We start from the raw sequence: 57,671 nt of genomic DNA, 5'->3' as shown, positions 1-57,671 counted from the left end.
TTCTTTCGAGTCTTGCAAGCTTTCAGTTAGCGCCAAATATGGAAATAAAGCGTAGCTGGCATCAATCACTTGTTTGTGCCCATGTAGTTGAAGTTGAGTTCTCTCTTTACTGGCTTTTTCGTTATCTAAAATAAAATAGCATGGTTTGACTTCTGGCTCTGATTTCCACCCTTTTATATTGAGTGATAGCTGCGCTGTATATATAAAACCATAGAGTTTTAAAAATGCCTTTATATTTGATAAAAAATGTTCTGGGTGCTTCGCCAAAAATTTAAGATCCTGCTGAAACAACTCAGATAAAAAAGGTAAGTAAGCTTGATGAGATTTTACTTTTTTTACCTTGTTTGTTGTAACTAGCGGCGTATCAAATGTTTTTTTTATCTCTTTTTCTAAAAAGTTTAGATGGGCGGTAGGTGCCTCAAAATCTTCAAGGTCAATTGCTAAATTAATATAAAGTGCTGTTAAACGCTCATCACCAGCTTGGCTTCTTTCTGGGTTAAGGGTTTTTAAAACCTGCATTTCCGGCGATATATTCACAACCTCTTCGTTGTCGAAATACATTTTTTCGATAACAGGCCAAATATCATCACCTTCAAGCTTTTGCTCTAAATGTGTTTTGCAAATTAGCTTAAAGTCATCCAGTGTTTTTATGGTTTTCTCTAACTCAATTTTATGTAACGATTTTATGAATAAACCAACGACAGTTTCCCAATCATATTTATTATTTGTACTATTTGTTGATGCTGGGTAAAAACTGGCTGCACTATTCTTTTTTTTGGGCTTCAATTCTTTTAATAAAGGCACGGTTTAAACCTCTTCCACTGAAATGTCATCGTCTTCTTTTATCAATTGGTACTTTTTCCCCACGCCTATTATCACTAATTCATTTTCTGACTTTGCCTCTTGTATAATTTCTGAAGCTAACTCATCAAGCAGAATCACCGAATTTTTATCGTGCTTATTAGGTCTGTAACCTTTATTAATATTTATGAGTAAAGAGAGCAAGTTGATATTGATTGGCAGCACAAAACGGTGTTCTTTTAGTTTTAGTCGCGCATTAAAAAATGCACTGCTTTTATGTTGGTTTTGTTTTACAGCGACTAAGTCGGCTGTTAAATCAGCTGGCGCTGCTACTTGATAACCACCACTTTCAGACAATAAGTAATGCTTACTACCAAGCCCCGGCGCATTGCGATTAATATATAAACGAATCGCTGATATCAGGGTGTTTCTATAAAACGCTTTTAGTTGTGTTTTTTGTTCCGATTCACCCGAGTAATTATTGTGGAGCTGGTAAGTATTGATGTATGAATCTATCAAACTTTCAGAAAAGTCAGCTAGAAATTGCTTATGATAATTATTGCCGTAATTTTCGTATTTCAATACGTAAAATAGGCGCACATACTGTACAGCATGGTCTAACTGAAAGATGTCATTGCTTATTAGCGTATTGTTAAACTCTTCGAACTCAGTGTCTGGTAATCCTAAATCCCTAGCAAGGATAAATCTATCGATTTCTTTAGTGCGAAGATTTGATGGGTCAAACTCTTCTATTTTGTTAAGCAGCTCATTTTCACCACCTCCAAATAAGTTATCGAATAAATAACTTTTACCAAAGATAAGATCATGTATAAAATCGAGTAATGCCCTAGCTGTTAAAAACTGGTCTCTTACAAGCCTAGCTTTGAATAATAAATCGATAACAACTTGTTGAACTGAAGGAAGGCTGAGAAGTTGATAATTAGCATAGTAACGCTTAACCTTTGCGCTTTTGTATTCTTGGATTTCACTTTCAAAAAGTTGACGTATTAAGTTACCTTCTTGGCTTGTCACTCTTTCGAGTAATTTTTCCGTAAACTCGGAATCATAACCATCTTCATGAATTAGAAATTTTGGATAATCTTCAAAATTAATAAAGTAAATATCATCACTTCTAAAAGTTTTGTTTTCTAAGTAGCTAGCTATCGCATTTTGAATGCGCTCAGACTCGCCTTCTTCAGCATAATTCCCCATCATGCCAGCGTTAATGCCAACAACTAGCGGACTCGTACCATTTTCAAACTCTGTAAAAACTTTATCCAAAGTTTGAATTGCCGAGCCTTTAGGATCAAAGCTATGTGTTGCATCTAAATGAAATTTAATTCGGCTACCAAATTCACTTTTAGCCTTAGTTAATAATTCTGACTTCCCGTCACCACTACTACCACATAGAAAGAGAATTTTTTTATCAGATGCACCAAAAAAAGATATGCGCTTTGCTACGGCATCTTCAATAGGCATTCTAATATATAAGTAATCTTTGATTTGTTGCTGAAGATTCGTTTTATCTTCACTACGTTCTGTAGACACAGCATAAGGCGATGCCATTGACATGACACTAAGGGCTTCTTTTAGGCGCATAAAAATCCTGTTATCACACGGTCGTTCGTCCTTAACCGCATTACGTAAATACTTACTTGCAGAGATTTAATATAAAACTCTGAATATGAAACGTATTAAACACGAATTTTTTACTTATTTGTAGTGCTTCAGCTCAAGTTTTGAGCACTTAACTTCCCATAAATCAATTTACTTGTGCAGCACAACGCTAAAAAGCAATTAAAAAAATTTTAAAAGTAGCATTCAACCACTGCGAGATACATTACAAAGCATTACATCTTACGTAGTTCCTTCTTTGCGGTTTGAGTGACATTTATATCTGAAAGCACTCCGCCTCATCGTTGTAAAGCTATTCTTTGAAACAAACTGAGTGGTCAGCACTTAGAGTGTACATAAAATGGTTCCTGACTTTCGTCAGGATGACGAGATTTAAGTTCAAAGATGACAGGCGGGTTTGAGTTCCGGGGGCGATTTAGAATCGCGAATATTTACTTAAATTGGACAACTTGAAATCTGCTTACGAGCTAAACATCCGTCATTGTGGGCTTGCCCCGCAATCCATTTGCTTTGTAAAACTAAGTTGATACACAACCCCACGTACTTAACATAGCTCCTACACTCAATACTCAATCCAGCAGCCACACTCGCCCCACCAAAAAAGCCCACAAATGTGGGCTTGGGTTGATAACCTAATTACCAGATCCGGTTAGTCACATGAAATTATATTGCCGTCTTTGTTGTAGCATTGCTGGCTTTGGCCGATTTGCCATACACAGTTGTAAGCCACATTGTCTTCCATACAGTGGGTGTATGTGCCATACATGCCATTGCCAGGGTTGAAAGACACTTTCCACTCGTAATATGACCAAGGCGTGGTCGAGCGGTTATCTAACCAGCGGTAAAACACCGATGATGACACTATGTCGTACAAGGCATGGGGCTTTTGGTTTTCTTTATAACTACGCCAGCCATTTTTAAAGCCTGAATGCGAGTTATCCATTTCGACCACGGCATCAGCGGCATCAAAATAGGGGTTATCAAAGTTACTGCGCTTATCCACTTTTGACAGCAAGCCTTGATAGTCATCTACCCAAGTCGTGCCTTCGCATTTATCTAGTAAGAACATACCTTTGTCATTGCCCTGACCGCACGAACCTTGTGGAGCACTGTCGCCAGTCCAAATGTAATCGCCGTTTTTGCCGCCTTCAATTTTGGCATCATACCCCGTTGAAAGCGCGATGATCACATCGTTTCCTTTACCCCCTTCTTGATCAGAAAACTCACCGTTAGTCACAAGGATATCGTCGCCGTGATTACCCCATGCTTTGTGCCAGCGCTTATTGTTCGAATTGCCGTCGCCATCTTCAAATAACGCATCATCGCCGTCGCCACCATGCAAGCGGTCTTCACGGCCTTCGTTACCCGCAAGGTAATCGTCGCCATCATCACCATATAAGGTATCGCTGCCTCTGCCGCCGCTTAGCACATCATGGCCATTGCCGCCGTACAGCTTATCTGCACCATCTTTACTGTGGTCACAGTGCGGTGCATCGTAAATATCACCGCCATTGGCGTTTTCAAGCACACACCCGCCGCCGATGTAATCATTATCATTGCCGCCGTAAAGCCTATCTTCGCCTTGACCACCCATGATGAGGTCACCGCCGTTGTCACCTAAAATCGTATCGTTGTTGTACGAGCCCAATAATTTGTCATGGCCGCTACCGCCGCGGATAGAGTCATTACCATAACCGCCATCCACTTCATCATCGCCATTGTCACCTAAAATGGTGTCGTTGCCGCTGTTCCCAAAAATCTTATCGTTATTATTTCCACCGCGAATATAGTCGTTCTGACGACCAGTAGTGATGTGATCGTTACCATCGCCGCCATACACCTTTTGAATGACATTAACATCCTTGCCGTTGTAGGTGTCATTACCCCTGTTAAGCACGGCATAAACCTCGTCGATTTGGCTCAAATAAAAGTTATCGCAACTGCTACTGTTACCTACTATTCGAGTTACTTTTAAGTTGTCGCCAGACACGCTCAGTGTGAACTTTTCACTACTATTCGTGCCATGAATTTTTAGTATATCGCCGTCAATGTAAGCGATTGCGCCGTCGCTTAAACCGCCGCAGCCTGCCACCGCATAATTTGACAAACCCAATGCCAAAGCTGCGCAGAGTGTACTTTTTTTAAACATCATTTTATTTCCTCAATATGATTGATATAGAGGCATTTTTAATCCTTTACCTGCCTACTCAAGAGGAAGCTAAAAAGCAAATAAGTAAGAAAAGTGAAGACAGTCGCTCCCAGCATTTATTGGCACAAACGGCATGTATTTTGGCGGTATTTGCTAGTACCAGTTTGCAAAACAGCTTTGCTTTTCGCAAATTGAGACTCATCACCTTAGTATCGTGAAATTTCGCATTTTGAGAAATAATTTAGCCTTTCTGGGTCTTTGCAATATGCAAAAAACGCTTTTACATTCGCCATCAAACTGAGGCTAGCATTTCCTTACTCACTGTTTTTTATACATATAAATTACAAAATGGCTATTTATAGCTAAATTGGAGCTATTCTTGCTTTGATGTTAGTAAATGTAACGACTAGATTGGATTTGCATGACAACATTAGAAGCAAGTAAAACCATTGCGCTACTTGAGAAAAAGCTGCAACGTGCGCTAGCAGGCAAAGCACACGCTGAAGATTTACTCGAGTCCAGAGCTCGCAGCTTATACAAAGCAAATGAAGAACTTTGCGAAGCACTTGAGGCGCTTAAAAAGCAAGAGGTGCAACTAATCCAACAAGAGAAGATGGCTTCTCTGGGGCAGCTTTCTGCGGGTGTTGCACATGAACTCAACACCCCCACAGGCTATGCCAAATCGAATATTGAGACGCTTAAAATGTATCTCATTACTTTGTTGGCGTATCAAGACGACCTTGAAAAAATGGCACCCAACGAGCAAGCCATGTTAGCGCTCAAATCCAGCTACGACGTGGCCATTATTCAGGATGACATCCCAGACTTGATGGATGAATCCCTGTGTGGCCTCAACAAAATTGCGTCAATTGTTACTGAGCTGCGTAACTACACGCATATCGACAACGAAGAGATGGTGCCGGAGGATCTTAACCTAGTCCTTGACCAAGCCATCAATTTAGCTCAGAGCAGCTTTAAACATCACGCGACATTGAACACTCAACTAGGCAAATTACCCAAGCTTGTGTGTAGCGGTAACAAGCTGTGCCAAGTGTTTTTAAACTTATTGATCAATGCTGGTCAAGCAATTGAGAAGCTGGGCAAAATTGACATCATCAGCAGCTTCGATGAGCGTAATGTTTACGTCACTATTGCCGATGACGGCATGGGGATCTCAGCACAAAATCTACGTAATATATTCGACCCATTTTTTACCACCAAACCGGTCGGTAAAGGCACAGGGTTGGGCCTCTCGATTTCTTATAAAATCATTCAGCAACATAAAGGAAAAATCGCCGTTGAAAGCACAGAGGGTAAAGGCACGCGCTTTACCATTAGTCTGCCATTCAAACCGGAGCTTGCATAATGAAAGGCCATATTTTTATGTTACTTGAAGAGTTTGTCACTGAAGTCGCCAGTGAAGAAGTGTTATACGACGCTTTTGAAGATTGCTCATTTGATACCAACACCGCTTTTGTGCGAACAGAGAATTACCCTGACGAGCACCTTATTGAACTGGTTGATATCGTTATCAATAAGATAGGCATTACACTCGCACAAGCACATTTCAGTTTTGGTAAATGGCTTTACCCAAGACTATCGGGGTTACTGCCTAAGCACTTCACCGATTACACACACCCCGCGTATGTATTACAACAATTGGATGATTTACATCATATCGAACTTAAAAAGCTCTACCCAGATGCACTGCCGCCAAAATTTCAATACAACACGCTGTCCTTATTTGAAGCGCAGCTTATTTATACTTCGTCACGTAGAATGTTCGATCTGGTCGAAGGCGTATTGGCTGGTATGGCAGAATACTATGGCGTACAAATCACCGTCACCAAACAGCTAAATTGGCACGAAAACCCAAATAGTGCAAAGTATTTAATTACTTACGCTAACGGCGTTGAGTTGTAACGGTTAAATTTAAATAACGACTAGTCAGTTTACACACTCATATTCAGTAGTAAGGCTGGCTATAAACGGCCATTTAAAATTGAAATTTATAGGCCTGAATTAAATGTACTCACTGCTGATATGTGACAGCTGAGTGTATTAGCCAAACAACTTGGGATGTTTAATTCAAAATTAAGAAAATAAACAAATTATCATCAGGGGGAAGCCCTTTTAAAGCTATAAAATAGTCGTCTATCACTGTCTAAAACTAGGCGAATAAAGTGTGATACTTCATGATCAACTGGCAGTTAATTACATCTAAAGTACTGAGTTTTTTAACTGTTCTTTATGTTTGACCCTATTTGCTTTTCGTAATAACAAAACCCGGTAAATTGGAAAGGCATTAAGTGCAACCATAAGAAAAACGTAGTGAAAAATTCCGATAAAACGATATATTGGAATAAAGCTATTCACGTCTAAATACCCTCTTGAAACAAGCTCTACAAAATTGATGGTCATCGTTGGAATGATGACGTAGATACAATTTCTGGCAGTTGATGAGAACGGGCAGCCACGGAGGTGATGAAAAACATAAATGCATACAATGCTGGTAAAACTAAAACACATTTTCAAAAAATAAAAAAGCCGCCTTCTTAGTGTTTGATCCATATCGGCATCAAGAATTGCATCATTCACAGGCATATCTGTAAAATGCAAAATAGCGATGACAATAAATGTTAAGCTCCAAGATACAAAGCGCTTATCAAAGTCACTATTTAGCTCATATGACTTATCATAGAGTTTTGAAAACCCAGTACGATTTAGTTCATATAGAAAGTACAACAAAGTGATGAACAAAGATATTTGAAACCCATAAAAAACAATCAAATTTATTAACACTGGGCCAGTTGAATACGTCAAACAGTTACTCTCTATATCTCTTTAGCTTTTATTAAATACAAAACGAGCCAGACAATTCGCTTTTTCGCAATATAATTACTTTATATTATATTGCATCTCACTTGAAGGTATGTTTGTTTATAACCTTATTCAAACACCCACCACTGAGTTACCTTATCCATGTAACTATACTTAACAATGAGCACCAAATGTGACAAAGTAACAAAACAGACGCAACAGTCAATAGAGGGTTAGTTATGTTAGATATAGGGAAAGTAACTGAAAAAACAGGTGTTAATGCCTCTGCACTGAGGTTTTATGAGTCAAAAGGCCTTATCAAACCTGCGGGTAGAAAAGGCTTAAGAAGGTATTACACAGATAATATTATCGAGCAACTATCCATTATTGCGCTTGGCCAAACTGCAGGGTTTACTTTGGATGAAATTGCCTCGTTTTTTAATGGCAAAAGCATCGAGATAGATAGAGATATGCTGCTCCAAAAGTCAAAAGATATAGCAATAAAAATCAAACAATTACAAGCGATTGAAGCGGAGCTCATTAAAGTAGCTAACTGTCCGAATTCAAACCACTTTGACTGTCACAATTTTAACAAATTACTAAATAATTCATTTAATGCACCAAAGGTCTTTAACAAGCTTTAAAGTTCTGATAACTTAAATAATGAACTATATATTCAACAAGGAATAATGCAGTGAAATTAAAAATAAATAAAAAAGCAATTAAATCACTTTCTACTGACAGTAAAGCTATCCCAGTAATGCAAACACCTAATATTGCAGGTGGTAATCACCCATTCCCACCAACAGCATTTGATAAAGGCTGTCGCTGGTTTACTCACATGCAAGTACATACATGTAACAACCCGTACTAATCAATTTTTTTTGATTTAAAAGCTCAAACTAAAAATAGTTTGAGCTTTTTTATGGCATAAAAAATAGCTTTCTAAGCCTTTGAATCACAAAATTATAAGATAATTATATAGCTTTTATCATTTCATCTTCTTACCCCTTCCTGCTAATTTTTGAGTGAAATTAAACTCAAACTTAAAAGGAAGAAGCTATGAAGCTAGTCATTTCTAAAAAACCACTCAAACGTTTGTTAAACGAACAAGCACTCAGTAATAAACTAACACCTCAAATAGGTGGCGGTTATCCACACTACCCTCCAACTAAGGTAGATGTTGGCTGTAGATGGCACACCAGACAGTATGCTGAGACATGTCATAATCCAAAGTAAACTTTGTTTTATAGTCACCTTGATGCAGCTTTAAGCTAAAAATAATAGCTGCATTTTTTAAACCAGAATACATGGAGGGAATATAACTAACAGTTATAAAAAGTCACATCCATGTGACTCTGCTTGCTTGGAAGGTATTATTCAAGGTCGTAACTTGAATACAGCAAGTCTAGTCAGAGAATATGCAAATAAAATGGAGGAAGAATTTTTAATTCTAAAATACAAGGAGATATGACCAGTATAAATACTGGCCATATAAGATTAATCTTATTACCTAGGTCGTTAAACGTTTAAGTTTTGCAATAAACGAAGTCGTACGCTTTTTTTGCATCAACCAATAACAACTCGGCACAAAGAAAAACGATAAAACGGTCGTTAACACGGTTCCACCCGCTATCGCAATGGCAAACGGTGGCCAGAAACTCCCTCCCGCTAAGATTAACGGTAAAAACCCGCCAACCGTTGTGATGGTGGTTGAAGTAATATGTCGAGCACACGTCATCACACCCGTTACAATTTCATCGACGCTGCTTGCTTCATTGGCCCTGAGCTCAGATAAAATCACAATAGCTGCATTAATCGCTAGCCCCATTAGACCGAGCAAGCCGATGATCACGGTAAATCCAAATGGGAAGCCCGCGATGTACACACTTAAAATCCCTAACATGGCAGACTGAAAGGCTGTGATGAGGATCAGTCCTGTTGTTGTAAAAGAATTAAAAGTCAGTACCAACACAGTAATCAGTACAACAAAAATCACCCCAACTTTACCCAGCAGACTGCCCACAGCTTGATCTCGCTGCTGAGACTCACCACCGATCTCTAAACGATAACCAACAGGTAAAGTAAACTGCTCTTTTTCAAGTTGAAGTTGGAGATCTTTCAATACCTTCGCGGGTAGTACATCCGCTTGTAAAAATGCTTCAACCACATTTAAACGCTCGCCATTACGACGATGAATGGTACTTTGTTCAGGCACAATATGACTTGTTGCAAATGCCGACAATAATAAAGACTGGTTGCCCATTATCTCAACATTAGCAAGGCCATCCAGCCCATCGCGATATTGATTGTCAAATCTTAAGTTAACAGGTACAGTTTCAGTGTCTTCTAATACACTTGCGACCGTCACGCCTTGAGACTGAGCTTGCAATTGCGCAGCAACACGTTGAGCTTGCGCACCTGCGTGAATAAGTTGCGACTCTTGGGCCAATAACTCAACCTTTGCAGCACCCGACTGCAATGTCGTGCGCGTATGTGTCACTTCAGGGTGTGCAATAACGGTTTGCTTAACCCGCTGGCCTAATTCCGCCAAATTATCGAGATCTGGGCCAAATATCCTAATTTCTATCGGCGCATTGAATGGCGGGCCTTGCTCTAGCTTCCTAACCAAGGTTTGTGCCTCAGGAAATGCGCGATCAAGTTCAACTTGTAAGGTTCGGATCAGTTCGTTGGCACGCTCAAAGTCTGTTACTTTGACCATGGCCTGAGCGTAGTTTCGCGCGCCTTTGTCTCTTTGCATCAAGTTGTAGTAAAAAATTGGAATATTACGTCCGACCATCCAATCTAAACGCTCGATCCCCTCATGTTTTAAAATATGCGCATCCATTCTTTTCACCAGAGCTTTGGTCGCATGTATGCTGGCATTGTCGGACAAGCGAACTTCAATATGGAACATATCTCTATCCGCTGGCGGGAAAAACTGCTCAGTCAATTTACCAGCAGAAATAAAACCAATCACTGGGAGCACCATGACACACAGGGCTGTTAACACGGGCCTATTCAAAGAGCGGCTCAGCAACTGTTCAAAGATCTGACTAAGCCGTTTTAATCTGATCCCTTGTGTTAAAAAGCCTGAACTATTTTGCGCATCAACTTGTACATATTTACCTGCAAATACGGCAATCAAGGTATGTGAAATAAGATAAGAACCTATCAGCGCGAAGATAACACTCAGTGCAATACCGCCAACAAATTCACCTGATGGGCCTGGCATGAGAACAATTGGCATAAATGCCAAAATGGTGGTCAGTGTTGAGCTCAATAGTGGTAACCAAAAATGGTGCACCGCTTTTGACACCGCTTTAATCACAGCCAAACCTTGCTGGCGGTATCTCTGTATGGCATCTGTGATCACAATGGCGTTATCAACCATAATACCCAACGCCACAACTAATCCAGTTACCGAGATCTGATGAATAGGCAGGCCATATATATTCATACAGGCCAAAGTAAACATCACGGTCAGAGGTAGCGCCATACCAACAATAATAGCGGCTCTGAGGCCCAGTGTGACAAATAGTACTGCCAAAATCAGCACAAAACCGAGCAAGATGTTATCTAATAAACTGCCTAACCTATCCTCTGTGTAACCTTTTTGGTCGAACAGGCTATGCAATTGAATATTGTTGGGCAATGTTTTACTAAATTCGTTTAACAACGCATCAATCTGATCAGAAAACTTATCAATGCGCACATCAGGGAGCATACGAATACCTAAGTACGCGCCCGGCAACCCATCCACCCAAGCAATTTCTTGCTGCGGTTCAACCAAGATACGCTCAACGGTAGCGATATCACTCAACTGTACTTGTCCGTAGCGACTATCACTTTGAATAGGAATAGACGCAATGCGTGGAATGGACTTGAACTCGCCACTCAACTCAACCTGCATTTGAATTTGCGCATTGCTTATCATCCCCGCAGAGACTTTCGCATCCGCATTTTTTACCGCATGCGCTACTTGCTCGAATGATAAGCCAGCTAATTTTAATTTAGCCGGGTCAAGTGTGACTCTCACTTCCTCATTTGCCACACCAAATAAATGAACCACCTCAACACCGCTTTGATTTCGTAGTTGATTACGCAGCTCTTTGGTGTAGCGATTCACCGCGATTTGTTTGGCCTGCTGCAAAGATAAAGACTCGGTTTCATCCGGCTCTATGGTCAGTGCAACAATTTTGGTATAGGCATAGCCCCTATCGTCTTCGAGCAAAGGTGACGAAGCCTCTTCTGGCAATTCTATTTGCACATCAGCAAGCAAGTCTCGCATTCTCGACCACACCGGCGTGCTGTCTGTCACGGCATCTTCAAGTTCAATACTTAATACACTGATCCCCGCGCGTGACATTGCAATTAGGTTTTTAATCTCGGACTGTTGCTTTAACTTTTGCTCAATTTTTTCTGTGACTTGGGCCTCAACACGGGCGGCAGACGCGCCTGGTAAATACGTCGTGACAAAGGCAAATCGATTGATAATACGGGGATCTTCTGTTCGTGGTAAGCTGCTTAGTGCGGCGAAACCAGATACCAGCAGCAGTGCAATGAGTAACACCTGAAATCGAACGTTTTTGAGCAAAAATGCTATCATTGCTGCTCACCTCGAGTCGCAACCGACTGGACGATATCTACTTTTATATTTGCAGCAACTTTATGTGTACCGTTGGCTAAAATCTTAGTGCCATTTTCCAAGTCGCCATCTATAAACGCATATTGCCCATCGCTATGTAGCACCTCAACCGCTGTCGGTTGTAAATGCCCTTGCTCAATTTGATATATCTGCCAAGTACCACGCGTCCCGTTGGTTAGCGCACTCATTGGTACCCAATAGCCTAATTTTTCGCGCTTTTTCGCAATGATCATAGAAGCCATCTGACCGGAAAAAACAACGGCGTCGCTTGGTAAAGAAAAACGCAGTTGTACGGTTCTTGAAATTGGATCTAAATTGGTGCCGCCGGAGCGCTTTTGCGCTTGATATACACTACCACCAATCGTAATAGGCATCATCGGCTGTATATTTGATAACAAATTTTGCGGCACGCCGATGCGCACTTCTGAATTGCTCTGCTCTAATACTCGCAACGCAATTTGACCGGGTCCCACAACCTCACCTATCGACACCTCACGCATAGCAATCACACCATCAAAAGGCGCCTTGAGGTGCGCTTTATCTAGCCTTACATCCATGCCTTTCAACTTCACATTAAGTACCTGAATTTCGGCTTTTAATACCGCAATTTGAGAACGGTTTTGGTCTAGTTGCTGCTGGGCGGAGTAGTTCGACTTACTTAGCTTTAGTAATCGTTCGCTGTCTTGCTGTGCCAGTGTGAGTTGGGCTTTGATCTTGTCTAGGTTGGCAAGTAACTCTAGCTTTTCAATTTCAAGTAACTGGGTGTCTTGTTTAGCAAGTATCTGCCCTTTTCTAATAGTGTCGCCTTGATCTGCATACAAAGCCTCTAAAACACCACTAAATTCAAAGCCTATCTCAGCTTCTTGATGTTTAACGACTTGTCCTGTTACCTGACGAAATTGATGAAAGCCAGTTGCTTGCTGCAAACTATAGGCTGCGACAGGCAGCCCTTTTTTCTCAGCGCCTTGGTTATCTGCCCATGCCCAATGCGCATTCATTAACAGCATTAAGCCCAATAAAACTCTCATAATGGTTCCTTGCGAATTTCTATACTTTATATACTTGCTGAGCCAGCCTACAGTTTAGTGCATTGTGTCATATGTTTGTAAACTCAAATATAAAGCGTTTAAAACACCTAGAGCGGACTATTAGGCCCGCTCATCCAATGTTGTCGTACAATCGAAATTAGAATAAATTATCTAAAGTCGTGTTCATTGTACCCTTGTTTGATTTTTATACTAGGCATACTAAAAAAATTTCAACTTTATTTTCATATAAGTCTCTGTAAACCCACTCATTGTGTACTTTTCTTACCCATGTTGCGTAGAACCCATCGCCACTTTATCAAAGGCAAAGTCGTTTTCAGCTCTCGCAAATGTATTCGCGTCGGATATGAGAAGTAACTACTTTGCTGAGATTGATCCCTCGCTTCCACGTGTTGGCACTTCAATAACTCTAATACTTGCGCGTATAAAGCCGGAAAGCAGTTACTCACTTGTCTATCTATCTCCAATAAACATGTCGCACCATTCACCTTTATCGCACTTTGAGCGATCAAAGGCCCGGCATCAATCTCTTTATTTTCAACCCAATGTGCAGAAATACCATAATTTTCTTCGTTATAAAGATAGCTAAACATGATCGGGAACAAACCTCGACATTTTGGCAAATATGCTGGGTGAAAATTGACTACACCTTGTGTTGCAGAATTAATGATCTCGTCATGTAAAATTTGGTCAAAATAGTAAATACTCAGCAAATCAATACTTTGGTTTTTAACAAGCTCAACCACACCCGCTGAGTTAATATCTTTCACCTTGATATACTTAATACCCAGCTCGTTACAGCGCTGTTCAATACTGGGCAACACATCCACACCAAAGCATTTCAACAACGGGCGTATTAGAGATAAAAATACCATTTTTACAAAAAGATACTCTGTGAATCCGTACCCTCTAAAGCGCATATTTTTATACGCTTGCGCTAAAAACCCGCCATTTTTTTTAGAGTACGGATCACTGGTGATCACCAATTTTATCTCATCCTTGTGCCTCTCTAACACCTGCATAATGGCTGGTTGTGTCGCCATATTTTCAATATTGCACAGCGCTATACGCATTACACCATCTCCAACTCTTGACCATCGAAGTACTGATTCAAAGGTCCATACATGGCATGCTTGGCAGGTGGGTGAAAATTGAATGCATGTACTACCTGCGCAATCGTCGCAAAGTATCCATTGTTAATGTAGTTAATTCCCCCAACTAAACTCAGCGTACTTTGCGTTACATTCGCTAATACGTCTTGCAAGTGATAGCGCACACTTAATACTTGTGCCAATGTGTCTTGCGTTTGCTCATTCATGTCTGCAGCGATTGCTTTTAACGATAATGCACATGCTTCTAATTGAATATGAGCCTGCGCCTTATCTGTACCTTGCAATCTGCCAAGCTCACAAGCACGCTCAACTAAACCACACACCATGCCTAAATATGACGCGCAGGTGATGAGTTCAAACCACACAAAACCGGCAACATGTGACTGATAAGCAGACTTTTCATCTACATTCACTAACATTGAATGCGGCACAAACACGTTTTCTAAAACGACAGCTTCACTTTGGCTCGCTTGTAAAAAAGGTGCTTGCCAAAACTTTTCAACCGAGATCCCCTCGCATGCTTTGTGGATCATGGCAACAGCAAAGTAAGGCTCACCGTCTTTAGGTTCAACTTGCACACTGGCAGTCAATAAATCCATGCAGTGAGCTAAACTACACGGTTTTTTTACGCCTGAAATCACATAACCTTTGTCCACTTCTTTGGCGACAATTGAGCTTTTTAATATGCTTTTACCTATTTGCCCTTCACTAAAAGCAGAAGACACCAATAAGTTTGAACGGGAGATCCCTTCTAACATCAAAGACTCCAGTCCATTACCCACTTTCGCCATTTCTTGCAAAGTCGCAATCGAAAACTGATGCATGCCAACAGCAATTGCTAACGATGGCGATGCGCCACCAATGGCCATTTGCAATTGCACGGCTTGCCATGCATCCAGACCTTTTCCACCATACTTTTGCTTCACCAAGGTAGGTGCACCACCTGTCTCCCTGAAAATATTGATGGCTTGGCTTTTCTCATCTTCTAGTGCGTCAAAGGGGGTTTCGGCCAAATAATTTGCCAATTCTGGCAACGTATCGCGCAGCAAATGCTGCGCGTTTTGGAATGTACTCATGCAACGGCCTCTTGCTGGCTGGCGAATAGTTCGCTCAACATTTGCTCAACATTTTGCTTGATAGCAGATTCCGCAATTGGTTCTAAAATATCCGCAAGCGTTGGGATCCCCATGCAAAAACGCGCATCAAATGTCACTGTGCATTGACCTTCTGAAAGGGCTTCAATAGACCAGAACCCTTCAAAGATATCTGCATCCCCTTCTATTTGCGTAAATTCAATCTTCAAGTCACTTTTGTTGAAAATATCGCGTTCGCGCCACGACATTTTTCCATCGTGAAAATGCACCAGCCAAGTTGACTCAGACTCAGTCTCGTTAATCTCAGTCACATCAACAGAGATCACCGCCTGACAATGACTTTCAAATGATTTGAAGTCAGCAATTTTCTCAAATGCTTCTACCGCCGATGCATTAACTGTTTGGGTATATTTTACGTCTCTCATGGTATTTCCTTAAATCTTGTCAATTGCGTTTTCAAACGCGGTATAAAGCTGTGTTAACTGCTCGTCAGTTAAAAAAGCACACGGGGTTAAGCGCACCGTAGACGCATTACTTAATGAGTGGCTCGTCAGGATGTTATGATGCAAAAGTGACAAAGTGAGCTGGCCTGCACGAGCAGGACTACCAACATCAATCCCGATCAAAAGCCCCTCACCGCGCACAATGATTCCCTGCGAAGCACTGTGGTTATGTGCCGCCGCAATGCTTTTTAATTTGGTTACAATGTTTTGACCTATCTTGGATGCTCGTTCTGCAATTTGATCTTTAAGCAACACATCAATCGTCGCTTCGGCCGCAGCCAACGCAATCGGAGAGCCGCCAAAGGTACTTGAATGCAGCATAAAATCTTTGTTTAACGGTGCAAAAGCAGCTTCTGTAGCAACCACAGCTGCGCACGGCACGACGCCACCACTGAGGCCTTTGCCAACCAGCATGACATCCGGCACTATGTTGTGTTTATCAATGGCCCACATACTGCCAGTGCGAGCGAGCCCAGACTGGATTTCATCACAGATAAAAAGGCCTTTTGATTGCTCACATAACTGCTTGGCAGTATGCAAAAATTCATAGCTCAGGGCATAAACACCGCCCTCACCTTGAACAGGCTCAGCAATAAAAGCGACAGGCTCTTTGTGTTTAGCAAACGCCGCTTTTAGTGCCGCAACATTGTCTCTCTCGACAAACTCAACATTGTCAAACAAAGGCGCAAATGGCGTGCGAAATTCATCGCGGTGTGTTACCGACAAAGCACCTAGTGACTTTCCATGATAACTGCCCGTTACGGCAATAATATGTTTACACCCATTCGCTCTGGCGAGCTTCAGTCCCAGCTCTGTGGATTCCGCACCAGAGTTAGTGAAAAAGGCATATTGGATAGGCTCAGGACAAATATCTACCAGTTTTTTACTGGCTGAAGCCAAATTTGGGCTCACAAGCGTGCGTGAACTCATTGGCATAATATCTATTTGCGATTTGACCGCCGCCACGACTTGAGGATGTTTATGGCCCAAAATAAAGACCCCAAACCCACCAAAGTCTAAATAAGTTTTGCCATTTTCATCGATAATCTCAGCACAATGAGCACTTTGCTCTATGGGCAAGCTCATCATGCTAGATAAACGTGCTTTTGAGCGGTTACTGTGCGCCTTAAGTAGTTCGAGTGTTTCCTCTCTCACGTCACTGCGCTCCCGAAAGCTCAGTGATCAAAGGGTGTTGATGATCATATGCAACCAAGTTTTTAGCCAGTGTATGGCGTACATCATAGTTGTAACACTCGCCTGCAACCTCAGCTAGATGCGGTACATCAGATTGAAAACCTTCTGACATATCAAGATATTTTAAATAAATGGAGGTTTCTTCAAACATACGTTTGAAGCGTTTTGGCAGTGCCGGCATAAATACGGGTTTAACCAACCTCTCAAAGGTGGTTGGGCTCATTAGCTTAGGCGCTTTGAAACGCACATCATAACGTGATGTGATATCATCATCCTCACCTAGTGTAAGCAAGTCGCCTAATGTTTTAGCCAAGGTGCCCGCAGTTAACCAAAACTCACCCGATAACTTTTTATCCACTATCGTCAAAATACATTTAGCAACAATATCGCGGGGGATCACATCAACCAATGTGCTCGCATCTCCAGGGACTATCGGGATAACTTCCTTGGTGGCAAGTTTAAGCATGTTATGTAGCCCTTGCTTTTTAGGCATCAAACCCTGTGCGCTGTCGCCAATGATCACAGATGGACGAACAACCGTGATGTTGTCACTGAGGCAAGCTTCTGCTTCGCGTTTGCTTTGCTCATAATTATTAAAATCATGACCATTTCGACCTTTTACAAAAGCAGTGCTTATATGGATAAGCGGTACGTTTAACTGCTCAGACAGCTGGATGGCGTGTTTAAGACCCGCCACATTTATCCCAGCTAACACATCTGGATCGGCGGTAAAGTCTGTTAGTGCCGCGCTGTGCACGATACAATCTATACCTTCAAGTTGAGCTATTTGCTCATCATTTAAGCCAAAATTGGCTTTACGGATATCACCCTGAATTTGCTGACTTACCCCTTGAGGCAATTCATTAAAAGATCGTTGATTTACTAGAATAACAATCTCATCATTTGGTGATAAAAGCTCTATCATTGAGAGCCCCACGACCCCAGTCGCGCCAGTCAATAAAAATCTACGAGACATAATTACTCCTTAATCATTTTGTGTGTAAAAAGCACGCTATATACTGCAAAGTCCCCTTTACAGGTAATAATGATAATGATTTTCAATTTCAGATCAAACAAATATTTTACTAAATTTTAACTTGCGAGATTCGTTTATATCTATCACTGCAAATAAAACAGCTCGTTGCGGTGATGTAAGAGAGATTTAACAGGGAAATGTGCACAAAATATTGATGAAAAGTTTTTGTTGATGAGGATTTACAAAGTGGACCCCATGCTAAGCATCTGATCCACTTGTGATTGTGAGCTTTTACACTAAGGCATTACTTATTAACAATTAAAGTGTAATCACCTGCGCCTGAATATGAATACACAACTATGCGATAGTATCCATTTGCAGCACTATACGAAATTGACTCAACTGATGTAGGTGTTTCTGAGATTGATACTTGCGTCCATCCCCCACCTTGCCAGCGCTCAAGTTTCAAGTCAAAATCAGCATTGCTTGGGCCTGTTAAATCAAGGGATATAGTGCCACCAGCATATTGAAACCAACTACCATTAGGTTGAATTTGCTGTGCTTTATTGCTAAGCGTCCCGCGATAAGTTTCACCTTTAGGCGGCTCAACATCAGACGATTCAACGGTAAACGAAATGGTTTTAGCTGGACCTGAAATACCGGAAATAGACAGCCCTGAATCAGAGCCATTCCACCAAAGTGAATTAGTTCCTTTTGAAGACAAACTATTCGGATATAAATTACTAAACTCTCCATTTGCTATAAATAGGTCGGTACCGTCACCCCTATTGCGCTTATTCTCAGGGTCACGATTGCCATCAGCATGTTCCATTTGGATGTAAGGGTACCACTCATTAGAGTTGCTACCTCTCGAATCCACATGCCATATCGCTAACCCCTGACCGGGCTGTTCAGAGTTTTGGCCTGATTGGTGGATAGCTTCGATATAAAATGCCTCGTTGCGATTACTTGGATTGGTCCATTTATAGGATGTATGCGCACCTGAAGTGTGCGTAAGTACCCCTTTTGGTGCATTCTGATCAACCGCAGGGTTTAACTCTGTCACGGTATCCCATCCAGCTATTGCTCTGAAATGTGCAACAGGCGGGGTCGGTTTAAATTTATTCGTTGTGCCAATCGCACCAAATCCCATAACACCATAACTAGCAACAGAGCCATGAGAACTGCCATCGTAATCGTATAGATCAGGCCAATTAGTGATCAAGTGCCCTGACTCATGCACAAATGTACCTATGGATAAACTGGCACGCATATCCGTAATTTGATATCGGTCAGTACACACGCCATCGGCACAAAATCTTGGGCTCAACCTCGCCATATGCGGCCACAGCCCTTTTGACCATGAGCTATCTGAATTACCCGCGTAAAAAATATTGAGGCCGCGTATTTGATTGCTGCTATTGGTAGATAATGTTGAAAAATCAAACCCCTGTTGGTATTCAAGCCAATCTAACGCTTCTTTAATCAATTCTTGAGAGCGTACAGTCGAACTTAAATTAGAGTCTGCATAATAGGCTTTATTTTTTTTCGCAGTGTAATATGCAGTAACGGTGTTGGTGTAATCTAACTTGTTATCAGATACCTCAAGAAAGTAACCTCGAACAGATTGGGCATTGCCAAATTCGGTGTAGTTTTGATCATTCAAAAAGCGTTCAACCTGAGATTTCATGATGCTGCCGCGCTCATCAGGAAAATCAATAATAATGGTTAACCCTTTGATCTGACCAGTTACTTGAGTTTCAACGTTGGCACTTTGTGTACTCAATAAAAGCGGGCTTTCAATCGCGGGTAATAACTCATCTTGCTTTTGAATAACCAAATTTTGAATGGCCTCTGCAGATAAGCCAGCCTGTGTGGTGATGTCAAAGTGTGTAACCTGCTCTCCTATATGTCCTTTATCAGATACAAGGATACCGAGTGACTCAAAGTCAGTGCCAGTTTTGTTTACTGACGCATACGACAAACCACCTAAGTTTTTGTCGTAAACAACTAACCTACCATCATGTGCTCTTTGCTCTGCATAGTAGGTGTTGCCATGTAGAGTAATGGATACAACCTCTCCATTTGGTTGAGTATATTGATATGTCTCATTGTGGTATGGAATCGCGGCGTAAGATAAGGTGGGTGCGATTAAAGATGACAATATCGCTACGTGTTTAATTAACTTCATTATAGTTTCCTTTACATATTTTCCGAAATAGGAAACTAAATTATTAATCAAAATTTAACCAATGACAATTTATATTAACGATTGAAATAGTGATTTTTTGCAATTATTCTAGTCGTGCAAAGTCTTTCAAGCTTAACCCGAGTGCCATTGGGTTCTTGTACTGACTTGATATCCGGTGTTTTTTCAAGTTGACTAAGAAGTGTGCTGCGTAATCTATCGTTTTGAAATAAACTCGAATAATAAGCCAAAGATGGCCCTAGTTCACTCTTAAGCAATAGTGGGATTGTATCAATTAACGTTGAGACTTTCTTTTCAGATAAAGGAGTATCATAATTCAGGTGCTCATTGAGATAAGTTTGCCACATGAAAAAAAACTTAAACATATCTTGCCCGCTCTGCTTCACTTCTAACGCAACAGATGCGCGGTAGCGTTCAAAGCTCGGCCAGTCGCCTAAAAATATTTGGGTATTTAACAAGTTAAGCCCGGTACCAGCTGCATAACCCGATTGCCCTACTTCTGAATGATAACGAAATGCTCGAATATACATAAGTTGAGCATGACGATATTTCTTTTGATCAAAATAAATATTGCCCAAGTTATTTTTTATGTTGGCAACAATTTCCCTATCTTCAGCCAGCATCAGGGATTCATTCAAAATATTTTGCGCTTTTTCTGGCTGCCCACTGTATCGATACACCACAGCCATGTTATTCGCCACTCTGGCAAACTCTTTTGGATCAGCAGCATAAGATATAGCACACTCGTTTAAGATCTCTGCATAGGCATAATCGTGAATTCGCCTGTGATAAATGGCGACAGCGGTTGCAATATCAAGTTCAGCCCCCTCAACCGTCTCTTTCCACTGGTCACTTTCAAGCACAGTCACAATATGCTGGACAATATCCGCATCTTCCACTCGGACTCCCGCCTCTAAGCCAACAAGGTATAATTCGAGGAGTCCTCGGCTTGGCTTTTTAGGCAACCTTGATTTTACAGTACTAAAAACGTGTGCAGCGTGCTGCGGATTCTTGCTATTGAGTTCTTTTAATTGATTGAGGGTCATGAACATTTCGCTTGGCGACATCACAACAACCACAGATAACCAAAATGCTATAAACATAATGCCAGTATTTTATTTCAGTCCCGTCTAAGCATGGTATAGAACATAACGAAATCCAAGTTAAGTTAAAAATTTACCCAGTTATGCAGCGCTTGTCTGAATGCCAGTCAAGAGCCAATAAGTCAGATTTTCAAACTGGCAGAACCAGACCAAAAAAAACAATTATTTTACAAACCAAAACTAAAAAGAAAATTACACTTTAATGATAAAAATAAAATTCATTTAAAATCATTATCTTAATTATTAGCGAATTTTACCTATTAAAGGGAAAAATACAATAACTCTTCAACCTTAATTTATACTCGACTGTAATTATTGGCTTTTTAATGGCCATATGAATAAACGCATAAAAGTGCAAATTTTATAAACAAAATATACAAAATTAACACAAGTATAAATTTTAACGCCAAAACAGTTTACATTTTGAATACATCCATGTAGGATGAGGTTGTTCCTTTGGAGACACCACTTAATTAAGTGGCTCCTAGAACTCCCGAGAAGTAGAGCTTACTGATAAGGATGTTGGTTTATTGGGTATTTCCTTGGCAAAGTTTATTGCTATTGGAGATTGGGCAGGCGTTTGGCCTGCCTTTTTTTTGTCTTTTTTATGGGAGAGATGCCCAAAAGCTCACGGTTGTACGTATCACTTGGTATAATAAAATGGTACTTACACCTATGGAAAATATAATGTTACGCCAACCGTTATCTGTCCTTGTCGTTATTTACAATCAAAATAAGCAATTTTTAATTTTACAAAGAAAAGATGACCCTGAATTTTGGCAGTCTGTAACAGGCGGTATAGACAGAGGGGAAGAGCCGCTCACTACAGCGTATCGAGAATTAAAAGAAGAAACCGGTATAGACGCCCATGCTTTGGGCATCAAAATTAAGCAACATAACAGCATCAATCAGTACGAGATCAGGCCTCAATGGCGCCACCGGTATGAAAGCAACGCCAAAATAAACTCAGAACATGTGTTTAGTGTTTGCGTCCCGAATGATGTGCAAGTCACCTTGTGTGATGAAGAACACACTGACTATATTTGGCTAAACCAACAAAGCGCAGCCAACAAAGTGTGGTCGGCGAGTAACAAAAAAGAAATCCTTGCTATCTAAAACGCGTTATCAGCCTACTCATCATTAAATAGGCTTAAATAGTAGAGTTTGCCATCTTGTATGCACACGACCTTGCGCATCAGGCTCTTGAGCAGTGGTGAGCTCTAACTCGAGATCTGCACTGTGCGCCATGATAGATAATGTGTCGATGTCTATATTCGTCAACCCACGCTCTTTCAGATGCGCACTGTCATTACAGTGCCTTAGTTTCACTATCAATAACCCTTGAGGTTTAAGCAACTGCCTAATTGTTAAGAGTGCTTGAACACAAGCGCTATCATCTAGATAGTTAAAAACTGAGCTGACCAAAATCACATCAAATGCTTCAAATTTCTTTTTTACCTCGTATAGGCATGGCAACTCATCTCTAAGCCATACAATGGGTAAATCTCTCGTGTAAGCTTGACCTAATCTATTGATTGAACTGACGGGTTCTACTGCAACAACTTCGGCGCCTTGGCTCTGTTCGACTATGAATTTTGCATCCCTGCCCGCACCAGCACCAATATCCAGAAATTGTAACTTTTGCCGGTTAAAATAAGGCGTTAGATGAGTTAGCCAATTTGCATGCAATGATTCGAAACTGTCTGACTGATAGAGCTTGGCTAACTTAAGTGCATTCTGCTCGTAGTACTGCGCGGTCAATGTCGATACCTCAAAAAATATGTTCTGCTGTAGTATCTAGGATAGGTAATTTTTATAACAAAATAATGACAAACAAGCGCGTACACTTGTTATTTTCTGCAGAAAAATAAGTATAACTACATCAGCCTAAACAGTTAAATTTAACTCTTACCGACATCGTGTTATGGTATAGATAAGACTATTAATAAGGAATGTAACTTTATGGATCCAGTCACGACAATACTGAACTTTTTGTTCACCATCGAAGCTGTACTGCTAATTTTTGTCATTTTTATCTTAAAAGGTTCAATTAAATTTGTACCGCAAAATCGCGCTTGGATAATTGAGCGTTTTGGTAAATATCAATCAACCAAAGAAGCCGGTTTAAATTTTATTATCCCTTTTATCGATCAAGTCGCTGCCGATAGAAGCTTGAAAGAGCAAGCGACCGATGTGCCTTCTCAATCAGCGATCACCCGCGACAACATCTCGCTTGTGGTTGACGGGGTACTTTACTTCAGGGTACTTGATCCATACAAAGCAACGTACGGCGTTGATGATTATGTTTTTGCGGTGACGCAATTAGCGCAAACGACTATGCGTAGTGAGCTGGGTAAAATGGAACTGGATAAAACGTTTGAAGAACGTGACATGCTCAATACCAATATTGTTACAGCTATCAATGCAGCGTCTGAACCTTGGGGTATTCAAGTCCTTCGTTATGAAATTAAAGATATTGTGCCGCCAAATTCTGTGATGGAAGCCATGGAAGCGCAAATGAAAGCAGAGCGTGTTAAACGTGCGCAGATTTTAGAGTCTGAAGGCGACCGTCAAGCCGAAATAAATGTTGCTGAGGGTAAAAAGCAAGCACAAGTATTAGCCGCAGAAGCTGAAAAAGCCGAGCAAATTCTCAAAGCAGAAGGTGAAGCCAAAGCCATCATAGCCGTTGCAGAAGCACAAGCTGATGCACTTAAAAAAGTCGGTGAAGCAGCCAATACTGAAGAAGGTCAAAAAGCCATACAACTTGACTTAGCCACTAAAGCAATCTCTGCGAAAGAAGCCATCGCAAAAGAGTCTTCAGTTGTACTGCTCCCTGACAACGGCACTGATGCAAGCTCTCTTGTGGCGCAGGGAATGTCTATAATTAATACATTAAATAGCAAGAAAAATGGGTAAGTTATGACGTTTATAACCGACAATCTGCCTCAAGCACTCATAATATTTGGCTTAGTTGCACTTTGCATTGAAGTCATTGTCTTGGGGTTTGCAACCTTTGTGCTGTTTTTCTTAGGTTTGTCCCTTATCACCAGCGGCGTATTTATGTACTTTGGGCTCGTTGAGCCAAGTTTATTAAATGCCGCATGGATCAATGGTGTGCTGACAGCCTTGCTTGCTGGTGTGTTATGGAAACCGCTCAAAGCAATGCAATCACAACAAGATAGCAAAAAAGTAGACAGTGATTTTGCAGAGATTAGTTTTACGCTAGAGCAAGATCTGAATAATGAAAGCCCAGTCTTTTATCAATACTCAGGCATTCAATGGCAATTAAAAAGTAAAACGGAAATCGAAAAAGGCGTACAAGTGAAGGTCGTCGAAAAATCTGTCGGCGTACTGTGGGTCGCACCTGCTGAATGATACTTCCCTGCAAAATAACCTTTTACACATCGCCCACTCATTGTGGGCGTTTTATTTTATTTAACACTGAAGCGCTCAATCGCCAGTAGCGCATTGTCTTGAAATTGTGGGTTATCTAGATCAGCAAACACATGATGCTCTTGCCACAATATGACGTCGACTATTAATTATCTCGAGCACTTGTCCTTTATAATGTATTTGCACAGGTCTATTTAGACAAGATTGAATATATTGCTAACTGGCTTTAGGTAAACTCATAATCCCGGATAAATCACACTCAATATAAAAATCACAGCCAAAAACGAGAATAAGCTCATAAGCAAGATCTAAAGTCATAATCGTTTTACCACTCTCAAAATTGCTGATAGTAGCCTGATCAACACCCAAAATATTACCAAGCTGCCTTTGCGTTAATTTTTTGCTTTTTCTTAATCGGCGAATTGATTTTTGCATATTCATTTTAAACTGCGACACACGCATTTGCCTAACAGGTCTGTTGTGTATAAAGCTTTTATTCGTTTTGGTGTTAGATTCGATAACATATTTAAGGGTCATGATGATTTCCTTTCAAACCTTATAAAATAATGAGTACACACAATTTAACAGAACCCGTGTTCCAGAATCTGGACAACTTTATTACAATTACCACCACCAACACTTGTTGATAAAACAAATACAAGAAGTTAACATGCATTTAATTTTTAATCTGGTGTTTAGGTTATGGATGAAATTGACCCGTTTAAATTCGGGGAAAAGCTGAGGCACTTTGTAAGGAAAGAACTCATTGCAAAACAAGGCTCTGTGTCAAAAGGCTGCAAAAAAGCGGGTGTGTCACGCAGTACAATGAATAACTACCTGAATGGGACGTCTGAGTTTCCTCAAAGCGTGTTAACTAAATTACACAATGGGTGTAAGATAGATGTGTACGGTTTTTTGGCCTCCATGGCTGGAGTTGCTGGAAAATACAATAACGCTTGTATCGAAAAAGAACCCGAATTAAAGGCCTCTGATGAAAAACATGAAAATAAAACAAAAACACCTGATTAACAATAACGAGCAACTTAAACAGATATGTGCAGGAGTTAATACGGGTAAAGGCTCTGCACCTAAACAGCAAAGCGTAGCCATTGACTACCCATCAGTAACGATTATTCCAGATGATTTCCAAGGAGGTTGAGTGAAACCATTTACTAAACTATTGCTAATTTTTGCCGTGGTTGTTTTTGCCGTTTACAGTATGAAAACACCAGTTTATGAAACAATCATATTTATAGTGTGCTTGGCTTTTGCTTTTTATAAAACGGCTCATTTGCCTAAGATGAGTGTCTTTCTGCTATATCTTTTACTGTTTATGCTAGCGGAACTCATTGTAACCACCGTATTAGATTACTTCGTATATGGGCAGTACACAGGCTTTACTGAAAACATATGGTATTTTTCCTTCTCACTTATAATAAATTTATGTATCTGCTTATACTGCAGAAGGTCAGCGCTCTACTTCTTAAGAGAAGAGCCAAAGCTATTTGATATGGCAAACAGCTTATTTTATGTATTTATGCTTTTTTGCTTTGTAGATCTATACGCATTAGGCGAAAATTTCATACGTAACTTAGAGCGCTTAGGGTTTCCGGAAGATCAAGTACGCCATCTTTGGGAGATAACCCATATGTATTATAATATTGAAATCTACAAATCTATTTTAATTGGCTTAGCTAGTATCTGTTTGTTCGCCAGTGTGTATGCTCACCGCTCAGAAGAAGCACTCCCAGTTGAGCAAGAATGAAGCTAGCTAAAAAACACGATTAGCTCTTATTTTTATTACTGAGTTGATGATTATTTTAATAGTGAATGACTTCACATTAAGTTTACCGAATAATCCAATACAAAGGCGCAGCTTTTGCGCCTTAAAAAAAGCATGAAGGACTGACTATGCAAAACGCAAAAATAAAGCAACAAAAACAGCTAATTAAGGATAAAAAGCTACTTACACATATCTGTGCAGGTATATTAAAATTCAAAGGCTCTGGCCCTAGACAGCAACGCATTGACGAATACTTCCCAACTAAATAATCATCTACACATCGCCCACTCATTGTGGGCGTTTTAATTTAATAGCAAAACGCTCAATCGCCAGTAATGCGTTGTCTTGAAACTGTGGGTTATCTAAATCCGGATACACATGGTGCTGGGCATCAAGTGCGCCGGTTAGTCCTTTTTTGCTGGCGTAAAATCGGCCTGACTCTAAATTCTCATCAAATAAGGCCGTTAAGTAACGCGCTGAACCTGTCTCAACTCGGTGTACTTTGCCAAGCCACAACATGACTTGCATCATGCCTTTCATTGCATACTGTTTAAAAAACGGGAGTGTGTTAAACCCTTCAGTGCCTTTGGTCGCACCTGGGCTCATTGTCACAAACTTAATATGAGGATGACGCCTCGCCATTGCTGACATCCACAGCGCGCCCATGTATTTGATTGGGCCATAATGGGCTGTGGCATCTTGGTTTTTTGCAAACGCGGAGCCATCACAGATACGCATAAACTCCTCAACAGATGAAGTGCTTAAGTTAGGTCTGGGCATGCCCATTTCGGGTACTCCTCTGGCAGCCTCAGAGCCTGCATAAACAGCGACTTGTGTCAGCTTGCCACACTTTAAAAGCCTCTCTGTTAGTACGCTATGACCAAGTAAATTCACCGCGAAGATCTCTGTCACGCCAGCGCTATTAATTGCTGAAAATCGCTTCCCACCTGTGCCACCAGCGTTCATGATGAGCGCATCTACACTCTGCGGTAAATCATGTACAGCACGCTCAACAGAAGCGATGTCACTAACGTCTATTTCCAGCACCTCAAAGATGTTCCGTCCTGTGATTTGCTCCAGTTCTTGTTGCGCAGCAGCGGCTTTGTGTTTATTTCGACAGCCTAAATAAACCACTTCGACCTCTGGGCGTGCTGCTAGCTGTAAAGCCGCTTCTTTACCCAAGCCTGCGTTTGCACCTGTAATTAAAACACGCTTAATCATAATAACCCCTTTTCATTTAACAACGTCAAAACTCAATGTGGCTAGATTAAATGAAGCGCGAAACGCACTTTTGATATTTTTTGCGGTATTTAAAATTCAGGCATAAAAAAAGCCTGATAAATCAGGCTTTGGGTTTTATTGGAATATTCAAATAAATCTTATTGTTTGGATCTGCATCATTAAAATTTGCTGGCAGTAATTCAAAGTCGGGCTTATCTGCATACTCATACTTACTTTTTGGCAACCAACTGCCCCAAATATAACGCAAGGTTTCTTCCAATTTTGCAATCGGTCCTATGTGAGTGAAGCGCGCGTAGGTTTGTGCAGCTAACTCACGGGTTATCAAGCCCTCAGGGACATCGTCAAAGTTTTCAACTTGTGCAGAGCAAATATAAACAAACCGAGTTACCTCTTCCGACTCTTCATAATTTTCATAAATGCCAAAAAAGTCACTGCCAACACGATTAGGGATTTTATCCCGATAAGATCTAAACCCTGACCATAACTTAGGTAGGCTTAAGTCTCCATCATCATACTGAGTGGCGATGCCAACAATTTTCATCGCAGCTTGCTCGATTATCTCAGGCTCCATACTTAAGTTGTTTTGTAAAAAAGCGAGGTCATCTTGGCTTACCGGCTTTTTATATAGCAACCTAAACGGCTCATTTATTTTGCGATACTGCGCTGGCGTCATATCAAATAAGGCCTTAAACGCTCGGGTAAATGCCTCTTGTGATTCAAACTGGCACTCTATGGCCAAGTCTAAAATACCAACATCGTCTGTGAGTAATCGTTTTGCAGCAAGCGTTAAACGCCTTTTGCGTAAATACTCTTTTGGTGTATCTCCAACCAAAGCTTTAAACACCCTACTGTAATGGTAAGTTGAATAATGAGCGGACGTCGCTATTTCATGCACACTTATCTTGTCATATAGATGCGCTTCTATGTACTCAATACTTTTAAAAAATCGGTCCATCTCATACCTCGTTATAATAATTACGCTTGTGCCGTATTTGCTTTGAGCACATGTGACTCAGCATACGCTTTAAGACCTTTGAGTAGTTTGCCAAACGCCACCGGAAATACCAGCCTTAACAACGGATAAAATGGATAAGCAAATAATTTAAGCTCAGGGGAAGCAACCCAAATTACTTCTGCTTGGTTCGGACCAAGTGCACGTACTGACATGGATACATGGTTTTGCTTAATTGGCACAATTTTAGGGTTGTTTACGGGCAACACATCAAATGCCAATTGCTTTTTTTGCTCATTAAAGTCGGTGATAACTTCTTTCACTTTCGCGCCATTTGGATCGGCGTTTAAATCACATATGCGCCCTTCCATCGGTGCGCCTGTTTTACTATTGCCACGACCCATGGCCACAGAGTTAGGAATAGGTCCCATCCATAAGTGGGCTTTATCAAACTCATGAGCAATCAAATGCCAAACTTGCTCTGCGGATTTATTAATGATGATTTTTTTAGTTACTTTCATAAGTGCACCTGTGTGTGTTGCGTTGATAGGTGTACTTTAAAAAATACCGATTGTGTTTTTTTGATATTTCTTGCTGTGTAGACTCACTTAAATAGCAAAAACAAAAAACCTACCCGCTATGCAACAGGTAGGCTTATGTAAACTTGCATTAAATCGTCTTTAGTCTAACAAGTCATTCGAATTGATAAACGCAGACAGTTTATTAGCGATATCAGTATGCTCTGCCTCAGTCGGATGCCAAATACACCCCTCTAATGGCGATGAAAAAGTGTGCGAGTACAACTTATCAATCCCCAGCTCTTCAAGCTTGGCTTTTGCCTCTAATGTCGCAGGAATGATGAAGTCATAGGGATAAGCAGGTCTTGGCATAAATATAATGGGAGCATTCGGGTAGCGATAACGTACCTTATTGACGAACTCGACCATGGTAGAGATCCAGTCCGCTTTGACTTCTTCAATGGTTGCCCATGGTTCATGAGGCTGCGGATCTGTACTGAAATCGTTCGTGCCCACCTCAATCACAACCAAATCAGGATGTGTATCTTCATACGCTTTATTATCGCCAAATACCGCGGAGACTTTGTCTAGATAAGTACGTAGATCATGGTGTGGGTCGTTACCGCTCCAATTGCGAATTAAACCCAGCCCTGAATAAGACACTTGCGTGAAGCTGGCTTCGAGCATAGATGCGGTCAGATAAGGAAAAGCCACTCTGGCATTGCTGCTATCAACTATCTCCTGCCAAGTACACTGGCGTTTAGTGGATTCACTGCCAAAGCCTGCACTGATAGAGTCTCCGACAAATAGAATATGCGGTTGCTGCTGCCAAATACCCTCTAAACGGCCATCCGTTGAAAAGCTGAGTATTTTGGTATTGTTACCATAGTTTTCCCAGCGTTTGACGATTTCAATCTCGACCATTTTGGCTTCTTGCTGTGTGAAAACAACATGCTCTTCAAAATTGCCATTTGCATTGGTCACAATTTTTTTATGTAGCTGACCGTCCACTAAAACATCAAACTGATCGCCATAACCAGCAAGTGTCACCTTCAGTGATTTGCCGACTAACTTGGTTTTGAGTTGCGTGCCCGGCCAGTTAAACTCAACCTGACCTTTACTATAATGCTTGCTTACTCGCCCTTCATAAACAATGGCATGGTGCGTCGCTTGATAGCTTTTTGCAAACGCGGTGCTGGACAACAGCGCGCTGCTACAACTGAGAAAAGCCACCAACAGTGATAACTTAATAGATATTAACCTTAACATGTGTCATTCCTTAATTTAGTTTGTATCCGAGACTGTATTTCAACACTACATATCAACATGCAATGCACACAGTGCCCGCCAAATTAGTCACGCATTAAGTACCACCCTCAAATACAGCCTATTTCATTTGAAAAAAACTCATACAGCAAACATCTGTTCACAATTCGACCTAGTCACTATTGTATGCACAAGTGCAATAATCTTAAAATACAATCATTCTCATTTTAGAAGACACAGATCTGTGAACAACCGTATTTTAGTCGTAGAAGACGACATTACTCTCAACCAGCAAGTTTGCGCCCTACTTAATAACCGAGGCTATCAGGTCGACTGTCTTCATGATGGAGAACAAGGACTTAGCCAAGCACTTGCGGTAGATTACGACCTCATTATCTTAGATATTCGCTTGCCGAGCATGGAAGGCTATGAAATTTTGGCCCAGTTAAGAAAAATAAAACACACGCCGGTCTTGATTTTATCCGCCTGCGGTGCGGAGCAAGAGCGTATAAAAGGCTTAAGCCTAGGAGCGGATGATTATTTATCTAAGCCCTTTAACCTTGATGAGCTAGTATTGCGTATTGAAGCGATTTTACGACGTGTTCATGCTAGCCACACACAAGCACAAACGCCCTTTGAAATTACGTTGTCTGACCTACATTTAGACAGACAAAAACAGCTTGCTGCGTACAACACAGAGCCGCTAGACATCACCACTATTCAATTTAAATTGTTATGGCAGTTAGCACACAACCATAAAGAGACACTCAGTAAAGCGTTTTTATATCAAAGCGTGCTTGAACGTCAGTTTAGCCGATATGACCGCAGTTTAGATATGCACCTGAGCCGCTTGCGTAAAAAGCTCGTTGCAGTTGGGCTCAGCCCAGAATCTATCACCACAGTGCATGGCAAAGGGTATCGTTTGCATGTTCAATCTTAGAGCTTCTTATTTTTTACGCCTGTGTGCGTTGGTTATTGCAGGATCTTTATTGCTCTTTGCCGTGATTGATTACTTGGTCAACCACACTGAATTTAGAATGAGCCAAATTAAAGTCGAGCATCAGCAAGAACTTATCGCACTGGGCAAGCAAGCTGAGCAACTGTATTTGGCAGGCGATATGGCTGCACTCAGTACCTATGTAAAAAATATAGAGCGAGACCATGATACTTGGGCAGCGGTTGTTCAGCGCGAGCTGACACCGCTGGCAGGAACGCAGCTTCAGCAGTACTACCTAGACGAGTTTACCCTTGGTCGTGACGTAAGATGGAAAATCCACTTATACTTTGCTCGTAATCCTGTAATGGATATCCCGTTTGCAGATGACAAAACCCACTTTTTGATCCAGTTACCCAGTCACATGCGCCCGGGTAATTATTGGAGAATTGCTTATATTTTACTGCAATTTTGTGTGCCATTTTTAGTTTTAACGGGAATTTGCTGGCTGTTATATCGCGCCATTATGAAACCACTCAAACAACTAGAGCAAAGTACCCGCGCTTTTGCCGATGGAGACTTAGACAGTCGTATTGGCGACAAAATCTCTAGTCGCGATGCTGAATTTAAGCAAATTGCAGCTACCTTTGACAAAATGGCCAACTGCACCGCCAACACCATTCGCGCACAAAGGCAGTTTATTGCTGATTTTTCTCATGAAATTCGAACACCCATAGCCCGTATTGAAACCGCGCTGGAGTGCCATAAATCAGGCTTAGATCAACAAGATATGCTCAGTCGCGTGACCAAAAACACCCATACCATGCGAGAACTTGCAGAGAACACCTTAACACTCACTTGGCTCGAAAATGAACGCTTCTGCCCACATACAGATACTGAAAATATCCCTTTTGATTTGGTCGACTTAATTGACTGTATTGCTGAAGAGGTGAAGTTCGAAGCCCCTCATTTACAGATTAATCTCGAATTGCCCGACTCCAAAACACTCAATAGTGATGCCAGAGTGCTTGGTCAAGTCATTGAAAATGTATTAAGAAATGCCAGTCGCTTTGCAAAGAACACCATTTCAGTTACGCTCGACAACAACACTATTCAAATCATTGATGATGGACCTGGCGTGTCAGACAGTGAACTGACAGATATTTTCAAACCCTTCTATCGCAGCCATGGCTATTCACATACACAGCCCGATAGCGACTCATTCGGTTTGGGGCTTGCGCTTTGCAAACGCCAAATGGAGCGACTCAACGGTCAGATATACGCACAAAACAATTCAGATTCAGGGCTGTGTATCGTCATAGCGCTTTAACGCTGGTTTTTTAGTCCCTATAACATGCTAATTGTCACTGTAAATGTAACAGTTGTAAAAGTGCTTTGTTTTGGGACAGAACCATGAATAATACACGCGTATTGATAACTATTTTCATTTAAGATAAAGGAACACACCAATGCAGTTTGGTTTTTCTCGCACATCTATCGCCCTTGCTGTCGCTGCAGCAACTTTCGCGTCTCCCGCTACTTTGGCAGACAATCAACAGCAAAAGATTGAAATCATCGAAGTTCATGGAAAAGTCTCTGACGCCGATATGATCATTGACCAAACTGATCTAACCCAGTTACAAGCCAACGACTTATCTGACATTTTTAGATCTTTACCACAAGTGTCTGTAGGTGGATCAAACCCAGTCGCACAGAAAATTTACGTGCGTGGCCTTGAAGACACCATGCTTAATGTCAGTATTGATGGCGCATTACAAGCAGGCTACTTATTCCACCACCAAGGCCGTTTATCTATTGAGCCTGAGCTGTTAAAGCAAGTTGATGTTGTCGCTGGTGCAGGTGATGCAACTTCGGGGTCAGGTGCACTTGGTGGCGCATTGAGATTTAAAACCAAAAGCGCTTCAGACTTACTTGCTCCAGATGAAAAGTTTGGCGCGTTGTTCAAATTAGGCTATTACGGCAATAGCGAAGGCTTTAAAGCAAGCTCGACACTATATGGCCGTGTAACTGATGATATTGATGCACTTGTGTCACTGATCAAACGCGACACTGAAAACATGGAAGACGGTAATGGCGACGAGATCCCTTACTCACAATCAGAGCAAGAAGTTGGATTTGCGAAAATCAGTGGTGACCTAACAAGCACACAATCATTCAGCTTAAGCCATGATGTCCGTCACGATGACGGAACACGCTTACTCCGTGCTCACTGGCACCCAAGCCGCAAGAACTTTGCATTACCGCAAGAAAGTGAGCGTACTACAAACACATTAAACTACTTTTATGCGCCACAAGATGACCTCATTGATATCGCTTTTTCTGCATATCAAACGAAGAACTCTATCACGCATGCTCATCCTGAAGGTAAAAATAGAGCCGGTGTTGTTGTGCAAAACACCTATTTTGCAGAGTATGACTCACAAGGGTTTGATCTAAAAAATACGGCGCTATTTGAAACGCACAAAATTGTTGCAGGCTTCGACTACAGAAGTGATGAGGCAATTTTGGAAGATGTCGGTTCTAACTACGAGCTATCTGGAGTAGAAGAAGGCAAAGTACTGGGTTTATATATCCAAGATTACTTCCAAGTGACGGATCAGTTCCAGATCAGTACGGGTGTCAGATACGACAAATATGAACTAACCGATGATAATGGGTTTGACTTTGACTCAAGCGGCTTTAGTCCTAACCTGAACCTAACTTATGAGCTAACGCCTGAATTATCAGTAAACACTGGATATGCTAAGGCTGTTCGTGGTCAAAAAGTAAAAGAGTTATTTGTACTTGGCTACTATGACAACGATGAAAACCTACGTAAAGAAGTGGCTGAAAACATCGAAGTGGGCTTCAAATATCTGGGTGACAACCTTGTTGTCCAAGCTGATGTCTTTATGTCGACCATTGATGACGCTGTATCTACTGCAAAAAACATCGAAAGCCAACCTGCAAACTTCTTAAGCAATGTCGGTGATTTAGAAAACAGAGGCTTAAACATCAATGCGCGTTACAGCTTTGACCGTGTGTCTGTCTCTTTAGCGTTCAACAGCAGCCGCCCAGAGTGGAAAACGCACGTTAATCCGGCACTGGCTGGCTCCGCTATTTCGGATCAAGATTGGTCAATCGGTACCTCTGTCGGTGATACACTGACGTTAGGTGCAGATTACTCACTGACAGATTCACTTGAACTGGCTTGGCAAGCGCGCTTAGTTCAGCGACTGGATGATTCAGGTACCTATGTTTGGGATAACACAGAGCTGCCTGAAAAAGTAGGGTACGGTGTACATGATTTAAAAGCGACTTGGTACATCACGAATGACGAAAACGTAAAGCTTGATATCGCCATTAAGAACGTCTTTGATAAGTTTTACTACGACCACGCAACTTACGCAGCCATCGGCCCAATTGACACAGGTGTTGCAGAGCCTGGCCGTGATATTCGTGCCACCATCACATGGCAACTATAATAAAATTCTAGTCAGCTGAACAAAGAGGCCACAAGGCCTCTTTTTTCTTGCTAGGCGATTCTAAACAGATTAAACCAGTCCAAGTTGAGAAAGCTTACTCTCGACCTGCTTATATCTCAAAGTGCTACAACTACCAAAACCAGACCTCTGCCTAAACTTATTGGCTGTCGACATCGGCGTTGTCATGCCTGTTAAGAAGCGCACCAGTACTGCAGCTGTCGCTGCAATGCCAGCTTGGTTGAGATAGTTTTTTAACCCATTAATGTCATCTCTTAATTGCTGATCATCTGGGAAAAGCGGCTCTTGACTAAATTGCAGTTGCGCAGAGCTTCCTCGACAAACACTACAATGCCCGCAGCTTTGCGGCACTTGCTGATCGTCAAAGTATCTGGCTAGGTTATTAGACAGGCAGTTTTGCAACTCAAAAAAGCGCAGCATGGCTGCAATGCGCTTTACTTCCCCAAGCTCCTTATCAGAAAAATAATCACTTAACTTGTTAGCGAGCTCAGGTGCATTCAAAGCAGTCTCATCTACTTGGTAGACTTGCATCATGCGCTTAGATTCAAGCAAGATCATGCCCTGCTCATGCAAATAATCCAGTGCTGCCACCACCCGGCCTCGCTCAAGCCCTTGATTGACCAAAGCGGCCATATCAACCGTCCCCCACACTTTTTTAAAGTCAGTATTTGACACAATCTGCTGAATAAACGCTTGGCGATTTGCATCGAAGGAGTTCAGCACTTTGTTTTCTGTGTGCAACCATTTAAAACGAAAATCAGCATAGAATGCGTATTTGGCTTCGAGTACACCAAACAACTCCAGTTGAACGAGCGCCGTTTTTAGCGCCAGCAGGCGAATGTTTGTCGCCTTAGATACGCTCAGCTCTTGCATTTCCCAAAGCCCTTGCGACATTGACGTGCGAATTTCATCAAGTAGTGATTCAATATTGCCAAGCTCAGGCGTGTCTGCATACACAAAGTTCTCAAGGGTTGAAACCCCGTCTAAATTTGCCAGTGTGATGCAGGTTGAGGGCTGTCCATCTCGCCCTGCACGACCAATTTCTTGGCTGTAGTTTTCAATAGACTTAGGTAAATCATAATGAATAACAAAGCGAATATCTGATTTATCAATCCCCATACCAAACGCGATAGTGGCCACGATGATACGCTTTTCATTGTGCATAAATTGCTGTTGGATCTGCTGCCTTGCGTCATCTTTTAACCCTGCATGGTAGGCAACTGCGTCTTGCCCTGCTGCTTGTAGCTGTTTTGCGACTTCTTCTGCCGTTTGCTGCAACGTAACATAAATAATACCGCTGTCCTGTGTCTGGCTTAAAAACGATAAAATCGTCGGTAGCTTCTCACTCTCGGTGCAGGCCTGAATACTCAAATCTAAATTGGCGCGATAAAACCCGGTTTGCACAATATGCTGCTCATCAATGGAGAATCGATGTGCCATATCTCGCTTTACTTTTTTTGTTGCGGTTGCCGTTAATAGCAGGACCAAAGGAATATTTAGCTCATTGCGAATTTGCGGTAACTTCAAATAATCGGGTCTAAAGTTATGACCCCACTCTGAAATACAGTGCGCCTCATCGACCACCAGCATAGAAATGGGCACTTGCTTGATAAAGCCACGAAAGCGCTCATTTTTAAAACGCTCAACAGACACCATCAAAATTTTGATGTGGCCATCTCTCACACCTTGCATCACACTTTGTGATTGCTCATAGGTTTGCGTCGAGTCTAAACTTGCAGCTGGGATCCCCTTGTTGTTTAAAAACTCGATTTGGTCTTGCATCAAAGCAAGCAGTGGAGAAACCACTAACGTGAGATTGGGCAAATGTAATGCTGTTAGCTGATAACACAAGGATTTTCCCGAGCCCGTTGGAAATATGGCCAAGCTAGACTGGCCACCAATTAATTGCTCAATTGTTTGTGCTTGCCCTGCCCTAAAAGCACTAAATCCAAAATACTGTTCTAGCGTCTGGTGTATATCTGCTTGATGCATAAAGTGTCTCGTTGTGATGTGTGAGCATAAGCCTTGGCCATCTTATTTAACCAAACAGCAGAGCAAATGCTAATTCACGCCCATGAAAATTATGTATTGTATGATACCAGCTATTTGGGCACGTTTGCTTCACATATGACGAGTTTCATTTATTTTGCACTACGTGCAGGCAATGAGTGCTATTTGTCGCTTTCTATTTGAACAACACTGCCCCAATCGCTTATTCTTTTGTGCGCAAAACATCCAAACACGTATTATCGAAGTCCATGTTTTTATAAGGAGTATTTAATGGCACATGTGCGCCAAGCGACCATCACTGACGCTAATGAGATTAATGAACTCTCACGCTTTTTAGGCTACTCAAATACGACCTCTGACGAAGCTCAGCAGCGGCTGGAATATTTACTTGAATCAACCAATGATGATGTCTGGGTATGTGAGGTAAATGGACACATTGCTGGCTGGCTTCACGGGTTTAAAGCGCACCGACTAGCCTCTAATATGTTTTATGAAATAGGCGGTTTAGTCGTTGACCCAAAAATCAGGAAACAAGGGGTGGGTAAATTGCTTGTTGAGCAAGCTTATCAATATGCTCAACAACTTAATGTGGAGCTTAGAGTTAGGTGTAACAACAAGCGTGTTGAAACACATGAATTTTATAACAGACTTGGCTTTACCCAAGCAAAACAGCAGAGTGTATTTAGCAAGCGTTAATACCTTGTTTGACCTAATAAATGTTCGTGTAATGCAATGAAAGATACATTTTTATCAATGCACATTAAACTGACGGTATGAAAAGCACAGGGAGCCAATGAAATGTCTTTGCCAAATCAACAACCTCGATACCAATCAACCACAAGTAAATTAAGAAAACTTGCGATACCTTCCAGCTTTTTACTGCTTTTTGGCTGTAATACGACCAGTGTAACGGGCGAGTCAAACGCACTTGAAACGGTGAATAGTGACTGTATTGGCAAGGTAGAGCAGCATACAGGGCTTGTGCCCCTACCAGCTGAAAAGCTTCCGTCAGGTGTGGTTATGCCGCAGCAACAAGGTGGCTTATGCAAAGGGCAAGTGTTCGTCACTACCCAAGAGATCACCATATGGCGTGCATGGAATAGTGAATACACTGGTTCTAAACTTGGAAAGTGGTGGACCTTCGACAAACCCCGAGGCTCTATCTCTCAATATCGACGAGACAATGTGATCTGCCCGAGTTACTCCCCTTTAGATATGCTCGTCAGTTGTAAAGTTAAAGTCGGTACGCAGGTCGTAGTGGGCCCCGGGCAAAGTGCAAAATGCAGTGACTATTTTAGCTACCCTGCCTCAAAAACGAACCAGATATATTTAGCCGATGCTGAAAATACAACATTAGTTTGCCAATCTTACGATGGCCGATTTTCTTGGCGAGAAGCGCCGCAAAAAGTGGTCAAATCCGCGGAGTCATTGTAGTCGCCCTTACAAACAGAGCACAACCACACTGCAATTCACTTGCGCTCTGTTTGCAAAAAGTGACTATCGACTAAGATAGCCCATACGATTTAGCTCATCCGCTTTATGGCGCAGCGGGTCTTGTATTTTACAAAGACCATTTGAGCTAGCTATGAATGCGAGCAGCCCTTCATGATCCACATGTTCAGTTGCACTCAGACAATCGTATGCAAGTAATTTAGATTTTAGCCGCTGTGGATCAAGTAAATCATCACCTGAGGATGCGGCTATTTTCTCTTGCTCATGTATCGCGTATGACGTCGCTACTGGCGTCGTCCATGACGAGGAGTAGTGATTCCAATCTACGACATAGCTCATTCCTATTGTATTTGGTGACATTTTTGGCGTGCTATTGGTCACTTGTTCGGCCCCACCAACCAATGGGGAGTACCCAAGGTTAATGAACAAATCAATACTACTACTGCCATTAAAATACGCTTGATGATCAACAAAAACTTTTTCCCAACCAGATTGACCGTAAGGGGCTAAATCTGTGTCTTTGTCTTTTGTAGAATAATATGAAACTCGAATACGATTGGGGTAATCAATTAAATCTAAAGCGTCACCGCTTTGCGCAGCAAACTCATTACCTGCATGAAAGGCTAAGGTATTAGGCGCGTCAAATAGCGCATCATACACAGGCTTAATTGCCATGTAGAATTGATTTCGCTGCTCTGCATTTAGTGCATCTTGGCAACCATGTTGAAGCAGGGCTTGTTCAACAGATTCTAAAGTAAATCCGCCCGAATAGTTAATAAACTCGACCCCATACTGTTCAATAACTTCAGCGGTTAGTGAACTAGCAGCAGTCCTCATATTGGCAGAAAAAGTAGCAAGGTCGTTGTTACAAAGCGCGTCTTTATAATTTAAAAAAGGCGTGAAAGTGGACGTGTCTATAACTACAAATTCTGCTTGAGGATTGTGCTGTGCCAAGTAACCAAATACCTGCACTCCATGGGAGTATATAGCTTGATTTGTTTCTCTGTCATATCTATCTTGCGGTACAACAGCTCGGTACTTGTTTGATAATTCAGTTAACCAAGCCGCAGGCACAAAGGTAGGCTGTGGCTGTGTAAATCGCTCATCTGTAATACTAAAACGGTTAACCTCTCCTAACAACTTAACGCCAAGCTTTGAAGTGTGAATATATGGATCGTCTATTACAAAGGAGTTTGACTGTGGGTTATATTTATAGGTGGATTTAACTCTTGAGCGGTATCTCAACACAGAGTGGAAATCCATCCCATAATCTAAGACAAGAATAGTTTGAGTCTGTTTAGTACGTGATTGTTCAAATTGACCATCGCTAAAACTAACACGCTGCACATCACACATTTCGTGCGCTTGAGCTTGCTCAGTACAATCAATTTGTTGCTCTTCAATCCAACGAACTGAATCGAGCACATATTGCTTGCTTTGCGTTTCAATTAATTCCAACAACTCCAACGGCTCTAAATCACTTGGCGGAGTTGGGGCGGGTCTTGTCGGCGTGGGTTCTGTCGATCTCGGATCAGGTGTTGTATCACTGCCACCACCGCACCCAGAAACAATGATGGATACCGCTCCAACAAAGAATAAACTTCTTATATTAAACACTGTGCTCTCCTTATATGTCATATTTCTATGTTGCTTGATGTTATAAATACAACACGTTGAAATGTCGTAAATGACTATATCACCACTATAAAAAGAGAACTTCTCAGGTTACAAATTAATACAAATCAATTGAATTTATTTTCAAAATCAGCCAGAGAATACAACTATCAAAAACAATTAGGTTAATCTAATATAAAATCGTATTTTATAAATTTAAATTTACCCCCTAAACCATCCTAATTAAAAACGTAGGCTAAACCGAGTTATACTTTGGAAAGTATAAGTACAGCTCGGTTATCTTTTATTTGAATTCGAACATATCCATATTTATCTAACGTCGAAATGGACAGGCGCCAATAACTCTATCTGCAAATAAATCAACAATAGGCAGGTATCCGTTGTATCTCGCCCATAAACCAGCATCATTTGTGATATAACCATCATTCACAATTGAATCAATACGTGCATATATCTCGTTTATATCTGGGCTAACAACACAACGTGTATGCATATTGAAGCTATCAGCTAATCTTTTGAAGCGCTCCAATGTCATTGTTGAACTGGGGGCAACCTGATAGCTACAAATCACAGCAATGGAACTATCAAAGAAATCAACAATAGGATAGTACTTAAACTGTTTCCCCCAATTTGCAGCGTCATTTGTAATAACTCTTTGCCTTAAAGCCCAATCTATTCTGCTGATTGCATTTGATTCGCTTGGTTTAGCTGCACAGCGACTGTTTAATACATTATCAAAATAAGCTTGAAAGCGATAAGCAGATGTATCTGTTGCTGCTTTTACTGATAAAGATGAAAAAGCCAGACTGGCTGCAACAAGCAATGTTGTTAGTTTCATATTAGTTACTCATTAAAAAATTAATGTAAAGGGTCCGCATCTAAGGCCACGACGCACATGATGCACTGTTAAAGTATTCCACTGGCGATGTAGATCTAATCAATCGTGAAAGCAAGCTTCAAAGGGGCATGTAAGGACCTTCATCTAATTAGAACATCCAAATCCCACGCTTCTCATAAAAAGCTTTTAATAAAGGACTCATGTGAGATGTACTTTTAATATTTACCCACTGTAACGTATCCGACTTCCATGACACTCTTCCATGACTTTCCAGCAAGTTTCACACCGCCAAAATGCTACAAGAAACAATTTTTATAAAATTAATTATCCAATTCATAATGTGAACATTTCTTAAGCGACTTTATTTTTACATAGATAAAAAGCGAAAAACAAAAGTTCATCCCAATACAAGCATCAGGATTAATATGGCAATAAAAATAAAAATAAAAGCATAAATTTCAAAATACTAACAAAATAAAAATGCAAATTTATAAATTATGGGTGACATTAGAATCGATCAAGTTTAAAATCTGCAATATTGTAGATAATGGATTGGTTCTATAGAAACATCAATAAACTGTAGATCATAAATATAACCCATTGCATTAACTCACATTTATTAACATAATGTTTCACAACAAGCGATAAACCCATTTAATTAAATAAAGCAAATCACTCTAGATATCTAGGCTTTAATAGCAAAAAACTATAATAAAAATAAGAATAGAACAATTTATTGCGCAAACCACCTCTTTCTGGCCTCAATTTAAAGCTTATTGGTAATAAACTGTCTACGCATTCTTTCCGCATTCAGTTTTGATATCACTTTAAAAGTTTAAATTTCCTGTATAAAACTTGTTCCAGAAAGAACTAAGGCACAATAACATCGCGATAGTGAGTAGGCTGAATACATAAGAATACTCATACAAGATTCACTGGCAGGTAACTAAAGCTTCGCTCATCAGTCCATTTTTTCAATGATTTAACTCTGCTTATTTATCAACTTGTATGAATGCTGCTGACTGGCATTCGTACTGATATAGTACGATGTTGAGATTCTCTCTAATATGTGAGTCAGCAACCGGTTCTTAATGTGAACAAATAAATTTATTGGCACTGAGTAAGAGATAACGACAAGCTTCCTTAAGTACCATGGCTTTTATGAACTCGTAACTTTTATAAATATCACCAGACTGCTGGCGCCACCATGCTTAATATATTGGCTTCAAAAAACAAACGCACAAATTGACAGCGGTGTCATTTGGTGGCAAATTTAAACAGGCATTTATTAAACAATCAAAAGGAATTACAAATGAAAAAGTTAGCAACTGTAAGTGCAGCACTTCTTATGTCATTCATGGCCGCTCCTAGCTTTGATGCACAAGCAGCAGCACAGTATACTCAATGTACATATAAAAAAGTTGCGGGTGCACCTTGGGCGGGAGAGTATCGCTACACACAACTTTCAGGTCATGTAACTTGTCCTGCAAATTTAGCAGTCACTATTGGCTACTATAAGCTTATCAGTCAGAGACATATCAACTAATTGCAGTATAAAAAGTATTGAGGGCTTAACATTCATGGGGATGCCCTCTTGTACCAATGCTTCGAAAAAGCGCTCGATTTCATATTTTAATCATACGTGCATTTGACTCACATAAAGGTAAGATAAATTAAAAAAAGCTCCCCTGCTAAACAATGAGACCTTCCAAACAGCAAGATTATAAAGCCAGCTCACCCTTATTGGATTTCCCATATTGTCATCCAGTACGACACAAACGACAGAGTCAACACGTGTAAATAACGGCATGTCCGCGTTCAAAAAAGGGACACTATTGATGATTTAAAATTGTGATTTACACTTATACTTGTAGATATTTTATTTTTTGAAGGTATTCCTATTCTTAAGTTAAAAGAGCGCTTTGGGGCACTGACTAAAGCACAACCAATTCTGATCAATCGATATCCAACATACGCTGCTTATTTACTTATTGTGACGGCTGCGTTTTTACTTTATTACCCGGTACGTTACGCTATCAGTAATAGTTATGGCTTAGCTGTTGCTGTGGTGATTGTAATTGCTGCGCTCCTGTTTACAGCAGTGCGTTTATTCCAAGGACGCCTTAGTGTATTAAAGTGCATTGTTTTGAGTGCAGTCTTGGGAAGTACGCTGATATATTTTTCCTTTCAATCTCCCATTATTGCCGTAATTTGGTTGCCTGCTTTTCTCGTTGGCGTATTTATGGTCTTTCCATTTAAAATGGCCTGTTTTACAAACAGTAGCTGCTGGGCTGTTATTACATATTTAACCTTTATGAACTTACATATAGAGATAGCACTAAGGTCGGCAATGTCTTCCGGTCTTGTCATGTTATTAACAGCAGTTATCGTGAGGACGTATAATGAAGCCATTCAAGCTGCTGAAAATGTTGCAACGAAAGATCCATTAACCGGCGCACTCAATCGACGAACGCTCATAGAAAATATTGAGCTTGAATCAGAACGAGTAACAAGATATGGCCAAACCTGCTCTATCATCATGATAGATTTAGATAACTTTAAGACCTTGAATGACAAATTAGGCCATGGGATCGGGGATGAAATGTTAGTCAACTTCGTGAAATTGGTTCAACAATATACCCGCAAGAATGACAAGCTATTTAGGCTAGGAGGAGATGAGTTCATGTTACTCATACCCGGTATGAACGCATACACTGCCGAAACTTTTATTGCCCGCATCCAAAATTTAGTTCCATCTAAACTCTCTGTAGACAGTGTTGCACTCGGTATGAGCTTTGGCGTATGCGAAGTTACAGCCGACACCGCGATTGAGCAATTGCTTGAACTAGCAGATCAAGCCCTATATCAAAATAAAGCGCAAAGAAAAGAGCAAAATAATCCAATATGAAACCATATGAAATTCATGCTTTTATTTTATATTTAAACTAAATTTTTAGGCTCAGCCACCTTTTAATAAAACTTTTCATTTACTTTTTTAAATCAAGTTAATAACATAAATTGGCAATTATGTTTAAATAAGGAAAATAATAATGAAAGTGAAACTAATAAAGAAAAATCTAAAAAACCTAAATAAAAGCAATGAATTAAATCACAACGCAACACCACAAGTTGGTGGAGGTGCTGAGCCGTCAATTTACCCAGTTTGTCGTCCTACAAACCCAGTTATCTGCTGGACTGGCAGACGCGGCTGTGTAACTAGATAATAAGGTGATTTGACTGCTGATTTTCAAGCAGCCACCCCATAAAATACCATCTGTGCACATTTTAATGATCGCTACATGATGGTATTTTATTGAAGCGCTTGATATATAAAATGCATTTTCCTGCATTTTTTATGAGGCCCGATTTAAACTATTTAAAAATTTTAGCCGATGGATTTTTTTCATTAAGTTAAAAGTCCATGTAGCTGTGTTCACACTAAATCGAACTTATTGTAAATAGTATTTTAAGGAGAAAATATGAAACTTAAAAAGAAACAAATTAAGTTATTAAACAAAGACCAAAAAACACTGGCAGCAAAACAAACTCAGTACGTTGCAGGCGCATACAATAGCAGGCGCTGTTACACAGAGTTAGTGATGTGTGGCACCACAACCTGTCCATCACAGCATCCTGAATGTGAAACTTTACTTTGTAATACGTATTGGTGCTAAGACCTGTTTTAAACGCGCTTTCAAACGATTGCGTGTTTAACCTCATTCTTAAATTCTTCAACTTTAATACTTTCCAATTCCCTTATCGGCTTAATGTGATAATATCATCCTACTTTCAAAGGATTGCAATGTAGCTAATTATGCTGCTCTAAGCTCAAGGCCATAGCTATAATATGGTCATATTATGAACTCTCTTTGGGAAGTATATTATTGTACCGATTCATCGCTTGCCTGTTGTGTACTATAACTGCTTTTTCTGCAGCTACGCATAATGCCTCTCCACATAACGCGATAAACGAGCTAACTGTAGAACAATCCCAACCAGTAAAGTGGCAAGACATCGCGAATATAGTCTTACCACAAGGAAAGCCCGTATTAAAAAAATCGACTCAAAAAGATTTAGACAAAAGTATACAAATAAGTTGGGAAAATGCCGAAAACTATACAGCTCAACCCATTGAGATATTAACATCGAAGATTATGGGAGCTGCTTTTTCGCCGGTTAATAATAAACGCACCCTCCCACTTTGGACTCAAGTAAAACCCACACAATTTGAGCTAAGCACATTGTCAGATATCAGGCACTTTTCTACCCGCCAAGGTCTGCCCACGGGTGCCATTTATAAAACTGTTCAAGATGAAACTGGCGCCTTATGGCTCGCCACCAATGGAGAAGGGCTATGCCAATATATTGGTGATCACTTTAGATGCTTTAACGATAGTCACGGCCTAAACAATAACCGAGTGTGGGATATCGCTAAAACCAGCTCCAATAAATTTGTACTTGCGACAGACAAAGGCCTGAACATTTTTGATGGACATCATTTTCAAGTACTTGAAATTGATAAAAAGCCGTTTCTAGATAAAGTGAATAACGTTGAAGTTATCGATGAAACCATCTTTTTCTCAACGCAAACCGCCTTATATCAATATGACAATCACATGCTAAAAACACTAAGCAATGATTTCAAAACTAATCAGTTCTTTGATTTGAGTGCTGATGGCGACTCACTCTGGGTTGCATCAAGCTCAGGAGTGCTTAAATTCGAACAAGGTGAATTATCGCAATATCAATTTGATAATCAGTGCCAAGGTAGTGCCAATACAGTAACAAGTACAAAGCAGCACGTTCACTTTGCGCTTAATAGCGGCCAGGTTTGCCGAATTGATAAATCAACACGCAATGTTGCGGTCTTGTCTGGAGTACACACGCCAAACGTCACAGCGCTTATGTTCGACAGTGAGCGTGAGACATTGTGGATAGGTGACGATAGCTGGGGGATATTCAAACTAAGGAACAATCAAGCCTATAACTATAATAAAAAAAATGGCCTTAGCGATAAACATATACGCGGTATAACGAAAGATGCTCAGGGTCATATTTGGGTATCTACCTATGGTGGTGGCATCAATAGACTCCGCGAGGCGGGATTCAAGTTGCTCTCAAAACGCAACGGCTTACTCAATGAGCGAGTCAGTGCTTTGGCAAATATCAATGATCAGTTATGGCTCGGCCAATATGGCACTGGGGTACAAATACTCGAACATGATGAGTGGTTAACGCCTGTCGCCACTCTGTTCAATCGCTACATCCATAGTATTGCAAAAGATGACCAAGACCGTGTTTGGCTGGGCAGCCGCCAAGGCATAATTGTCTTAACCCTTGATAGCAGTACCCATATTTGGCATGACCAAGGCTTAACTGCGGATATTGTGCATCAAATAATTTCTGCTTCTGATGGCTGTATGTATATAGCAACACAAAACGGTCTGTACCGTAGCTGTGACGGGAAGTTGCAATTTCTAAAACTTACTCAAACTGAATATGTAATAGATGTGTTTGTTGATAGTATTCAGCGTGTTTGGTTTGTAACCAATGGCGGTGGCAGCTATTTTTTAGAAAATGGTATGGTATATAAATTCACAGAATCAGGCGGTTCTCCCAGCAACTGGGCATACAGTATCGAAGAAGATGACAACCAAATTATCTATCTAGGTACAAGATCTGGTGTACTTGCGCTCAAAGAAGATAATAGCCGTTGGCTTGGGCATCATATCAGCAAGCAAGAAGGCCTCAGTAGCAATATTGTACTGGGTTTAAAGTACCATCAAGACGCACTTTGGATTGGTACAGAGCGGGGCAATAATCGGCTTAAAACCACCAAACTTTTTAAATCTGATGCCCCATTAGAGTTGGATGCTTTTGTGTATGACAATGGCTACATTGCCGTCGATGCAACCTTGAATACAGCAGCACTGCGTAAGAATACATTCTATTGGGGCTCTGGTAGCGGGCTTACATACTTTGACCCAAATAAATTAGACATAACCCCAAATTTAAAAAGTACATTACTCGAAGTGGCATCATTAGACATAGATGGCAACCACTCCTACCCGTCAATAAGTCAAACACAAGCGAGCAACTTAGCGTTTTCTTCAGACACTTTGCAAATCACCTTTAAGTTTAGTCACAATGACTGGACATCCCCTGAGCGAGTTATGTATCAGACTCGCTTGCGCGGCAGTAGTGAAATATGGAGTGAACCGACAAGTTTAAGCGAAATTACATACAACCATCTTTCTCCCGGAAATTATGAATTTCAAGTGAGAGCCACAACGCGAAGTCAGCATGGCCAACCTGTTAGCTACTCGTTCACATTGCTCGCGCCCTGGTGGCAAACATGGCCAGCCTATTCAATCATGTTAATTACAGCCCTGCTTTGCATGTACCAAGTAATGAAGTGGCGGTTTAACATTTTAGCTACTCAGCAAAGAGTAAAAGACAGAGCCGAGTTTTCTGAAGCACTGCTGGCACGAAAAAAACAGCTCTTAGCTGAAGTTTCCCATGAGATCCGCACCCCATTAAGCGTGTTAAAAATGTCCATCGAAGGGCTAGAATATAACCTGTTAGAAGACACTGAAAAAACCTATGAACTGCTGCATAGACGCATAGGAGACATCAATAAACTCGTCGCAGATATTGATCAATTAGCAATGACTGAGCTAGAGGAGCGCCCACTAAATAGAGCTTATCACCCAGTAAAGCCTTGGTTAGTTTCATGGTGCAATGATGCAAAAGATCGGGTAAATCAACGTCCAGATTCTCAATTTCAGTATGATATTAGGTTATCTGACCAATTATTCATGCACGCCGATTTAGATAGGCTGACACAAGTACTCTCCAATATCTTATCAAACAGCTTAAGATACAGTGCTGCACCGGCAACTATTCAGCTACGAGCCTACTTAAAATCAGGTCAATTAAACATTTCAATCAGAGACAGTGCACCCGGCGTTTCTGATTCCGAGCTTAAAGATATTTTTAAGCGTATGTATCAAAGCGAACAAAATAAGACATTATACAAAGGCGGCACAGGACTCGGTCTTGCTATATGCCAAGACTTAATCACGCGCCATGGCGGTATTATCAACGCCAGTCATAGTGAAATAGGTGGCGTTAGGATCAAGATAACCTTACCTATTTTGGAAGTGTAACCATACTTCCACAAGTATGAGCTCCCAAAACCAAGAAGAAGTTTCAACGACCGAAACAATTGGATCTGGGTGAGTAACACACTTGCAGGCCTTGATAGACTAACTACAACAGCTAAATGGCCACAAATCTCTTGAGTTTCTAAAGTCTATACAAGACAATGGATGTAATTGATAATTATTATCAATTACAGACCTTTAAAAGGAGATAAATGGGTATGAAGATAAAATTTAGTTTAACCAGTAAGGTGTCTTACCCTCTGGTTTTTGTGTGTGTTAGCAGTGTATCAACTCAATTAATGGCTGCACAAACTGCTCCTCAACTCAGTGCAGAAGAGCGCGCTTGCATGTCACTGCGCTTCGACGATTTCTCGAAACTTGAAAGCGGCGAAGCTGCAACCAATGTGATCGAGTCAAGCTTTGTGAAAGGGTATCAAATGAATGCCACTGAGTCTGAGTGGGCCTACAAACACAGCAGACTTATGGGCGCACCAATTCCTAGATCTCAGACACAACTACCAGATCATTGCTTAGTAAAAGGATACGTATCGCCCACAATTCGATTTGAACTTCGCTTGCCAGCAAGAGCTCTGTGGAACCAAAAATATCTACTCAACGCCTGTATGGGGTTTTGTGGCGATGTTAGCCCCTACCCGCCAATGGCAGGTATAGTAAGACACTACGCAACCATGAGCCATGATGGCGGCCATACCGCATATGGCTTTGACGGTAAATGGGCCAGAAACAACCAGCAATTGAAAATAGACTTTGCTTATCGCGCCAACCATGTGGTCGCTGTTGCAGCAAAAGCCATCATGGAAAAGTTTTATCATACACAGCCACAATATTCGTTCATAACTGGCTGCTCAAAAGGCGGGCACGCCGGTGTCATGGCAGCTAAGCGCTACCCCAATGATTTTGATGGTGTAATAGCACGAGGCCCAACAGTAAACTATACCGATGTAAACTTGGTTAACTGCATGGATAATGCCCGAGCTGTTTTAAATGACAGAGATGAGCCAATTTTGTCATCACAAGAAATTCCTATGATAGCCAGCGCAGTTATGAGCGCCTGTGATCACAAGGACGGATTAGTAGATGGTGTGATCAGTGATCCAAGACTTTGTGACTTTGACCCACAAACCCTAGCCTGTGAGGCTGGCCAAGTAAGCAATTGTTTGTCAACTCAGCAAGTCGAAGCGGTTAAAGCGTTATATGCCCCATCCAAAAATGCACAAGGTGAGGTAATTTATGGCGGCTTACCTTACGGCTCAGAGCCTGAATGGGTAGGCTGGGTCACCCCGCTGCTCACTCAACTGCAGCCATTTGCCTATTATGCCGCAACTGAATATTTAAAGTACCTCGCTTATCCAGAAGCCCTTGATATCGACTACGACTGGCGAGATTTTTCATATCAAAATGAGAAAGAAAACCTTCAAGAAATCAGCAAACTAATAGATGCTGATGACCCAGATTTACGACAGTTCAAAAACAGTGGCGGTAAAATGATTGTGCTTCACGGCTGGTCTGATGCGGCAATTCCGGCATATGCGACGATAGATTGGTATGAAAATGTAGAGTCATTTATGCATACTCACCATCAGGAAGTTAGAGACTTTGCTCGACTATTTTTACTGCCAGGCGTGATCCACTGTGGCATAGATGGACCGGGCAACTCCACCTATGACGCCATAAGTGCACTTGAAGCTTGGGTGATAGGCGGTGTCGCTCCTGACTCTTTGCTCACCCAAAAAGAAAATGCGCTAGGTGAGGTCATCAAGGAACAACCTGCTTATCCCTATCCAATGCAAGCTGTTTATAACGGTAAGGGTGACCCAACAAAAGCAACTAGCTTTTATGCAGGGTTTCTAAAATAATCAATATAAAGAATTAGCGATATTTCAATATCGCTAATTCTTATAAATCATATTATAAATTACCTATACCTGCATTTAAAAACAAAAACTCCATTTAAAATAAAAACAGCATTGACAATCACAAAAAATATAGATAACTTTAATTACGATAATAATTAAAAGGATATAAGATGAACATTAAAATAAAGAAAAAAGCGCTTAAAACTCTAACTAAAAAACAATCTTTAGCGCTAGAAGCAACGCCTAAAATTGCTGCTGCAGGTACACATAGAACGGCGAACGTATGCTGGCTTTCAATGCATGATGATAAAGTACAGTGCGCATAAGATCTTACTACTAGGGCCGCTATATGCGGCCTTTTTAATTTATTACCCCTAAATTCAGGGCATATCAAATTAATGTTTTAAGAGCAAAAGTTATTCATTAAACTCACAGCTTGCATACCCATATAATTACCCAACATACATAACGATTAATTTCAATTTCTTCTAAAAAAACGGCAATCTTCCCTTCTTTAGACCTTACCACTGCGTATGGGATCATATTGAATGTACAATTAACGTTGCCAGAGCTAATCTCTGCTAATTTTGTTATAATTCCTATTCGTTTTTCCTTAAGATCCCTCTATGTTTGATATCCAATTAAATAGCTTTGTACGCCGAGTCAATCATGCAAGTGAACTAAAAAGCATCATTAAAGCTACCGGAGCGCAACTTAATCGAAAAGGCCGCTCAAGAAACTGGCGGCTACAGGGAAATTGGTCTCAATGTGAGTTAATCATCCAAAGCATACAACAGCAGGATGAACCCAGCTGGCACTGGGTACTTGAGGTATTAAACAAATTGAAACCCAAACCAAGTATTGCTGATTTAGTGGATGAAATAAATGCAAATCCTAATATAACGCTACAGCAATTAATGATAAAAACAGACTGCTCCCTTATAGAAGCTAGAAAAGCGTTCGACCTAGTGGCTTGGGAGTAACTATCACTCAATAAACCATCTTCCTAACTAAGTGTCCTTAAAGTAAGCTACCTAATTATTAAACTAAAGCGCTTTATGATTATTTTGCCAATAAGCCATATATAGCGGAGTCAGATACAATACCATCTATCTCCCAGCGCTGCTTTAACAGCCCTTCTTGTTCAAAGCCGAGTCTTTCCAATGCTTTTCCTGATGCAGTATTGTCAGGGTCAATTTCAGCTTCTAGCCTGCGTAACTGCAAATGATTAAATGCATATTCAACCAAGGCAGACGAAGCTTCAAAAACAATCCCTTTGCCCCAAGACTCACGCTTTATGCCAAAACCAAGCTCTGCACGCCTTGACTCTTTATCATAGTTAAACAGCATTACCTTACCCAGAAGTTGCTTTGTTTCTTTGCAGTAAATGCCCAAAGTAAGGGCTGACGAATTTCGCATAGCATCTAAACTTGTAGAGATAAACTCACGGGCTTGCTCAATTGAATGCCAAGGCGGTGTATTCCAGTATTTCATGACTTCAGGATCTGAAAAAATCTCTAATAAGCCGGCAGCGTCTTTGTCATCTAAATTTTTTAACTCTAATCGCTCAGTTTTAATGTGCGTATTCAGCATATAACTCTCTATCCTTCGCTTGTATGAAGCTAGTATCTGCATTAGCAGGTGGTCTCGCTTCAATAAATTAAACAAGCTGATTATAAACAATCATATTAAAATTAAATATAAAAGAGATAAAAGCCCTTAAAGCACATTAGTAAAAAAATCATTAACACTGAAATATAAAAACCAACCATTAATAAAAATCCTATTAATAAGCAACAGCAATATCACATCACATTTAAACTTCGATTTTTAACCGAAGTTATAACTTCTCAGATCTAAACTGATAATAACTCTGTAAAGCTAAAGGCACTGAGGTATATGGGTTTTCAACATGTCCAGCTCCCTCACTATAGCTGTGCTGGGTGTAGAAGTTTGCTGGCCCATATGAATCTATGGCTTTGAGTAAGCCTTTAAACGAGCCTTTAATAATATCATTCTCAGCACCGCCTATACTTAGATACAAAAATAACGGGTCACCCTCTACGTTTTTCAGCCCCTTTTGAAACTCTCGAACAACCACTGAATCGTCATACCAAGCTGCTGGGCTAAACGCAAAATAGCCGGAAAACAGTTCAGGCTTGGTAATGAGCGTATATAAAACAAAGCTACCACCAGCAGAAAAACCAGTTAGGACTCGGTTCTCACTCACCTTATAGTTGGCCTCAACATAAGGTAACACCTCTGTTTCAATGAAAGATAAAAACAAGTCAGCTCTACCAAATATTTCAGGTGAATTTTCATTAGGGGGCCTTGCTTCAATTGCCACATCTTTTCTAGCAAATGGAGGGACTAGATCTCTGTTGCGTGAGTCTGTCCAAAATAAATTTGGAATTGCCACGACAATAGAGTCTTCGACTTTACCTGCTTGGGCTAACTGGATGAGAGATTCATCCCACCGAGATAAATTGAAATTCCCATCAGATTTTATAATTACTGGATACGTTTTATTTTCGTCATAGCTTTTTGGTAATCTAATAAAAATTTTTCTTTGTTCTGATAGCACCTCAGAATAAAGACTATGATCTATAAAAGCAGATGTATACTCTTGCGTATAGCGCTGATAGCCCATGAAAGCCAACATAACGACTAATACTAGCAAACTTACCAGAAGCAGCTTATTTCTAAATACTGTCAAAATTTATCCTTTTTATCTCTCTTGTTGGAGATTTAGAAAACCTTAGTTGCGCAACGTATAGGCCTACCAGCCTTAATTGTTTGGCTTTGTTGGAAAGTTAGCTTCACATTATTCCAGGCGCAAATGTGTAAACCAAAACCTAAGACCGAATAAGCAGTCTATAAGCCTTGCTTCTGCTGATAATGATATAACCCAGTAAGCGCATTAAACAGGCCAGCAGCCATTGTAAAGTCATGAGAATCGTCATTAAACTCATCTTGCCTCAAGTACAGATCTAGATTCCGATTTCTAAGAATTGTTTGTGATAATTCGTCATAAACTTCACGCATTTCGCCACCTTCGCTGCCGATATTCATGTAGAGGTAATTTTTAATTGGCTGTTTAGAAGTTACGTATTTTTGCGTCGCCTTAGCTGTTTCTCGAGCTCCCCACCAAACCGCTGGACTAAAGGCTAAATGACCTTGAAAAAGCTTTGGCCGGGACTGAAAACTATGGATAACTAATAAACCAGCGATTGAGTGACCAGCTAAAATATTAAAGTTATTTGTACGATAAGTTTTATTAACCTGTGGAATGAGTTCGTTTTCAATGAAGTCTAAAAATTTATCACCGCCTCCACCTGCTCCCACAGGCCCTCGCGGGTCTCTATTCACAGTGGGTGCGAAATCTGTAATACGATCATGGCTAGTTAAACCGACAATAATATGTTCATTTGTCCCATTGGACAGGTGCAACCTATGGAGCATTCCGTTAACTAACTCACCATTGAGTTCGCCATCAAGTACGTACAATACTGGATAGTTTTTTGTAGCATTGGCTTCATAAGATGAAGGGAGTGCGACGGTGATTTTTGGGAGCTCAGTTAAATATTGCGATTTAGGAAGTGCTACTCCTTTAAAACTAGATGCATCAGCAATCGTCGAAATAAGACAAAAGAACAGTGTCAAAATTATAATTTTCAAAATATAAAATTCCTTTTGAAGATATAGTGAATGTCAGTTTTTTCTCGACCAACTAAAAAGCACTATAGTCATAGCAATAATTACTTGAAAAAAATATAATAAAAACCAAAAAAACTCAAGGGCGCACCAAAAACCATATTAATAAATTAATATTAAAGGCTTAAAGGGGTTGATTATTAAACAATAATATTTATATAAAACACCATCAATATCAAGCAACGACCAAACCAAGGAGAAAAAAACAAATAAAATCAATAATTACAACAACTTATGGCCAAACCAATATAAAACCAATTAAACACCGCTTCAAGGTTTATATTGCCAAAAAATAAAGGGGGCTAAAAAATTAATTAAAATTCGAAAACACATATAAAAAAAGTAAATCATCAAGGATTGTTACATGTTAAAACAAAGGGCGTTATGATCGTCAACAACGCCATCTGAAGCTTTATATCTCTAAAAATTATAGTGCGTATGAGCAGCCTACAAAGGGAAGCAGCCATGTAACGAAGCACGGCTCAGCATGTCGTAAGCTATTCAACCAACTCCCTTTCAAAAATAGCAATCATTTGCTCCGAACCACCAGTTGAATCAGTAGGGATTACCATTTGCTTAAAACGCCACCCACCAATTGCCTCTTCATTTAGCGCTTGGTCCACATTTGAAATACCTTTTTTAAACCAACCATGATTAAATTTAATTGATACTGTTTTATATTCGTAACTCTTCATTTCTGTCGTCTCCTTATAGTCCAGATCATGAATATCTACTTCTAGCGCAGACGCCAACGATTTTTTAGACTGCAAAGATATCGTTGCTTCTTTTTCTATTCGCTGAATAGTTCTCAAATTTAAGCCTGCAGCAATCGCCAGCTCTTCTTGAGACCAAGACTTTTGATGCCTTAGTCTAATTATCAAATCTGCATTTATTTTCATTAGATACTTATAACCTGAGTGTTTGATACAAGGTAAAACATAAATTAAATTCGTCTCTTCTATTAACGAAATTTATACGACACGATTCTGAAGACTATACGACAGTTTTACAAAGCTAAGGTAGTTTTGCGTTACATCTTTCAGTTGTAACAATCGTCTAATTTAGACCGTTAAGTAATTTTATAAAATAAAAACTATAATTTTATCTATACTTAACAAGCAATTGCTAAATCTTCGACCTTTTATGCACTCTTAGGTTTAATTTACTTAAACCATAAAAGCCTGTCTGACAATGTAATTACTCCCAAATTCAACTAGTCAGTTTCATCACTACAAATAATATCGAAGTAATATTGATTGAATGCTTGAGGATCAACATTAATTGCGATGGTTTGTTTTGGCCTAGCCGCCCACTCATCAATGGGAAAAATTCTATCTGAGCTTTTAAACAAGGTATGACCTTTTGCAGGCCCGTCAGTGATAACTCGTATCCGCCCTCGTTTAGTCGTAAATATTTGAGGTGCTACCAAGTACATGATTGCAGAAGAGTCATGAACATAAAACCCATCTAAACCAAGGTCATCATTGTAAAACTTTGCATAAAAACGTGTGATGTCATATATGAATTGACCATACTGTGCACTGCTTACTCTCATTTTCTCTAGATACGCATTTGACATCAAAGTTTGTTGCGTGACATCTAATCCTATGAGCGTGACTGGCCAGTCAGCATTGATCACAATATCTGCAGCTAGCGGATCGCCATACACATTCGCTTCTGCAAATGGTGTCAAATTTCCGGTATGACCATTGTGTCCAAATGCACCGCCCATAATGATGACTTCTTTCACTAACTTGCCAATTTCAGGCGCTTTTTCAATTGCCATCGCCAAGTTTGTTAGCCGACCTACCGCAACTAACGTGATCTCTCCCGGCTGATTTTTAATTGTTTCGATAAGGTAGTCATGTGCAATAAGCGGTGATATCTGCGTGTTTATAACTTTAGGTATTTCAATATCTCCCAGCCCATTGTCACCATGAACTAAGGTGGCGGGCTCTGTTTTCACTTGATCTAGTGGGATGTTAACCCCCTTAGCGACTTCAGCAGACATACCGAACTGTTGTTTTAAATAAAGCGCATTTCGCGTGGTATTTTCTATGTTTGCATTGCCAAAAGTAGTCGTAATACCAACCAACTCAATATCCGAACAAGCGTGTGCCAAAAGCAGTGCCATCGCGTCATCAATGCCCGGATCTGTATCAAATATTATTTTTTTCATTTCACCCCTTATAATTTGGAACGATACAAAATCATAATACATCATCAGTAAACATTTAACTAACATTTGATCGCTTTTAAACCGAAAGACAGTTCGGATTGTGCTTTTATTGCAACTTAAGCACTAGTCAATTCGCGGTAATATGCCCCTAGTAAGTAATTAGCTACCGAAGCCAAGCTTTGAAGCCTAACCATGCTCGATGAGTTGATCTTAGATTTGAATATTATTGGAAGATGAGGCAATTGAAGAGTCTTTAACGTTAATGATGCCAAAAAAGACACAATGCTGGCTGTGGGTTGCAAGCAGCTTAACCTCCTCCTGATAACATTACTGAATGTGTCTATTTGCTCTGTAGGTGTGCACAATCCTCCCCTCATTTCAAATTGTGCATTCACAATACTACTTTAGTGCAAGGTACTAATTTATATAAACTTATTAGATAAAATCTGAGGCTTTTGTATGACTTTACAAAGCATTTTAAGGTGAAATGTGCAAATACTGTGAAAGTTGCAGTTGATGCTTTGCGGTTATGACGGTTTTAAGCTAAGTTCCTTTGACAGGCTTAAAATAGCAAACCTTTTGAAAGAAAGGGACGCAAAGCTTCCGGTCTAAGGTGAAAACTAAGATAGCGGGGTTGCTGAATGCCAATGCTTAAAATGGTGACAATGTGCATACTGTTGTTTTGTATGCGCATTGCGTAGCCTATCGGTATTCACGTCTTTGACATGTCATGTCATACCTCCAGCCCTTGGTCTTTCCTCATACCCGATTTTTGCATCAGCTATTGCCGCCTGTGAGTTCTGGTCGAATGCCTGTTCAATGAAGAACAGCAGGGAAATAACATGTCAAATGGCAATGTTTCGGGGAATTTTCATGAGACAACATAGATACAACAGCAAGCAGCACCGATTTTTAAAAATCGGCCTCTGTTTAATGGTTTTGGGGCACCCAATACACAGCTTAGCTGCACAATGCGAGTTCAATGTAAAAAATGAATGGCAAAGTGGCTATACCGCAGAGGTCACCGTGTTTAACAATACTAACTCGGCCATAAACGGCTGGGAAGTTGGATTAGAGTTTAACCAAGGGGAATCGATTAACAATGCTTGGCGCGCCCAATTGAGTGGCAATAGTCCATATCAATTTAGCAACCTTAATTGGAACAGCACCATTCAGCCGGGCTCATCCAAAGCGTTTGGCTTTAACGTCAAAAAGAACAATGGGCAAGCCGTTACCATACCAAGATTATTTGGTATTTGTGAAGGAGGCTCACAAAATAATAATGTTACGGTTGTAGCGTCAGCGTCTAACAACCAAGGCACGGCGCCTGCGACAATCAACTTTACCAGCGAGGCGACTAATTTACCGTCAGATAATGTGAGCTACCACTGGGATTTTGGTAATGGACAGACCTCTAATGAAATAAATCCTCAGCATACCTTTGAGCAAGCTGGCGCTTACTCTGTTTTATTGACCATCAAAGACGGAATAAACGATTACCCTGCGGCGCCCATACCAGTCACCATTAGTGAGGCTCAGCCTGGGTCTGCACAATGTACTTTTGAAGTTGAACAAGAGTGGATCTCAGGGTTTCGTGGCAAAGTTACCATTACCAATACTGAAAGTGTTGCTATTTCCAACTGGAAAGTACTCATGGCATTTTCAGACAACACCAAGTTGACGGGCGTTTGGCATGCTAGGCACAGTGGCAATAACCCGTATGAAATCATCAATGAAAATTACAACAGCACCATAAACCCAGGCCAGAGTTTAAATTTTGGCTTCAATGCCCAAAAAGCACAGGAAAATGATACACCAACAATTCCTTCTCTTGGCGGTTTATGCTCATTAGACGGTGATATTAATCACGCGCCATTAGCAGTTGCATCGGCCTCTACTACATCAGGTGATTACCCACT

General features: G+C 40.6%; 52 protein-coding genes and 1 riboswitch (2 of these 53 cut by a window edge). Of the genes, 26 read left to right on the top strand and 26 right to left on the bottom strand.

Going from position 1 to position 57,671, the window contains the following annotated elements:
- The 3 genes from dptG to N477_RS05430 all read right to left on the bottom strand — a co-directional run.
- Nucleotides 1-804 carry the 5' portion of a DNA phosphorothioation-dependent restriction protein DptG gene (dptG, locus tag N477_RS05440; protein ID WP_063360450.1) on the bottom strand. The gene continues 498 nt to the left of window position 1, outside the view, so the window shows 804 of its 1,302 coding nt (coding positions 1-804); its start codon is at nt 802-804; its stop codon lies beyond the left edge, outside the window.
- Between the two features lie 3 nt (nt 805-807).
- Nucleotides 808-2,400 carry a DNA phosphorothioation-dependent restriction protein DptF gene (dptF, locus tag N477_RS05435; RefSeq protein WP_063360451.1) on the bottom strand — a complete coding sequence of 531 codons (1,593 nt, stop codon included), beginning with the start codon at nt 2,398-2,400 and terminating at the stop codon, nt 808-810.
- A gap of 685 nt (nt 2,401-3,085) precedes the next feature.
- Entirely contained in the window at nt 3,086-4,588 is a 1,503-nt protein-coding gene (locus N477_RS05430; protein WP_063360452.1) for a calcium-binding protein, read from the bottom strand.
- Between the two features lie 418 nt (nt 4,589-5,006).
- Between N477_RS05430 and N477_RS05420 the strand changes: the two genes are divergently transcribed.
- From N477_RS05420 to N477_RS25915, 5 genes are all read left to right on the top strand, one after another.
- The gene (locus N477_RS05420) at nt 5,007-5,951 is read left to right on the top strand and encodes a sensor histidine kinase (protein WP_063360454.1); all 945 of its coding nucleotides are present in this window, start codon (nt 5,007-5,009) and stop codon (nt 5,949-5,951) included.
- Nucleotides 5,951-6,508 carry a heme NO-binding domain-containing protein gene (locus N477_RS05415; RefSeq protein ID WP_063360455.1) on the top strand — a complete coding sequence of 186 codons (558 nt, stop codon included), beginning with the start codon at nt 5,951-5,953 and terminating at the stop codon, nt 6,506-6,508. The genes N477_RS05420 and N477_RS05415 overlap by 1 nt, the downstream gene beginning before the upstream one ends.
- Nucleotides 6,509-7,644: 1,136 nt before the next feature.
- Nucleotides 7,645-8,049 (top strand): MerR family transcriptional regulator, encoded by a 405-nt coding sequence (locus tag N477_RS05405; protein ID WP_063360457.1) that lies wholly within the window; start codon nt 7,645-7,647, stop codon nt 8,047-8,049.
- Between the two features lie 50 nt (nt 8,050-8,099).
- Nucleotides 8,100-8,279 carry a hypothetical protein gene (locus N477_RS05400; RefSeq protein ID WP_063360458.1) on the top strand — a complete coding sequence of 60 codons (180 nt, stop codon included), beginning with the start codon at nt 8,100-8,102 and terminating at the stop codon, nt 8,277-8,279.
- 188 nt (nt 8,280-8,467) lie between these two features.
- Entirely contained in the window at nt 8,468-8,644 is a 177-nt protein-coding gene (locus N477_RS25915) for a hypothetical protein (protein ID WP_155731808.1), read from the top strand.
- A 274-nt stretch (nt 8,645-8,918) separates the two neighbouring features.
- Here the strand turns inward: N477_RS25915 and N477_RS05395 are convergent, their stop codons facing one another.
- From N477_RS05395 to N477_RS05355, 9 genes are all read right to left on the bottom strand, one after another.
- Complete coding sequence (locus tag N477_RS05395; RefSeq protein WP_063360459.1) at nt 8,919-12,014, bottom strand: efflux RND transporter permease subunit; 3,096 nt, start codon at nt 12,012-12,014, stop codon at nt 8,919-8,921.
- Nucleotides 12,011-13,081 (bottom strand): efflux RND transporter periplasmic adaptor subunit, encoded by a 1,071-nt coding sequence (locus tag N477_RS05390; protein WP_063360460.1) that lies wholly within the window; start codon nt 13,079-13,081, stop codon nt 12,011-12,013. Before N477_RS05390 ends, N477_RS05395 begins: the two co-directional genes overlap by 4 nt.
- A 266-nt stretch (nt 13,082-13,347) precedes the next feature.
- Nucleotides 13,348-14,172, bottom strand: coding sequence for a formyltransferase family protein (locus N477_RS05385; protein WP_063360461.1), 825 nt, complete (start codon nt 14,170-14,172; stop codon nt 13,348-13,350).
- A complete protein-coding gene (locus N477_RS05380) occupies nt 14,172-15,287 on the bottom strand; it encodes an acyl-CoA dehydrogenase family protein (protein WP_063360462.1) in 1,116 nt (371 codons plus the stop codon). The genes N477_RS05385 and N477_RS05380 overlap by 1 nt, the downstream gene beginning before the upstream one ends.
- Entirely contained in the window at nt 15,284-15,730 is a 447-nt protein-coding gene (locus N477_RS05375) for a type II toxin-antitoxin system RatA family toxin (RefSeq protein ID WP_063360463.1), read from the bottom strand. The genes N477_RS05380 and N477_RS05375 overlap by 4 nt, the downstream gene beginning before the upstream one ends.
- A 9-nt stretch (nt 15,731-15,739) precedes the next feature.
- Nucleotides 15,740-16,963 carry an aspartate aminotransferase family protein gene (locus N477_RS05370; protein ID WP_081216335.1) on the bottom strand — a complete coding sequence of 408 codons (1,224 nt, stop codon included), beginning with the start codon at nt 16,961-16,963 and terminating at the stop codon, nt 15,740-15,742.
- A gap of 1 nt (nt 16,964) precedes the next feature.
- A complete protein-coding gene (locus tag N477_RS05365) occupies nt 16,965-17,978 on the bottom strand; it encodes an SDR family oxidoreductase (RefSeq protein ID WP_063360465.1) in 1,014 nt (337 codons plus the stop codon).
- A gap of 304 nt (nt 17,979-18,282) precedes the next feature.
- Complete coding sequence (locus N477_RS05360) at nt 18,283-20,169, bottom strand: M6 family metalloprotease domain-containing protein (RefSeq protein ID WP_063360466.1); 1,887 nt, start codon at nt 20,167-20,169, stop codon at nt 18,283-18,285.
- A gap of 74 nt (nt 20,170-20,243) precedes the next feature.
- A complete protein-coding gene (locus N477_RS05355) occupies nt 20,244-21,290 on the bottom strand; it encodes a tetratricopeptide repeat protein (RefSeq protein WP_063360467.1) in 1,047 nt (348 codons plus the stop codon).
- Between the two features lie 687 nt (nt 21,291-21,977).
- On the opposite strand from N477_RS05355, the gene nudB reads away from it, so the two are divergent.
- Entirely contained in the window at nt 21,978-22,406 is a 429-nt protein-coding gene (gene nudB / locus N477_RS05350) for a dihydroneopterin triphosphate diphosphatase (protein WP_081216344.1), read from the top strand.
- A 24-nt stretch (nt 22,407-22,430) separates the two neighbouring features.
- On the opposite strand, the gene N477_RS05345 is transcribed toward nudB, so the two are convergent.
- Nucleotides 22,431-23,051 (bottom strand): class I SAM-dependent methyltransferase, encoded by a 621-nt coding sequence (locus N477_RS05345; RefSeq protein WP_063360468.1) that lies wholly within the window; start codon nt 23,049-23,051, stop codon nt 22,431-22,433.
- Nucleotides 23,052-23,252: 201 nt separating this feature from the next.
- Here N477_RS05345 and N477_RS05340 point away from each other — a divergent pair, with 201 nt between their 5' ends.
- Both N477_RS05340 and N477_RS05335 read left to right on the top strand, forming a co-directional pair.
- Nucleotides 23,253-24,206: a slipin family protein gene (locus N477_RS05340; RefSeq protein WP_063360469.1), complete on the top strand. Its 954-nt coding sequence runs from the start codon at nt 23,253-23,255 to the stop codon at nt 24,204-24,206.
- Between the two features lie 3 nt (nt 24,207-24,209).
- A complete protein-coding gene (locus N477_RS05335) occupies nt 24,210-24,665 on the top strand; it encodes an NfeD family protein (RefSeq protein ID WP_063360470.1) in 456 nt (151 codons plus the stop codon).
- Between the two features lie 234 nt (nt 24,666-24,899).
- Here the strand turns inward: N477_RS05335 and N477_RS05330 are convergent, their stop codons facing one another.
- Nucleotides 24,900-25,220: a helix-turn-helix transcriptional regulator gene (locus N477_RS05330; RefSeq protein WP_063360471.1), complete on the bottom strand. Its 321-nt coding sequence runs from the start codon at nt 25,218-25,220 to the stop codon at nt 24,900-24,902.
- 165 nt (nt 25,221-25,385) lie between these two features.
- Between N477_RS05330 and N477_RS05325 the strand changes: the two genes are divergently transcribed.
- From N477_RS05325 to N477_RS25905, 4 genes are all read left to right on the top strand, one after another.
- Entirely contained in the window at nt 25,386-25,712 is a 327-nt protein-coding gene (locus N477_RS05325; protein ID WP_063360472.1) for a helix-turn-helix domain-containing protein, read from the top strand.
- Nucleotides 25,684-25,842: a hypothetical protein gene (locus N477_RS25910; RefSeq protein WP_155731807.1), complete on the top strand. Its 159-nt coding sequence runs from the start codon at nt 25,684-25,686 to the stop codon at nt 25,840-25,842. The genes N477_RS05325 and N477_RS25910 overlap by 29 nt, the downstream gene beginning before the upstream one ends.
- Complete coding sequence (locus tag N477_RS05320) at nt 25,843-26,448, top strand: hypothetical protein (protein ID WP_063360473.1); 606 nt, start codon at nt 25,843-25,845, stop codon at nt 26,446-26,448.
- 146 nt (nt 26,449-26,594) lie between these two features.
- The gene (locus tag N477_RS25905) at nt 26,595-26,735 is read left to right on the top strand and encodes a hypothetical protein (protein WP_155731806.1); all 141 of its coding nucleotides are present in this window, start codon (nt 26,595-26,597) and stop codon (nt 26,733-26,735) included.
- A 19-nt stretch (nt 26,736-26,754) separates the two neighbouring features.
- Here the strand turns inward: N477_RS25905 and N477_RS05315 are convergent, their stop codons facing one another.
- The 4 genes from N477_RS05315 to N477_RS05300 form a co-directional block, all read right to left on the bottom strand.
- A complete protein-coding gene (locus tag N477_RS05315) occupies nt 26,755-27,687 on the bottom strand; it encodes an SDR family NAD(P)-dependent oxidoreductase (protein WP_063360474.1) in 933 nt (310 codons plus the stop codon).
- 121 nt (nt 27,688-27,808) lie between these two features.
- A complete protein-coding gene (locus tag N477_RS05310) occupies nt 27,809-28,663 on the bottom strand; it encodes an AraC family transcriptional regulator (RefSeq protein ID WP_063360475.1) in 855 nt (284 codons plus the stop codon).
- A gap of 20 nt (nt 28,664-28,683) precedes the next feature.
- Nucleotides 28,684-29,181, bottom strand: coding sequence for an SRPBCC family protein (locus tag N477_RS05305; protein ID WP_063360476.1), 498 nt, complete (start codon nt 29,179-29,181; stop codon nt 28,684-28,686).
- Nucleotides 29,182-29,340: 159 nt separating this feature from the next.
- Nucleotides 29,341-30,447, bottom strand: coding sequence for an SGNH/GDSL hydrolase family protein (locus N477_RS05300; protein ID WP_063360477.1), 1,107 nt, complete (start codon nt 30,445-30,447; stop codon nt 29,341-29,343).
- A gap of 241 nt (nt 30,448-30,688) precedes the next feature.
- Here N477_RS05300 and N477_RS05295 point away from each other — a divergent pair, with 241 nt between their 5' ends.
- From N477_RS05295 to N477_RS05285, 3 genes are all read left to right on the top strand, one after another.
- Nucleotides 30,689-31,384 (top strand): response regulator transcription factor, encoded by a 696-nt coding sequence (locus tag N477_RS05295; RefSeq protein ID WP_063360478.1) that lies wholly within the window; start codon nt 30,689-30,691, stop codon nt 31,382-31,384.
- Nucleotides 31,371-32,708, top strand: a complete 1,338-nt coding sequence (locus tag N477_RS05290; protein WP_063360479.1) for a HAMP domain-containing histidine kinase — start codon at nt 31,371-31,373, stop codon at nt 32,706-32,708. Before N477_RS05295 ends, N477_RS05290 begins: the two co-directional genes overlap by 14 nt.
- 139 nt (nt 32,709-32,847) lie before the next feature.
- Nucleotides 32,848-34,863 (top strand): TonB-dependent receptor domain-containing protein, encoded by a 2,016-nt coding sequence (locus tag N477_RS05285; RefSeq protein WP_063360480.1) that lies wholly within the window; start codon nt 32,848-32,850, stop codon nt 34,861-34,863.
- 69 nt (nt 34,864-34,932) lie between these two features.
- Here N477_RS05285 and N477_RS05280 read toward each other — a convergent pair whose 3' ends face one another.
- Nucleotides 34,933-36,873 (bottom strand): RecQ family ATP-dependent DNA helicase, encoded by a 1,941-nt coding sequence (locus N477_RS05280; RefSeq protein ID WP_063360481.1) that lies wholly within the window; start codon nt 36,871-36,873, stop codon nt 34,933-34,935.
- Between the two features lie 288 nt (nt 36,874-37,161).
- Between N477_RS05280 and N477_RS05275 the strand changes: the two genes are divergently transcribed.
- Both N477_RS05275 and N477_RS05270 read left to right on the top strand, forming a co-directional pair.
- On the top strand, nt 37,162-37,587 hold the full coding sequence (locus tag N477_RS05275; RefSeq protein WP_063360482.1) for a GNAT family N-acetyltransferase: 426 nt from the start codon (nt 37,162-37,164) through the stop codon (nt 37,585-37,587).
- A 102-nt stretch (nt 37,588-37,689) separates the two neighbouring features.
- Complete coding sequence (locus N477_RS05270; protein ID WP_063360483.1) at nt 37,690-38,325, top strand: hypothetical protein; 636 nt, start codon at nt 37,690-37,692, stop codon at nt 38,323-38,325.
- Between the two features lie 63 nt (nt 38,326-38,388).
- Here N477_RS05270 and N477_RS05265 read toward each other — a convergent pair whose 3' ends face one another.
- A complete protein-coding gene (locus N477_RS05265) occupies nt 38,389-39,960 on the bottom strand; it encodes a hypothetical protein (protein ID WP_155731805.1) in 1,572 nt (523 codons plus the stop codon).
- A gap of 331 nt (nt 39,961-40,291) precedes the next feature.
- Complete coding sequence (locus tag N477_RS05260) at nt 40,292-40,816, bottom strand: hypothetical protein (RefSeq protein ID WP_063360485.1); 525 nt, start codon at nt 40,814-40,816, stop codon at nt 40,292-40,294.
- Nucleotides 40,817-42,128: 1,312 nt separating this feature from the next.
- Here N477_RS05260 and N477_RS05255 point away from each other — a divergent pair.
- The 8 genes from N477_RS05255 (at nt 42,129) to N477_RS05225 (ending at nt 50,842) form a co-directional block, all read left to right on the top strand.
- On the top strand, nt 42,129-42,362 hold the full coding sequence (locus N477_RS05255; RefSeq protein ID WP_063360486.1) for a hypothetical protein: 234 nt from the start codon (nt 42,129-42,131) through the stop codon (nt 42,360-42,362).
- 804 nt (nt 42,363-43,166) lie between these two features.
- On the top strand, nt 43,167-43,724 hold the full coding sequence (locus N477_RS26260) for a GGDEF domain-containing protein (protein ID WP_196760584.1): 558 nt from the start codon (nt 43,167-43,169) through the stop codon (nt 43,722-43,724).
- Nucleotides 43,725-43,866: 142 nt separating this feature from the next.
- Nucleotides 43,867-44,040 (top strand): hypothetical protein, encoded by a 174-nt coding sequence (locus tag N477_RS25900; RefSeq protein WP_155731804.1) that lies wholly within the window; start codon nt 43,867-43,869, stop codon nt 44,038-44,040.
- Between the two features lie 255 nt (nt 44,041-44,295).
- Nucleotides 44,296-44,490: a hypothetical protein gene (locus N477_RS05240; protein WP_063360488.1), complete on the top strand. Its 195-nt coding sequence runs from the start codon at nt 44,296-44,298 to the stop codon at nt 44,488-44,490.
- Between the two features lie 195 nt (nt 44,491-44,685).
- Complete coding sequence (locus tag N477_RS05235; RefSeq protein WP_063360489.1) at nt 44,686-47,985, top strand: two-component regulator propeller domain-containing protein; 3,300 nt, start codon at nt 44,686-44,688, stop codon at nt 47,983-47,985.
- A gap of 215 nt (nt 47,986-48,200) precedes the next feature.
- Nucleotides 48,201-49,859: a tannase/feruloyl esterase family alpha/beta hydrolase gene (locus N477_RS05230; RefSeq protein ID WP_081216345.1), complete on the top strand. Its 1,659-nt coding sequence runs from the start codon at nt 48,201-48,203 to the stop codon at nt 49,857-49,859.
- Between the two features lie 170 nt (nt 49,860-50,029).
- A complete protein-coding gene (locus tag N477_RS25895; RefSeq protein ID WP_155731803.1) occupies nt 50,030-50,185 on the top strand; it encodes a hypothetical protein in 156 nt (51 codons plus the stop codon).
- A 300-nt stretch (nt 50,186-50,485) separates the two neighbouring features.
- Nucleotides 50,486-50,842, top strand: coding sequence for a ribosome recycling factor family protein (locus N477_RS05225; RefSeq protein ID WP_063360491.1), 357 nt, complete (start codon nt 50,486-50,488; stop codon nt 50,840-50,842).
- 79 nt (nt 50,843-50,921) lie between these two features.
- On the opposite strand, the gene N477_RS05220 is transcribed toward N477_RS05225, so the two are convergent.
- From N477_RS05220 to N477_RS05200, 5 genes are all read right to left on the bottom strand, one after another.
- Complete coding sequence (locus tag N477_RS05220; RefSeq protein WP_063360492.1) at nt 50,922-51,452, bottom strand: GNAT family N-acetyltransferase; 531 nt, start codon at nt 51,450-51,452, stop codon at nt 50,922-50,924.
- A gap of 247 nt (nt 51,453-51,699) precedes the next feature.
- Nucleotides 51,700-52,521: an alpha/beta hydrolase-fold protein gene (locus tag N477_RS05215; protein ID WP_063360526.1), complete on the bottom strand. Its 822-nt coding sequence runs from the start codon at nt 52,519-52,521 to the stop codon at nt 51,700-51,702.
- 212 nt (nt 52,522-52,733) lie between these two features.
- A complete protein-coding gene (locus tag N477_RS05210; protein WP_231098050.1) occupies nt 52,734-53,537 on the bottom strand; it encodes an alpha/beta hydrolase in 804 nt (267 codons plus the stop codon).
- 533 nt (nt 53,538-54,070) lie between these two features.
- The gene (locus tag N477_RS05205) at nt 54,071-54,472 is read right to left on the bottom strand and encodes a DUF4177 domain-containing protein (protein WP_063360493.1); all 402 of its coding nucleotides are present in this window, start codon (nt 54,470-54,472) and stop codon (nt 54,071-54,073) included.
- Nucleotides 54,473-54,786: 314 nt separating this feature from the next.
- Entirely contained in the window at nt 54,787-55,752 is a 966-nt protein-coding gene (locus N477_RS05200) for a nucleoside hydrolase (RefSeq protein WP_063360494.1), read from the bottom strand.
- 559 nt (nt 55,753-56,311) lie between these two features.
- Nucleotides 56,312-56,394: riboswitch (cyclic di-GMP riboswitch) on the top strand.
- Nucleotides 56,395-56,625: 231 nt separating this feature from the next.
- Here N477_RS05200 and N477_RS05195 point away from each other — a divergent pair.
- Nucleotides 56,626-57,671, top strand: partial view of a cellulose binding domain-containing protein gene (locus N477_RS05195; RefSeq protein WP_063360495.1) — the 5' portion only. Its footprint extends 751 nt past the window's final position; 1,046 of the gene's 1,797 nt are visible here — the first part of the coding sequence; the start codon lies at nt 56,626-56,628; its stop codon lies off the right edge, out of view.

Origin of the sequence: Pseudoalteromonas luteoviolacea H33-S (assembly GCF_001625695.1) — a bacterium.
Lineage (GTDB): Bacteria > Pseudomonadota > Gammaproteobacteria > Enterobacterales > Alteromonadaceae > Pseudoalteromonas > Pseudoalteromonas luteoviolacea_B.
This window is presented reverse-complemented; position numbering and strand designations above follow the sequence as displayed.

Excerpts from the sequence above, each read along its gene's own strand:
- N477_RS05395 (WP_063360459.1), bottom strand. The coding sequence starts at position 12,014 with ATGATAGCATTTTTGCTCAAAAACGTTCGATTTCAGGTGTTACTCATT.
- N477_RS05205 (WP_063360493.1), bottom strand. The coding sequence starts at position 54,472 with ATGAAAATAAATGCAGATTTGATAATTAGACTAAGGCATCAAAAGTCT.
- N477_RS05355 (WP_063360467.1), bottom strand. The coding sequence starts at position 21,290 with ATGTTTATAGCATTTTGGTTATCTGTGGTTGTTGTGATGTCGCCAAGC.
- N477_RS05340 (WP_063360469.1), top strand. The coding sequence starts at position 23,253 with ATGGATCCAGTCACGACAATACTGAACTTTTTGTTCACCATCGAAGCT.
- N477_RS05390 (WP_063360460.1), bottom strand. The coding sequence starts at position 13,081 with ATGAGAGTTTTATTGGGCTTAATGCTGTTAATGAATGCGCATTGGGCA.
- dptF (WP_063360451.1), bottom strand. The coding sequence starts at position 2,400 with ATGCGCCTAAAAGAAGCCCTTAGTGTCATGTCAATGGCATCGCCTTAT.
- N477_RS05300 (WP_063360477.1), bottom strand. The coding sequence starts at position 30,447 with ATGTTAAGGTTAATATCTATTAAGTTATCACTGTTGGTGGCTTTTCTC.
- N477_RS05365 (WP_063360465.1), bottom strand. The coding sequence starts at position 17,978 with ATGTCTCGTAGATTTTTATTGACTGGCGCGACTGGGGTCGTGGGGCTC.
- N477_RS05385 (WP_063360461.1), bottom strand. The coding sequence starts at position 14,172 with ATGCGTATAGCGCTGTGCAATATTGAAAATATGGCGACACAACCAGCC.
- nudB (WP_081216344.1), top strand. The coding sequence starts at position 21,978 with ATGTTACGCCAACCGTTATCTGTCCTTGTCGTTATTTACAATCAAAAT.
- N477_RS05375 (WP_063360463.1), bottom strand. The coding sequence starts at position 15,730 with ATGAGAGACGTAAAATATACCCAAACAGTTAATGCATCGGCGGTAGAA.
- N477_RS05405 (WP_063360457.1), top strand. The coding sequence starts at position 7,645 with ATGTTAGATATAGGGAAAGTAACTGAAAAAACAGGTGTTAATGCCTCT.
- N477_RS05215 (WP_063360526.1), bottom strand. The coding sequence starts at position 52,521 with ATGTTGGCTTTCATGGGCTATCAGCGCTATACGCAAGAGTATACATCT.
- N477_RS05240 (WP_063360488.1), top strand. The coding sequence starts at position 44,296 with ATGAAACTTAAAAAGAAACAAATTAAGTTATTAAACAAAGACCAAAAA.
- N477_RS05260 (WP_063360485.1), bottom strand. The coding sequence starts at position 40,816 with ATGAAACTAACAACATTGCTTGTTGCAGCCAGTCTGGCTTTTTCATCT.
- N477_RS26260 (WP_196760584.1), top strand. The coding sequence starts at position 43,167 with ATGTCTTCCGGTCTTGTCATGTTATTAACAGCAGTTATCGTGAGGACG.
- N477_RS05280 (WP_063360481.1), bottom strand. The coding sequence starts at position 36,873 with ATGCATCAAGCAGATATACACCAGACGCTAGAACAGTATTTTGGATTT.
- N477_RS05220 (WP_063360492.1), bottom strand. The coding sequence starts at position 51,452 with ATGCTGAATACGCACATTAAAACTGAGCGATTAGAGTTAAAAAATTTA.
- N477_RS05270 (WP_063360483.1), top strand. The coding sequence starts at position 37,690 with ATGTCTTTGCCAAATCAACAACCTCGATACCAATCAACCACAAGTAAA.
- N477_RS05285 (WP_063360480.1), top strand. The coding sequence starts at position 32,848 with ATGCAGTTTGGTTTTTCTCGCACATCTATCGCCCTTGCTGTCGCTGCA.
- N477_RS05415 (WP_063360455.1), top strand. The coding sequence starts at position 5,951 with ATGAAAGGCCATATTTTTATGTTACTTGAAGAGTTTGTCACTGAAGTC.
- N477_RS05325 (WP_063360472.1), top strand. The coding sequence starts at position 25,386 with ATGGATGAAATTGACCCGTTTAAATTCGGGGAAAAGCTGAGGCACTTT.
- N477_RS05430 (WP_063360452.1), bottom strand. The coding sequence starts at position 4,588 with ATGATGTTTAAAAAAAGTACACTCTGCGCAGCTTTGGCATTGGGTTTG.
- N477_RS25910 (WP_155731807.1), top strand. The coding sequence starts at position 25,684 with ATGAAAATAAAACAAAAACACCTGATTAACAATAACGAGCAACTTAAA.
- N477_RS05380 (WP_063360462.1), bottom strand. The coding sequence starts at position 15,287 with ATGAGTACATTCCAAAACGCGCAGCATTTGCTGCGCGATACGTTGCCA.
- N477_RS25900 (WP_155731804.1), top strand. The coding sequence starts at position 43,867 with ATGAAAGTGAAACTAATAAAGAAAAATCTAAAAAACCTAAATAAAAGC.
- N477_RS25915 (WP_155731808.1), top strand. The coding sequence starts at position 8,468 with ATGAAGCTAGTCATTTCTAAAAAACCACTCAAACGTTTGTTAAACGAA.
- N477_RS25895 (WP_155731803.1), top strand. The coding sequence starts at position 50,030 with ATGAACATTAAAATAAAGAAAAAAGCGCTTAAAACTCTAACTAAAAAA.
- N477_RS05290 (WP_063360479.1), top strand. The coding sequence starts at position 31,371 with ATGTTCAATCTTAGAGCTTCTTATTTTTTACGCCTGTGTGCGTTGGTT.
- N477_RS05230 (WP_081216345.1), top strand. The coding sequence starts at position 48,201 with ATGAAGATAAAATTTAGTTTAACCAGTAAGGTGTCTTACCCTCTGGTT.
- N477_RS05225 (WP_063360491.1), top strand. The coding sequence starts at position 50,486 with ATGTTTGATATCCAATTAAATAGCTTTGTACGCCGAGTCAATCATGCA.
- N477_RS05255 (WP_063360486.1), top strand. The coding sequence starts at position 42,129 with ATGAAAAAGTTAGCAACTGTAAGTGCAGCACTTCTTATGTCATTCATG.
- N477_RS05420 (WP_063360454.1), top strand. The coding sequence starts at position 5,007 with ATGACAACATTAGAAGCAAGTAAAACCATTGCGCTACTTGAGAAAAAG.
- N477_RS05310 (WP_063360475.1), bottom strand. The coding sequence starts at position 28,663 with ATGGACCGATTTTTTAAAAGTATTGAGTACATAGAAGCGCATCTATAT.
- N477_RS05200 (WP_063360494.1), bottom strand. The coding sequence starts at position 55,752 with ATGAAAAAAATAATATTTGATACAGATCCGGGCATTGATGACGCGATG.
- N477_RS05330 (WP_063360471.1), bottom strand. The coding sequence starts at position 25,220 with ATGACCCTTAAATATGTTATCGAATCTAACACCAAAACGAATAAAAGC.
- N477_RS05315 (WP_063360474.1), bottom strand. The coding sequence starts at position 27,687 with ATGATTAAGCGTGTTTTAATTACAGGTGCAAACGCAGGCTTGGGTAAA.
- N477_RS05360 (WP_063360466.1), bottom strand. The coding sequence starts at position 20,169 with ATGAAGTTAATTAAACACGTAGCGATATTGTCATCTTTAATCGCACCC.
- N477_RS25905 (WP_155731806.1), top strand. The coding sequence starts at position 26,595 with ATGCAAAACGCAAAAATAAAGCAACAAAAACAGCTAATTAAGGATAAA.
- N477_RS05335 (WP_063360470.1), top strand. The coding sequence starts at position 24,210 with ATGACGTTTATAACCGACAATCTGCCTCAAGCACTCATAATATTTGGC.
- N477_RS05275 (WP_063360482.1), top strand. The coding sequence starts at position 37,162 with ATGGCACATGTGCGCCAAGCGACCATCACTGACGCTAATGAGATTAAT.
- N477_RS05305 (WP_063360476.1), bottom strand. The coding sequence starts at position 29,181 with ATGAAAGTAACTAAAAAAATCATCATTAATAAATCCGCAGAGCAAGTT.